The sequence below is a fragment of the Methylobacterium mesophilicum genome, assembly GCF_022179445.1.
Lineage (GTDB): Bacteria > Pseudomonadota > Alphaproteobacteria > Rhizobiales > Beijerinckiaceae > Methylobacterium > Methylobacterium mesophilicum.
In genome coordinates this window covers 1-49,949 of the sequence record NZ_BPQU01000035.1, presented here as the reverse complement: position 1 = coordinate 49,949, position 49,949 = coordinate 1, and the positions used below count along the sequence as shown (strand labels likewise).

General features: G+C 67.8%; 46 protein-coding genes and 1 tRNA gene. 24 read left to right on the top strand and 23 right to left on the bottom strand.

Going from position 1 to position 49,949, the window contains the following annotated elements; translation table 11 throughout:
- Positions 1–127: 127 nt before the first annotated feature.
- Positions 128–664 carry a hypothetical protein gene (locus MFF40_RS24190; protein WP_238262556.1) on the bottom strand — a complete coding sequence of 179 codons (537 nt, stop codon included), beginning with the start codon at positions 662–664 and terminating at the stop codon, positions 128–130.
- Positions 665–853: 189 nt separating this feature from the next.
- Here MFF40_RS24190 and MFF40_RS24185 point away from each other — a divergent pair, with 189 nt between their 5' ends.
- The gene (locus tag MFF40_RS24185) at positions 854–1,222 is read left to right on the top strand and encodes a hypothetical protein (RefSeq protein WP_238262555.1); all 369 of its coding nucleotides are present in this window, start codon (positions 854–856) and stop codon (positions 1,220–1,222) included.
- 75 nt (positions 1,223–1,297) lie between these two features.
- Here MFF40_RS24185 and MFF40_RS24180 read toward each other — a convergent pair whose 3' ends face one another.
- Positions 1,298–1,642 carry a hypothetical protein gene (locus MFF40_RS24180; protein ID WP_238262554.1) on the bottom strand — a complete coding sequence of 115 codons (345 nt, stop codon included), beginning with the start codon at positions 1,640–1,642 and terminating at the stop codon, positions 1,298–1,300.
- Positions 1,643–1,836: 194 nt separating this feature from the next.
- Between MFF40_RS24180 and MFF40_RS24175 the strand changes: the two genes are divergently transcribed.
- The 6 genes from MFF40_RS24175 (at position 1,837) to MFF40_RS24150 (ending at position 4,660) form a co-directional block, all read left to right on the top strand.
- A complete protein-coding gene (locus MFF40_RS24175) occupies positions 1,837–2,010 on the top strand; it encodes a hypothetical protein (RefSeq protein ID WP_238262553.1) in 174 nt (57 codons plus the stop codon).
- 225 nt (positions 2,011–2,235) lie between these two features.
- Positions 2,236–2,391, top strand: coding sequence for a BrnA antitoxin family protein (locus MFF40_RS24170; protein WP_238262552.1), 156 nt, complete (start codon positions 2,236–2,238; stop codon positions 2,389–2,391).
- Positions 2,388–2,573, top strand: a complete 186-nt coding sequence (locus MFF40_RS24165; protein ID WP_238262551.1) for a hypothetical protein — start codon at positions 2,388–2,390, stop codon at positions 2,571–2,573. Before MFF40_RS24170 ends, MFF40_RS24165 begins: the two co-directional genes overlap by 4 nt.
- A gap of 4 nt (positions 2,574–2,577) precedes the next feature.
- Positions 2,578–3,015 (top strand): hypothetical protein, encoded by a 438-nt coding sequence (locus tag MFF40_RS24160; protein WP_238262550.1) that lies wholly within the window; start codon positions 2,578–2,580, stop codon positions 3,013–3,015.
- Positions 3,012–3,488 (top strand): hypothetical protein, encoded by a 477-nt coding sequence (locus tag MFF40_RS24155; protein WP_238262549.1) that lies wholly within the window; start codon positions 3,012–3,014, stop codon positions 3,486–3,488. The genes MFF40_RS24160 and MFF40_RS24155 overlap by 4 nt, the downstream gene beginning before the upstream one ends.
- A gap of 2 nt (positions 3,489–3,490) precedes the next feature.
- Positions 3,491–4,660: a hypothetical protein gene (locus MFF40_RS24150; protein WP_238262548.1), complete on the top strand. Its 1,170-nt coding sequence runs from the start codon at positions 3,491–3,493 to the stop codon at positions 4,658–4,660.
- Between the two features lie 434 nt (positions 4,661–5,094).
- On the opposite strand, the gene MFF40_RS24145 is transcribed toward MFF40_RS24150, so the two are convergent.
- Positions 5,095–5,766: a recombinase family protein gene (locus MFF40_RS24145; protein ID WP_238262547.1), complete on the bottom strand. Its 672-nt coding sequence runs from the start codon at positions 5,764–5,766 to the stop codon at positions 5,095–5,097.
- A 445-nt stretch (positions 5,767–6,211) separates the two neighbouring features.
- Here MFF40_RS24145 and MFF40_RS24140 point away from each other — a divergent pair, with 445 nt between their 5' ends.
- From MFF40_RS24140 to MFF40_RS24120, 5 genes are all read left to right on the top strand, one after another.
- Positions 6,212–9,976: a phage tail tape measure protein gene (locus MFF40_RS24140; RefSeq protein ID WP_238262545.1), complete on the top strand. Its 3,765-nt coding sequence runs from the start codon at positions 6,212–6,214 to the stop codon at positions 9,974–9,976.
- A 383-nt stretch (positions 9,977–10,359) separates the two neighbouring features.
- Entirely contained in the window at positions 10,360–11,670 is a 1,311-nt protein-coding gene (locus MFF40_RS24135) for a hypothetical protein (RefSeq protein WP_238262543.1), read from the top strand.
- Positions 11,671–12,076: 406 nt separating this feature from the next.
- Positions 12,077–12,589 (top strand): hypothetical protein, encoded by a 513-nt coding sequence (locus tag MFF40_RS24130; RefSeq protein WP_238262540.1) that lies wholly within the window; start codon positions 12,077–12,079, stop codon positions 12,587–12,589.
- Between the two features lie 8 nt (positions 12,590–12,597).
- Positions 12,598–13,116 carry a hypothetical protein gene (locus tag MFF40_RS24125; protein ID WP_238262538.1) on the top strand — a complete coding sequence of 173 codons (519 nt, stop codon included), beginning with the start codon at positions 12,598–12,600 and terminating at the stop codon, positions 13,114–13,116.
- Positions 13,117–13,531: 415 nt separating this feature from the next.
- The gene (locus MFF40_RS24120) at positions 13,532–13,795 is read left to right on the top strand and encodes a hypothetical protein (protein WP_238262536.1); all 264 of its coding nucleotides are present in this window, start codon (positions 13,532–13,534) and stop codon (positions 13,793–13,795) included.
- Between the two features lie 35 nt (positions 13,796–13,830).
- Here the strand turns inward: MFF40_RS24120 and MFF40_RS24115 are convergent, their stop codons facing one another.
- From MFF40_RS24115 to leuC, 3 genes are all read right to left on the bottom strand, one after another.
- Positions 13,831–15,597 (bottom strand): tyrosine-type recombinase/integrase, encoded by a 1,767-nt coding sequence (locus MFF40_RS24115; RefSeq protein ID WP_238262534.1) that lies wholly within the window; start codon positions 15,595–15,597, stop codon positions 13,831–13,833.
- An 81-nt stretch (positions 15,598–15,678) separates the two neighbouring features.
- A tRNA-Leu gene (locus tag MFF40_RS24110) sits at positions 15,679–15,763 on the bottom strand.
- An 82-nt stretch (positions 15,764–15,845) separates the two neighbouring features.
- On the bottom strand, positions 15,846–17,258 hold the full coding sequence (gene leuC / locus MFF40_RS24105; RefSeq protein WP_147855669.1) for a 3-isopropylmalate dehydratase large subunit: 1,413 nt from the start codon (positions 17,256–17,258) through the stop codon (positions 15,846–15,848).
- A 279-nt stretch (positions 17,259–17,537) separates the two neighbouring features.
- On the opposite strand from leuC, the gene MFF40_RS24100 reads away from it, so the two are divergent.
- Both MFF40_RS24100 and MFF40_RS24095 read left to right on the top strand, forming a co-directional pair.
- The gene (locus tag MFF40_RS24100) at positions 17,538–18,503 is read left to right on the top strand and encodes a 2-hydroxyacid dehydrogenase (protein WP_147855670.1); all 966 of its coding nucleotides are present in this window, start codon (positions 17,538–17,540) and stop codon (positions 18,501–18,503) included.
- On the top strand, positions 18,500–19,396 hold the full coding sequence (locus tag MFF40_RS24095; protein ID WP_238262532.1) for an AprI/Inh family metalloprotease inhibitor: 897 nt from the start codon (positions 18,500–18,502) through the stop codon (positions 19,394–19,396). Before MFF40_RS24100 ends, MFF40_RS24095 begins: the two co-directional genes overlap by 4 nt.
- On the opposite strand, the gene MFF40_RS24090 is transcribed toward MFF40_RS24095, so the two are convergent.
- The 4 genes from MFF40_RS24090 to MFF40_RS24075 all read right to left on the bottom strand — a co-directional run bounded on the left by MFF40_RS24090 (position 19,397) and on the right by MFF40_RS24075 (position 22,782).
- Entirely contained in the window at positions 19,397–20,023 is a 627-nt protein-coding gene (locus MFF40_RS24090; protein ID WP_147896325.1) for a cytochrome b, read from the bottom strand.
- Between the two features lie 147 nt (positions 20,024–20,170).
- Positions 20,171–20,743, bottom strand: a complete 573-nt coding sequence (locus MFF40_RS24085) for an NAD(P)H-dependent oxidoreductase (RefSeq protein WP_238262530.1) — start codon at positions 20,741–20,743, stop codon at positions 20,171–20,173.
- Between the two features lie 213 nt (positions 20,744–20,956).
- Positions 20,957–21,616, bottom strand: coding sequence for a class I SAM-dependent methyltransferase (locus MFF40_RS24080; protein WP_238262528.1), 660 nt, complete (start codon positions 21,614–21,616; stop codon positions 20,957–20,959).
- A 2-nt stretch (positions 21,617–21,618) separates the two neighbouring features.
- Positions 21,619–22,782, bottom strand: a complete 1,164-nt coding sequence (locus tag MFF40_RS24075; RefSeq protein WP_238262526.1) for a glycosyltransferase family 4 protein — start codon at positions 22,780–22,782, stop codon at positions 21,619–21,621.
- Between the two features lie 134 nt (positions 22,783–22,916).
- On the opposite strand from MFF40_RS24075, the gene MFF40_RS24070 reads away from it, so the two are divergent.
- On the top strand, positions 22,917–24,149 hold the full coding sequence (locus MFF40_RS24070) for a DNA topoisomerase IB (protein WP_147896322.1): 1,233 nt from the start codon (positions 22,917–22,919) through the stop codon (positions 24,147–24,149).
- Between the two features lie 207 nt (positions 24,150–24,356).
- Here MFF40_RS24070 and MFF40_RS24065 read toward each other — a convergent pair whose 3' ends face one another.
- Both MFF40_RS24065 and MFF40_RS24060 read right to left on the bottom strand, forming a co-directional pair.
- Complete coding sequence (locus tag MFF40_RS24065) at positions 24,357–25,025, bottom strand: LuxR C-terminal-related transcriptional regulator (RefSeq protein ID WP_147854175.1); 669 nt, start codon at positions 25,023–25,025, stop codon at positions 24,357–24,359.
- 214 nt (positions 25,026–25,239) lie between these two features.
- Positions 25,240–26,136 (bottom strand): GGDEF domain-containing protein, encoded by an 897-nt coding sequence (locus MFF40_RS24060; protein WP_147896321.1) that lies wholly within the window; start codon positions 26,134–26,136, stop codon positions 25,240–25,242.
- 77 nt (positions 26,137–26,213) lie between these two features.
- Here MFF40_RS24060 and MFF40_RS24055 point away from each other — a divergent pair, with 77 nt between their 5' ends.
- Complete coding sequence (locus MFF40_RS24055) at positions 26,214–26,570, top strand: hypothetical protein (protein ID WP_147896320.1); 357 nt, start codon at positions 26,214–26,216, stop codon at positions 26,568–26,570.
- Here MFF40_RS24055 and MFF40_RS24050 read toward each other — a convergent pair.
- Complete coding sequence (locus MFF40_RS24050; protein ID WP_238262524.1) at positions 26,542–26,874, bottom strand: hypothetical protein; 333 nt, start codon at positions 26,872–26,874, stop codon at positions 26,542–26,544. The two genes, MFF40_RS24055 and MFF40_RS24050, sit on opposite strands and share 29 nt — an antisense overlap.
- A gap of 142 nt (positions 26,875–27,016) precedes the next feature.
- Positions 27,017–27,256, bottom strand: a complete 240-nt coding sequence (locus MFF40_RS24045; RefSeq protein ID WP_147854171.1) for a hypothetical protein — start codon at positions 27,254–27,256, stop codon at positions 27,017–27,019.
- A gap of 257 nt (positions 27,257–27,513) precedes the next feature.
- Between MFF40_RS24045 and ruvB the strand changes: the two genes are divergently transcribed.
- From ruvB to ybgC, 3 genes are all read left to right on the top strand, one after another.
- Positions 27,514–28,563 (top strand): Holliday junction branch migration DNA helicase RuvB, encoded by a 1,050-nt coding sequence (ruvB, locus tag MFF40_RS24040; protein WP_147854170.1) that lies wholly within the window; start codon positions 27,514–27,516, stop codon positions 28,561–28,563.
- Positions 28,564–28,928: 365 nt separating this feature from the next.
- Positions 28,929–29,654 carry a DUF4142 domain-containing protein gene (locus MFF40_RS24035; RefSeq protein ID WP_238262522.1) on the top strand — a complete coding sequence of 242 codons (726 nt, stop codon included), beginning with the start codon at positions 28,929–28,931 and terminating at the stop codon, positions 29,652–29,654.
- A gap of 146 nt (positions 29,655–29,800) precedes the next feature.
- Positions 29,801–30,247, top strand: a complete 447-nt coding sequence (ybgC, locus tag MFF40_RS24030; RefSeq protein ID WP_147854683.1) for a tol-pal system-associated acyl-CoA thioesterase — start codon at positions 29,801–29,803, stop codon at positions 30,245–30,247.
- Between the two features lie 9 nt (positions 30,248–30,256).
- Here ybgC and MFF40_RS24025 read toward each other — a convergent pair whose 3' ends face one another.
- On the bottom strand, positions 30,257–31,045 hold the full coding sequence (locus MFF40_RS24025) for an HpcH/HpaI aldolase family protein (RefSeq protein WP_147854682.1): 789 nt from the start codon (positions 31,043–31,045) through the stop codon (positions 30,257–30,259).
- 328 nt (positions 31,046–31,373) lie between these two features.
- Between MFF40_RS24025 and tolQ the strand changes: the two genes are divergently transcribed.
- The 4 genes from tolQ (at position 31,374) to tolB (ending at position 35,298) form a co-directional block, all read left to right on the top strand.
- On the top strand, positions 31,374–32,090 hold the full coding sequence (gene tolQ, locus MFF40_RS24020; RefSeq protein ID WP_147854681.1) for a protein TolQ: 717 nt from the start codon (positions 31,374–31,376) through the stop codon (positions 32,088–32,090).
- A 25-nt stretch (positions 32,091–32,115) separates the two neighbouring features.
- On the top strand, positions 32,116–32,562 hold the full coding sequence (locus MFF40_RS24015) for an ExbD/TolR family protein (protein ID WP_147854680.1): 447 nt from the start codon (positions 32,116–32,118) through the stop codon (positions 32,560–32,562).
- 10 nt (positions 32,563–32,572) lie between these two features.
- A complete protein-coding gene (tolA, locus tag MFF40_RS24010) occupies positions 32,573–33,874 on the top strand; it encodes a cell envelope integrity protein TolA (protein WP_238262520.1) in 1,302 nt (433 codons plus the stop codon).
- A gap of 65 nt (positions 33,875–33,939) precedes the next feature.
- Positions 33,940–35,298 carry a Tol-Pal system beta propeller repeat protein TolB gene (gene tolB / locus MFF40_RS24005; RefSeq protein ID WP_147896314.1) on the top strand — a complete coding sequence of 453 codons (1,359 nt, stop codon included), beginning with the start codon at positions 33,940–33,942 and terminating at the stop codon, positions 35,296–35,298.
- Between the two features lie 24 nt (positions 35,299–35,322).
- On the opposite strand, the gene MFF40_RS24000 is transcribed toward tolB, so the two are convergent.
- The 7 genes from MFF40_RS24000 to secA form a co-directional block, all read right to left on the bottom strand.
- Positions 35,323–36,381, bottom strand: a complete 1,059-nt coding sequence (locus MFF40_RS24000) for a GSU2403 family nucleotidyltransferase fold protein (RefSeq protein WP_238262518.1) — start codon at positions 36,379–36,381, stop codon at positions 35,323–35,325.
- Positions 36,382–36,512: 131 nt separating this feature from the next.
- Positions 36,513–37,745: an MFS transporter gene (locus tag MFF40_RS23995; protein WP_147896312.1), complete on the bottom strand. Its 1,233-nt coding sequence runs from the start codon at positions 37,743–37,745 to the stop codon at positions 36,513–36,515.
- Positions 37,746–37,818: 73 nt separating this feature from the next.
- Positions 37,819–40,368, bottom strand: a complete 2,550-nt coding sequence (locus MFF40_RS23990; protein WP_238262515.1) for a sensor histidine kinase — start codon at positions 40,366–40,368, stop codon at positions 37,819–37,821.
- A gap of 395 nt (positions 40,369–40,763) precedes the next feature.
- Positions 40,764–42,164: an adenosylhomocysteinase gene (gene ahcY / locus MFF40_RS23985; RefSeq protein WP_147855052.1), complete on the bottom strand. Its 1,401-nt coding sequence runs from the start codon at positions 42,162–42,164 to the stop codon at positions 40,764–40,766.
- Positions 42,165–42,303: 139 nt separating this feature from the next.
- Complete coding sequence (locus tag MFF40_RS23980) at positions 42,304–44,250, bottom strand: potassium transporter Kup (protein ID WP_147896310.1); 1,947 nt, start codon at positions 44,248–44,250, stop codon at positions 42,304–42,306.
- 405 nt (positions 44,251–44,655) lie between these two features.
- Positions 44,656–45,327, bottom strand: a complete 672-nt coding sequence (gene bioD / locus MFF40_RS23975; RefSeq protein WP_147896309.1) for a dethiobiotin synthase — start codon at positions 45,325–45,327, stop codon at positions 44,656–44,658.
- 12 nt (positions 45,328–45,339) lie between these two features.
- The gene (gene secA / locus MFF40_RS23970) at positions 45,340–48,237 is read right to left on the bottom strand and encodes a preprotein translocase subunit SecA (protein ID WP_238262513.1); all 2,898 of its coding nucleotides are present in this window, start codon (positions 48,235–48,237) and stop codon (positions 45,340–45,342) included.
- Between the two features lie 249 nt (positions 48,238–48,486).
- On the opposite strand from secA, the gene MFF40_RS23965 reads away from it, so the two are divergent.
- Positions 48,487–49,398: a peptidylprolyl isomerase gene (locus MFF40_RS23965; protein ID WP_147896307.1), complete on the top strand. Its 912-nt coding sequence runs from the start codon at positions 48,487–48,489 to the stop codon at positions 49,396–49,398.
- A gap of 247 nt (positions 49,399–49,645) precedes the next feature.
- On the opposite strand, the gene MFF40_RS23960 is transcribed toward MFF40_RS23965, so the two are convergent.
- On the bottom strand, positions 49,646–49,804 hold the full coding sequence (locus tag MFF40_RS23960; RefSeq protein ID WP_187278023.1) for a hypothetical protein: 159 nt from the start codon (positions 49,802–49,804) through the stop codon (positions 49,646–49,648).
- Positions 49,805–49,949 lie beyond the last annotated feature (145 nt).

Here is a 49,949-nt window from a genome sequence, read left to right as displayed (position 1 = left end):
CTCACCGCTGCTGGATACGATGCCTATGAGCCAACCTGAAAGGACACGGCTCTAGTTGCGGCGCCCCCTCCCCCGTATCAGTCGGTTCCTCTGACATGGTCGGGAGAATAGCACGCCGGCCATCCCGTCATCCGCGATCTGCCCGAACCTTCCTGATGGTCTCGGGCGAGACACCGGCAAGCTTCGCCAGGGCGCGCAGGCTCATTTCCTGATTCGCAGGATCGGCCAGGATCTCGATCACCCTCGCATGCTTCGCCTGCCGCGATCCCGTCGCCTGTCCATTTTCCAATCTGGACGGGTTTCTGGACACCGGACGTTCTGTGATCAGGGCTTCCATCTGGGCTTCGAGCTGCGCAACACGCTCGCGCAGGGCGTCCAGTTCCGTGGGCGACTGGACAGGCTCAACGGTCTCAACGGGCGCCAGTGCCGGCTCTGCGGCGATCCTGGCGGCATCGGGAACGTAAGTCCGAACGGGGATCGGTCGCGCGTCCAGTTCAGCCGCCGCGTCCTCAAACTGGATACCGGATCTAGACGCCATCGCACGGGCTGCACGCATCGCCCGGTCGCGCTGTTCCGCGTCGCCAGGATCTGCGGTCGGCTTCGCGGTGGCGCGTTTCAGCAGCCTGCGGAAGCGTACTTCGTCAAAGGGCCAGATCGTGTCCATTTTCCATAACTGGACACTGAAACTGGACGCTACAAGCGGAGGCCAGCTTTGGCTGTTGACCGTAGGTTCCCGATCCGGATCCGTACGGATAGGGTATAGGCAGAGACAGCGCGGCCGATTGATACCCGAGCACCGATTCCGTTGGCCCAAAAGCGATCCGCTCCCCGTTCCCCGGCCAAAGCGCCGAGTGTGCAGGACGCTGAGAGCGCCTATTTTCGCGACGCCGTCGCCTATTCTGAACGTGCTCTGCTGATCATCATCGGCGCCACCGTGACGGTGCTCGCCGGATTCCTGTCGCAGGTATGGGGAAGCGCTGGCCTGCCGTTCCGAATCGAGTTGGCTAAATCCCTGACCTCGTTCGGCTGGCTCCTGACGTGTTGCTTCGCCCTCCCGCCGCTACGCCTGATCTCGCTCCGGCCGGTCCTCGCCACGAGTTGGGTATCGATCCCGTTCTTCCTCGTATGGGCGGTCAGCGTCCTGGCCGCCGCCATCTACTACATGACCCTACTGAAGCATCTGGGCGAGACCATCCTGCAATTTGCGGCCGTAGCGGCCTAGGACGGCCGGCAGTCCGATCCCGGCAGCAAGCAGCGCCGAGACCACCGCAGCCGCCTACGGGCCTCCCTGGCGCTTCTACATGTCGTCCACGCGCTTGCCTTGCACCTGTCCGTGCCGCTGAAGCATGAGGAACAGCCCCTCCCGGTAGAGGGCCTGCATGGTGGTCCGCTTCTCGAAGGCCAACTTCCTGATCAGCTCGAACGTCTCGGGCCGCGCATAGAGCGAGCGCTGGTCATAATCGACCGGGGCCGGCTTGGACTGCTCCCGCCGAAGGATAGCCGCCTCACGCCGGGGAGGGATGGCCGCGTTCCCCAGAGAAGCCGCCGCCGCGTCCAGATCGTCCCTGGTCGGGATCTCGCCAGCCTTCCGGGCCGCGTACCTCTCAAGAACACGCGCCGCCTCCCCCGGCTCGATCACCACAGCCCCCACCCCTCGCCTACCGCGCATCTTCATAACCACCCCTCCTGTATGAGCAGACAGGTAGGTCTAGTCGAATATCTCCACAAGTGCCGCGATGAATAAAAATTCCCCATCCAACGTTTCGATTTATCGAAATCCAATACATCCGCCTTGTCATCTTGACTCGACTGGCGACTCACCTCAACCTAATGGTCATGAACCTGCACGACAACCTTCCCGACCAGGCCGACGACCTGTCAGACCTGTTGGCCGAAGCCCTGGACGGTTCCGATCCGATCCGCGTGCGCTACCTCATTGAACTGATCGGACAGACCCTGGACACGCGCTACGAACTTCCCGGCGTGCCCGACGTGTTGCCGAAGTCCTGATTTTCGGCTCGATTTATTTTGAGCCGATGAGACCCTGTTTTGCAGCCTTATGGGGTCTCGAATTGCTGTAGATGTAGCGACCTGATCCGTACATCCAGGCACAGGGGTTGACATTCAAGCCGATTTGATGTATAAGCAGGCTACGCTGACATCTTCACGTCCTGCCGCACCTGCCATCGCAAGATGACGGGCTTTTCGGCGTATTAAACCCAGGTATTACCCGCCATGCACCCGATCAACATCCGGCTCCCCGCCGCGATGATCGAGGCGTTGCGCGCCCAGGCCGAGGCTCACAACCTTCCGCTGGCCGCGCACGTCCGCTCGCAGCTCGCCGCCACCATCGCCAAGCCGCACAATATCCTCAAGGGCTCCATCCGGTGAGCCGCATTCGCGTCAATCCGCAGGCCCGGCCCGTTGAAGTTCGGCTTCTGATCCCTGCCGAACAGTACGAGGATTTGAAGGCGATCAGCAAAGTCAAAGGACTGGCGGCTTCTCAGCTCGCCCGATCGATCATCCTCGAATACCTCAACCGACTTTACGTCCAATCCGCTACCAAGGACTAACACAGTGACCAATCCCGACATCGCCGCGCTTAAGCGGGAACTGGCCGAAGCCAAGGCCGAGCTAGCCGCAACCCGCCGCGCCCAGGCGATCACCAGCGCCATCGCCGGACGTAAGTTCAAGAGCCCGGATGCCGTATCGGCCCTCGTCGAGAAGCAGGTCGCCTTCAATGAGAATGGCGCTCTGGTCGCAGTAGATGACAAGGGGGTCTATCGTATTGGTAGGGCGGATGGCGCGTACATGTCCGTCAACGAACTGGTGGATGAAATCGAACGCTCCGGCTCCGAGACCGCCAAGACAGAGAACCGCACCAGACCGAAGCACAACCCGTTCACCGGTCCGCACAAGAACGTGACGGCGGCGATGCAGTTGTATCGCGACAACCCTGAGCTAGCCCGGGAATATGCCCGTGAAGCTGGCATCAACCTGGACAATATCCGATGACACAATTTGCCCCCGGCATGCAGCGTGGCTGGCGAGAGCGTCGCGCCAAAGCCGACCGAACAGACTATCATGCAGACGAACGTGCCGCCGTCCGCGCAATCCGGGACGCCGCCGCCGCTGAAAAGGCCGCCGCCGACCGTGCCGCTATTGCTGCGCAGGAAGCCGCCCTGGTCGCCGCTCGATGCGAGTGCCCCGTATGCCGGGATGGTCTCGTGACCCTCGATCTCGCCGAACGCGTGATCCGTGCCCTCGCCAAGCTGCCGGCCGGCTCGCCCGTCGATCAGGACGTGCTCATGTCGCTCCAGGGAGCCATCGTCGCCCAGGCCGCCCAGGCCGCCGATCCCGTTGCCGACACGCGCGCTGTGATCACCCCGAAGTCTGAGCCCGTCATCCTGCAGAAGCCCCGCAGGAAGCCGACCGCCGCTGAGATTTATGCGGCCGGGGAGGATGGCGTTGCGGAACTGGACGACTAGTCATGCCCTCTGGCGCTTACACTCCAGTTTTCGAAGTCCGCAAAGGCGGCGAGAACATCACCGCCAACTTCCAGAACAGGGCCGTCAGCATTGATGTCGAGTTGTGCTCTGGTGACGGCGCCCAGGATACTTGCACGATCGTCGTCGATGACCGGGATTGGTTGATCTCCAGGCCAAACGTCGGCGATGCGATCCAAGTATTGCTCGGCTACCAGGAAGTCGGCACGGCATTCATGGGAACCTTTGAGGTTGACGAGGTTGTATTCTCGTATCCACCGAAGCAAATCTCGATCCATGGCAATAGTCTCGGCTTCGTCGGTCCGATCAAGTCTCAGACCACCCGTAATTTCGAGGGCAAGACGCTCGGAGAGATTATCAAAGACTACGCCGGCAAACTTGGCCTGAGCGCCACTGTGGACTCCGACCTGTCGGGGCTCAAGATCCCGTACATGAATGCCACCAACAGCCCGATGCACGTGTTTCAGGAGTTCGAGAAACTGTACGGCGGGGTACTGAAAATCTCCGGCGGCCAGCTCACGTTCGCTAAGCGTGACTCAGGGACGACAGCTTCGGGCGAGGAGATGCCCTTGGTGGTCCTAAGGGCTGAGCACATCGCCAATTGCCGGGTAAAGCACGTCAATCGAGGCGAATACTCCAAAACCGTCGCCCGCTATAAGGACCCGACCACCCACACTGAGAAGAGCGTCGAAGCGCAATCGAGTGTGTCGGACAAGATCGTCCGTGGCGAGGATGGTCAGGAGCAATCGACTCCGTTTACGATCACCAACCTGTTCCCCACCAAGGAGGCCGCCGAGAAGGCCGCCCAGGCTCAACAGGCGGCGATGGATCGCACGTTAGGCGAAGGGCTGTTCACGCTGGCCCAAGGGGACCCGTGGGTGCGAGACGGCAACCGCCTGCTCGTTACCGGTACGCGCGACGGCATTGACGGATCATACGTCACCGATATCGTCCGCCACTCGTTCTCCCACGACACCGGTCTGACTTCGAGCTTGAGCACGAAGGCGCCGGGCCAGGGCGAGTCGAACTTCGCCACCCTGTACGAGGGCAACCCATCCGCCGCGCTCGCTCCGGCACCGGGTCAGGTGGTCGGTGACGTACTCCCGCAGTCGGTAGACCACGGCAACGCCAACCCTGCGGCTCCCGCGCCATGACCATCCTCAACGCGTTCGCTTACGTGCCAGAGCTGGTGATGGTCGGGCTGATCTTCGGATTGCACTACGCACCGTGAGCCTACCGGGGGCCGCCGATCCAACCCAAATGCCACTGGAAGGGGTAGAGCGAAACACCACCCTTCCAACCATCGCAGGTACGAACGGTCAGCCTCACGGGCTAACGTCCAACACGTCGATTGCCGGAATACACGGCAGACGAGCATGCGACGAGGATGTAGAGGGGGTGGCGATAAATCAGCCGAAGCGCACTCTCCCGACGTAAAAGGATCTTTATTTATTTTCCACACTACGGTTTGGACAAAATAATAGCCCCCATCCATCATTGGAAGGGAGCTTGCACCGACCTCGGAACACCTAAGAGGGGCCTAGGTCGGTGCCCCTCTCACCTTAGATGGACCTGCCCTAGACCTTGTTCAAGCCTGCCGGGCGATCACCCGCTGGACTTGGACAGCCGACCACTCACCACCGCGCGCTGTCGGGATACCGCGCTCGTTCAGGCCAGCGGCGATTTCACGAAGCGAGACCGCCCCGGCCGCACGGATCTCGGCTACGATCCCCGACAGGTCGGATGCGCGAGCGTTGGCCTTCGCCAGCCGGGCCGCATTACCCTTGGCCTGAGTCTCGGCGCTGATGGTAGCGCCACGATCGCCACCAAGCTTGACGCCCCGCGCCTTGGCAGCCGCCAGAGCCGCCTTGGTGCGGGTGCTAATCATCCTGGCCTCTTCCTCGGCGACGACAGCCATGATGCCGACCGTCATACGGTTCGCACTCGGCATGTCGCAGGCCACGAACTCCACGCCAGCCTTGGACAGCCCGAGGAGGAAGTGAGCGTCACGCGCCAGCCTGTCCAGCTTGGCGACAACGAGGGTGGCACCGTGGACACGGCACAGCTTCAGTGCCTCGGCCAGCTTGGGTCGGTCGGAATTCTTCCCGCTTTCGACCTCGACAACCTCGCTGATCACCGACCACCGACCACCGTTGAGGTAATCGGCGACGGCCTTGCGCTGGCCCTCCAGCCCGAGACCGCTTGCGCCTTGCTGCTTGGTGGAGACCCGCAGGTACGAGATGAACTTCCCCTCGGCCATGTCGTCCACCCGCTGTTGCGTAACGCTCTACGTCCGTTGAATCATATGTAACAGGCCAGCGAGACGGCTGCAACAAGTATCTCGACCCTCCGAACGTATTGCGATGCACAATCGATAGCTGCACCATTTCCATTGCGAGTCGACACGGCTACGGGCTGCACAGGCCACGGTATAGGTCAAGCATAAATCGACGACCCCCTCTTTTTTTGTGGTGACTAGGGGGTTGGGTGTGTTGACCCCCATATGTTGCATATTAAAATCCGCTCCGATTTAAATCCCAACACTGTCATCGCAAATACTTTTAGGTCGGTTTACAAATCGGTCTAGCGGGTATCAAGTTTTTCGTTCGGACTTACCGGACCATCCCTTCCAATCATCGCAGAAGTACAGACCGCATCCTCAGTCGGCGCGCATGCTTTGCTGCGTACAACTCAGAAGAAACCCCATGGCAGACGATCAGCTCAAACTTAACCTAGACTTTGACGTAAAGACCACCGGCACGCCCGAGCTTGAGGGGATCGAGAAGACAGTCGGTCGGCTCAACGCCCAGCTCGACGCGCTTGTGGCGAAGTCTCGGGCCGTGGCTTCGGCCATGTCATCGCTTGGTCGGGGAAAGGGTCAATCAGGACCGGGTGCCTCGACGGACAACCGCTCGCTACGGGATGCACTCGGACTCGAGCAAGGCCGGCTGTCCGTACTCAAGATGCAGATGCGGTATCGGAAGCAGGCTGAGACCGAAGCCACAAGGGCTGTCGAGCGAGGCCGCCGGGCTGCCGAACGTCGCTTCCGAGACGCCCTGTCGTTCACCACCGCCATCAACCGCCAGAGACAGGCCGAAGAGCGCGCCACACAACGGGAGATCGAGCGCACGGGCCGCGCCAGGATCGCCGAGGAACGCCGCCTGGACCGTGATCGAAGCCGCTCTCGCCGGGATGCCTCCTCGCATCTCAGTGACGCTGGCCGCCATGGTCGGGATGGCTACCGGGCTCTGACCCGTACTCCGGCCGTCGCTGCGGCTGCTGCTGGTGCTGGCGCTGCCGGGCTCACCCGCCGGGCCGTTCGATCAGAGGTGGACACCGACTCGGCCGAGATCGACGCCCGCATCTACGGCGCCTTGAGCAAGGATGCCGCCAGAGCGCTCAGGGACGATTGGGCGGCCCCGCTGTCCGAACAGCTCGGCGTGACCACGGCTAAGCTACTGCGCTCCTACACCGACGCGCTCAAGCTCGGCATTCCCAAGGAAGGCGCGGCTGGGTTCGCCGAGCTGAACACCAAGATATCCGAGGCTTGGTCTGTCCCGTTCGAGACAGTCACGGACACGCTCGGCACGATCAACACCCTGCTCACGTCCAAGGGCGAGAAGTTCGATATCGGCCGTCTTAAGTCGGTGGCGAACACCCTGCAGGTCCTGGCCGCCGGTCAGAGCACGACACCGGAGAAGTTGATCAGCTTCCTCCAGCGGGGCGCTGGTGCCGCCCAAGTGCTGAATATGTCTCAGGAAGCCGGACTCGCGTTCGGTTCGGCTTCAACCTCGCTCGGCAACCAAGCCGGGCAGAGCGGGCGCCTGTTCGACTACATGGCATCCCGGCTGATCGAGCTGCCGAACTTGGTCCGCAAGAAGGGGGACGAAGGCCGCAACGCGCGCTCGCTGATATCGGCGCTCGGCTACGGCTCGGCCGGCGATATGGAGCGGCAGAGGCGCGCCGATCCGGATGCGTTCCTCCCGGAGTTCATGTCGCGGTTCAATAAGATTAGGGACCCCAAGAAGAAAGAAAAGGCGACCCGCTTCTTCGCAGGACGTGAATGGATGGGCGGGTTTGGCCGCATGGTCCAGGGCGCCGACACGTACAAGGAAGCGGTTAAGCTTCAGAAGGAAGCCAAGAGCCGTGACGCCATCGAGGAAGTGTGGAAGCTCCACCTGCAGAAGCTCAAGACCGTACTCGGCCGTATCCGCTCCGGTGCCCTGAACATTCTTAACGAAATGGGGAAAGTCTTTGCGCCCATCCTGTCGGACTTCTCCGATTATTTCCTCGCATGGTCGCGCAAGCTGGCCGGCGGCGGACTCAAGGATCGGATCAAGGGACTCGTGGACGGGTTCGTGGAAGGGCTGGGCTTCAAAGACATTCCCGGCATGCTGAACGGGATGTTTGGCAAGCCCGGCGAAGGGTCGGTCGGTAGCGTCGAGACGTTCAAGGCCGTGGCGCGCGGGTTCGCTGAAGGGATCAAGCAGGTGTTCGGGGCCTTCCGGGGTCTCGTCGGTGCCTTCGCCGGGGGAGATCCCGAAACCATCGGGCGCTGGACGGGACGCATCGTCGCCCTGTCCGTGGCGCTGACTGCACTGTCACCAGTCCTGGCCGTCCTCGGTGGGTTGGTCGGGATACTGCGGGCCGCTGCTGCGATCCAGGGTCTCGCTGCTGTCGGCACTGCGGCTGCCGCAGGCGTCGGGGGTGGTGCTGCCGCTGCCGCTGGTGGTGCCGCCGCTATGGTCTGGAAAACGGCCGGCAAGATGTTCGGCGTGGGCTTCCTCGCCGAGATCGCCCAGTACTTCAACGTCCTCAAGCCGGATGCCAATAAGGGCCTGCTCGGCAACTTGCTCGAAGAACTCGTCCCAGCACCGGTCAGGCGGTGGCTCGACGGCGAAAAGAAAGACGGTCAGCCGACCACGGGTTGGGTCGATCCCCCGACCAAGGCGAAGCCCGCAGAGCAGAGTGCGGCCGAGAAGGTGGCGGCCGAGCAGAAGCGCCAGACGGAAATCCTCAAGGAGCAACTTCGCCTTCAGCAGGAAGCGCTCCAACTCGACAAGGCCAAGCAGCTCGGCGACGCGGCGAAAAAGTCGGCGGGTGGCGCGATCACCGACTCCATCCACGACTCGGCGCGGTCAGCGTCATCGTCGGTAATGTCTGGAACGGTCGGAAGCAACGGTGGCGGTCCGCTCGGCGATACCGGGATGCGGCGGAATGGGATCATCGGCGGCAGTGGCAGCGAGACAGGTACAGCTTCCTCCGGCCAGAGAGTCGGCGGCTCCCGCGCATGGCGGAACTCAAACCCTGGTAATCTCAAGGATGGCCCATTCGCTCGCCGTATGGGTGCGACCGGCAGAGACGCGGGCGGCTTTGCGGTGTTCCCCAACGACGCCACGGGGCGGAAGGCTCAGGAATCGCTACTGTTCAACTCCGACCGCTACAAAAACCTGTCGATCCGAGACGCTATCGCCCGTTACGCACCGGGCAGCGACGGCAACGATCCATCTAGCTATGCGGCGCAGATGGCGCGCGCGGCCGGTGTCGGTGTCGATACCAAGCTCTCGGATCTCACCCCGGACCAGCGGTCCAAGTTCCTCGACGCTCAGAGGGATAAGGAAGGTTGGCGAGCCGGTACGGTTGCCGGCGGCCAGGATGGAGGTTCTATCGCGGGGACTCCGGGAACGACGGACGGTCGGTCCGTGCCGCGCATGTCCGGCAACCTTTCGATGGACGGTCGGACCTACCAGTTCGGGAGCGGCGGCCATCGTGGCGCTAGCAGCATTCCTGCCGGGACGTATCCGCTGACTCCGGGAACGATCGGTCCATGGGGTCGCCAGCACGGGGCGCTCGGGATCAATGGCAACAGAATCTGGGACGCTCAGCTCGGGCGTTTCCGAGATGGGATCGAACTTCACTCGGCCTCATCCGCAAAGATGCTCAGCGCCGGCTGCTTGGCGATTAACCGCGAGCAGTGGGGCGAATTCCGGTCGCGCGCCCTGGACTTCTACCGGCGCAACGGGAATCGAGCATTCTTAAAGGTCGACTCCAAGGGCAATGCGTCGATCACGGCAGAGCGCCCGGATGACCCCGTAGCTAGGGTCGCCGCCGAGGATAAGAAAACCAAGGCCCTCGCCCAGGACGCCACGAAGTCGAAGGCCCCGACCATCGGCGATCAGTCTGCGGGCGCCGGGGACTCAACCCCCGGTAAGCCGGGTGGTCTCGGCCAACTCGACGTGACCCCGACCCGTCCTACAAGCGGTGGTCTCGGCGCCAACGTTCCGATCCGTCAAGGTGCTGGCGCGTCAGGCGGTGGCGGCGGTGGTCAGGGTGGCGGTGGTCATACCGTGACGGTCACGAACCACATCAACGGCGCCCAGGACCCGAAGGCGGTCGCCAACGAGGTTCAGCGTCATGTTCAGGACGCGATGAACCGCCGTGGTCACGACTTCAATCCGGCCTGGACCTGATCAGGACGCATACCTAGAATGCATCCAGGACATAGATCTGTGTTCTGGATGCAACAGCCTGCGGTAAGATCATAGCTGATTGGGTATAACCGCACAGACCTGCGTCTAGCGCATGGCTCAGGAGCATCATAGGAAAAGGCTATCGACCACGCCCATTACGATAGGCGCAGCCTATTGGACAGTTGGGAACAAAAATGGTACACGCCTTGTCGTTCGATTGATCGAATCGAACTGGCATAGCTCGCCTGAATTTGGTTAGGGTACGCCGTCAGATCAATTTGGTCAACCGGAAAAATCCGGGGCCTGAGTATGAAGGGGGCGGCGCCTCCGACCGGAACTGCTTCCAGGCGGGCAACGGTCAGAGACGCCGAAGTTGTATGCAAGTGTATACCACGGGTCACAATGGCCCGCAAGCGCTTTGGGAAGACCCAGAGGCGAAGCGCGATATCCCGATGATGTTCCGGTGGTCGGTGCCGGGATGCTTCCGCGATTACCGAGACCTACCCTGGACCGGCAATGGCGACCGTGACCACGCCATCGCGTCTATCCTGGCGGAAGCCATGTCGGTGGCCGGCACCGAACAGCGTATCAGCGTTTCCCTGCGCAGGGAGTGGTACGTGAGGCGCAGCGGGATCGTCGGCCGGGGCTACACGTATCAACACGTCCGTGGCGCCCTGGAGAGCTTGCACGCTGCCGGATGGGTTCATGTCCTGAAGGGCGTGGCGATGGAAGGCGGTTCGGGCATCCAGACGACGTTCTGGCCGACTCAGAAGCTTGTCGATCTCATGGGGATCGAAGTCGCCCTGGTGTACGGCTTGCGCGACCCAATCGTGATGCGCGGCACGGATGGGCAGATGATGCCGGTCCCGGATACGCGCGAGCTGGAGCGCAGGCGCCGTCATATCGAACGGCTGAACGAGGCCATGCGCGGTATCGTGGTCTCGCTCGACGCGCCGGACGTGGCCTGGACCCAGAACGCGCCGATGATGATCGACGGCCGGGACTACGATCCGCGCCGCACTCAGGCGCACGCGGTGTACAACGCCTCCACGAAGGCCGGCGGGCGCCTGTACGGGCTGCCGTATCAGACGCTCAGCAACCGCACGATGAAGCGCCGGAGTCAGATCAGGATCGACGGTGCCCTCGTGGACGAGCCCGATTTCTCCGGCTGCCACCCTCGGATGCTCTACCACCTGAGCGGCTTGGACTTCGACGGGGATCTGTACGCGGTCTCGCATCCGACGTTTGGCCGGGATGAGGCGAAGCTTGCAACCCAGATCCTGATCAACGCCAGCGGCGAGCAGTCGGCCCTGCTCGCGTTCTGCTACCGGCTCGCCACCCAGGCGGCCAAGGCGCAGCTCGACGCTGGAGGGCCGCGCATGACCCAGGCCGAGGTGGATGCCATCGCCAAGGGCCACAGGAACGGCGCCAAGACCCTGTTTGAGGCCCTGAAGGCGAAGCACGCCCCCATCAGCGACACCCTGTTCACGGGGGCTGGTATCCGTCTCCAGTACGAGGAGTCGATGGTCATGACGGCTGCCGCAGCGGCGTGCCTGAGCCGGGGCGTGGTCAGCCTGCCGATGCACGATTCGGCGATCACCAAGGCCGGGTCGGACGCCTCCCTGATGCGCGAGGCGATGCATGACGCCTACCTCCAGCGGATCGGCAAAGCCCCCTTGATCGGAGGCCACTGAGGGTCGGATGAGGGGTCGAAAACGGCCGGAAAACGGGTCCGGTCCGCGGCGCCTCATGTCGTTGTTTTCATTGATGATTTTTCCGGTTTGGTTCCACAGGTACTAGGGAGCTTCCCCCCCGTCTCTCCTCCCTTCCTTTCCCTTCCTTCCCTTCCGGACCTCAGACTTAGCCTTTGCTATACCTCACGGCTTAGTTTCTGGGTGTCCTGGCCTCATGGCCGTCGCCTCGATCAGCTTGTGGCTCTCACCTCGGCTCAGTCTCATCTCTGGTCGGGATCGGCTCTGACCTCGATCACGGGCCTGTCGTGTCCGGCATGCCTCTGAGACCGGCGGAATAGATCGATTTCCGAGATATATCAGTGACATAGTGGTATAATGGCCCCTGCAGATCTAGGGGATATGCCTTGTGACCGACGCCGACGACGTTTCGTCCACCTCCCCGACCAGTCGGGATCTCGACCGTGCCCGCCGTGCCGCTCGTGCCAGGGCTCGCCGCGCTGCCAAGGGTGCCACCCCCAGGTCGCAGTCCAAGGCTGCTCTGGTCCGGCTGCTCGACCTCAACCCCAACACCGTGAAGTCCTGGCACCGCCGAAATCGGCTCCGGGCCGAACGGGACCGTGGGCTGCACCCTTTTCCGTACCCGGCGGGTGCTGATGCTGATGCACCCTTTTCCGTACCCGGTCCGCCGCTCACCGAGGCGCACCCTGTTTCGTACCCCTCTGGCGATGATGCAGGTGCACCCGATTACGTGCCCTCGCCCCAGGTAGCCGAACTGCTGCACCGGGTTTCGTGCCTGCCCGGCGGTGCCGCCCCTGCCTTCCAGGCTGTCTTGGAAGGGTTGATGCTCAACGCCTCTGCCGCTCGTGCCGATTGGGCCGAGTGCGATCCTGACTTGCGGGCGCTGCTCGCTGCCGAGTGACCCTGACCATGAGGAACACCATGACCGCTACCGCTACCGCTCCCGCACGCCGTGGCCGCCCGCCGAAGCGAGACACCGCTTTCAGGTATGGGAATCCCGAGAACCGGCCGAAGCGGCCGACCCCGCTTCCCGGCTACCGGCCCAAGCGGAAGCTGCCGACAGGCGCGCACGCGCACATCGAGTCGCGCAACCTGCCGATCACGATGCCGTCGATCCCGGACCGTGGCATTGATGACGAATCCCTCGGGCTGACCCGGAACGACGCCGCGCAGCTCAAGGCCGAGGGCTGGCTTACCGTCGTCCTGGCTCAGCAGCTCCGCGACGAGGCTAAGGCCCGAGACGCCGCACGGCTGGCCTCTGCTCGATCACTGGCGCCGGGGCCGACCATCGCCGTGGAGGTGCCGGACGACGCCGTAGCTCTGCTCGCTCCGACCGACGTGCTGGACGATGTGGATCAGGGCATCTTGCGGGAGCTTCGCCGACTCACTGCGAGACCGCCGACCCGGTGGAGAGCCGCTGCGGCCTAAAGGTCAAAAATTCTGACCTTTCGTGGGGATGCCCCTGATAATCCCGAGACACCGGCACACCTCGACCGTCACGCTGATAACGCGGCTTTGCGGCCAAGGTTCCCGGCCACTATCCGATAATCTGACAGTGACAAATCGGTCACTACTGGAAAATCCAGTACTGCCCCGCCAAGCCTCAAATTCGGCCCAGGACGGCAACGGTCCATTTCTGGCACCCGATACCGACCGAGACCACGAACACCGCCGGCGGACCGCTAAACGCGATGGAGGGGCACAGGGAGATAATATCACTGTGAGACCCGCACCGACGATCCAAATGTGCCCCTGGGGCACATTCGACCCGCACCGGCCGCCCCCTCATCCACCATGGCAGGGCAACACCGCCCAAGCCCCAACCACGAATCAGAACACCATCATGCCCCGCGCCCTTACCGACCGTCCGTCCCGCAATGTGGGCGTCATCCTCGACGACCTGACGCTCGACGCTATCGACTTGCTTAGACTGGCGGACGACGAAGCCCCGTCCCGGTCCAAGATGATCCGGGAACTTACGCAATTCGCGTTGGCCCTCATCCTCGATCCCGCTGCCGCTGACGAGTTCGTGGCATCGCACCTTGCGAAGGATGCCGATCACGCGACGACGCCCCTACGGGATGCCGTGCCCGCTGGCCGGGCTTGAGCCATACTGACCACGATCAAGTTCAATCCCGCTGGTCACTCCGCCATAGCCGGCGCAACCATCTCATCGGTGATCGCAGCCGCATCGTCCGTGTCGTTCTCCCGCTTGAGAGTCGGGATCGGGATCTTCGCCACGGCCTCGGCCAGGGATTTGATATCGTCATGATGGCGGTAGCGCCCTGCGACGCCTGTTGCCGCGTGGCCCTGCAGATAATCCGCGACCGAATCGGCGATCCCGGCTCTGACCGAGACGGACTTCCACCAATGCCTCGTCGAGTGTGCCGGGCCTTTGCGTGGATCATCGAAGCCGTCCAGGGTCCGTATCCAGTCCGAAAGCCGATTGCTGACCGACTTCGACGCGTGCCGCCCCTCACCGTCCGTGCGGGCCTGCCGTCTCGGCCGGGCGCCGTAGAACAGCGGCCCTTCCTTCGACCGTGCGAACGCGATGAACCCGGACCCGACCAGCGCCGGATGCATCGGTACAGTCCGCTCCGATACATCGTTCTTCAACGAGCCGCCGTCCGCTGCCGGCTCTAGCCGCAGGACGTGGACTCCATCCTCGATCCGCACCCGGTCAGCCGATAGCTGCGCCAGTTCGCCGACCCGCGCCCCGGTGGTGACAAGTAGCAGCGGCAACCATCGTCGGTACGTCGCGGTCTCGCCCTCGGCATGCTTGAGCAATCTGGCGATGTCGTCGTTGCTGTAGGGAAGCCGCCCCTCCCCGGCCCGCTTTTTAGCCGAGACCTTCACGCCCTCGGCTGGGTTCCGAGACAGGATCTTGTTCACCACGCCGAATCGGAACAGCGCCCGCAGGCATGCCAGATCCGAGTCGTTAATGGTTTTGGGCGACCGGCCCGCCGCCACCCGCGCATCTTTCCACGCCACGACCTCAACGTCCGTGACCCGCGACGCGTCGCCGTGTTTCACGTGTCGCTCAAAGTCCGAGAATATCGCCTTCCACGTGGTGACGGTCGATCCTGCCGGCTTTGTCTCTTGCTTCCATCGGGCGAACAGGTCGGTGAATCTCACGCCAACCGCCGCCTTGCCCTTGGCTTGGAAGGGGGGAAACCGTTCGGCCGCAGGATCGGCCCGGTAGTCCCCGCCAGCCATTCGCTTCAGAGCGTGTCCCGCGTCCAGGGCTGCCACCGCGATCCGGCGCAGAAGAACGAGACGGGTCTCGTCATCCACTTCGATCCCACGCCGCTGCAACGTCCAGAACGCCAGCCGGCCAACCCTCTGCTCTAGCGCACGGGTCTCGCTGCTCGATGCGATGCGATTGATGGTCTCGGTGAGCGCCGCGCCCTCGGTCTCGCCGAACAGCAACTCCCGCATGAGTTCATCGTCAGACCGCCCGCGCTCCGGGATTGTGGGAGCCCCAGGAATGCGCCCTTCCACGGCGGCGCGAGTCAAACTCTTAAAGCTTTCCCATTCCCATGGCGTGCCGGGGTTCTCGCCGTGCTCAGCGAGAAGGAGGCGGTATACGTCGCCTGCCAACGCTTCGATCTGCCGTTGAGTGATCGGCGCCGGGCCGACCCTAACGGCGGCGTACAGCTTCGATAGATGCGAACGAATCAGCAGATGCCGCGTGTCGGCAGTCTCGGCGTTGCGGGTATGGAGCGAGCCCCGGATGAACTGCCCGAGCTTGGCCTCGAAAAGCGCGGCTGGCTCGGTCCCGTGGGCCGGAAGCTCGACCGTGACGACACGGCCTTGCACGCGCTCGCGCACCGATTCCGGTACGCGCATATAGAACTGAATGTATCGGGAATCTGACCGTCTAGCGTGGCGCTTCATCGAGAGGTGCATCGGCCGGTGTATCCCGCGATTGTATCACGGTCGGCCCCGGAAACCCTAACGATATCAGTGCTTCAACGACTTAGCGGGCGGTGGTGCCCAGGAAAGGACTCGAACCTTCACCTCTTGCAAGACTGGTACCTGAAACCAGCGCGTCTACCAATTCCGCCACCTGGGCTCGCCGTCGGCCATTGGCCGGCGACGGCTTCGTTTAGGCGGACACGTGGGGTCCGTCAATCGCGATTTGTGCCTTTTGCGCCTCAGCCGCGCGGCCAGTCGCGGATGTCCACGAACCGGCCGGCGACCGCGGCCGCCGCCGCCATGGCCGGCGAGACGAGGTGCGTGCGTCCGCGATGACCCTGACGGCCCTCGAAGTTGCGGTTCGAAGTCGAGGCGCAGCGCTCCAGCGGGTTGAGCCGGTCGGCGTTCATCCCGAGGCACATGGAGCAGCCCGGCTCGCGCCAATCGAAGCCCGCGGCCTTCAGCACCCGGTCGATGCCCTCGGCCTCGGCCTGCGCCTTCACCAGGCCCGAGCCCGGCACCACCATGGCGGAGACGCTCTCGTGCACCTTGCGGCCCTCGACCATCTGGGCGACGACCCGCAGGTCCTCGATCCGGCCGTTGGTGCAGGAGCCGATGAACACCCGGTCCAGGGTGATGTCGGTGATCGGCGTGCCCGGGGTCAGGCCCATGTAGGCCAGCGCCTTCTCCTTGGACTGCCGCTTGTTCTCGTCCGCGATCGCCGCCGGATCAGGCACGCGGCCGCGCACCGAGATCACGTCCTCCGGGCTGGTGCCCCAGCTGACGATCGGCGGCAGGCTCGCGGCGTCCAGGCGCACCTCGCGGTCGAAGAACGCGCCCTCATCGGTGAGCAGGCTCTCCCAGTAGGCCCGGGCCTTGTCGAACGCCGCGCTCTTGGGGGCCTTCGGACGGTCCTTGACGTAGGCGTAGGTCGTGGCGTCCGGCGCCACCAGGCCGGCGCGGGCGCCGCCCTCGATCGACATGTTGCAGATGGTCATCCGCCCCTCCATCGAGAGGGCGCGGATCGCCTCGCCGGCATACTCGATCACGTGGCCGGTGCCGCCCGCCGTGCCGATCTCGCCGATGATCGCCAGGATGATGTCCTTGGCGCCCACGCCGGGCGGCAGCGCGCCGTCCACCGTGACGCGCATGTTCTTGGCCTTGTTCTGCACCAGCGTCTGCGTGGCGAGCACGTGCTCGACCTCCGAGGTGCCGATGCCATGGGCCAGCGCCCCGAAGGCGCCGTGCGTCGAGGTGTGCGAATCCCCGCACACGATGGTCTGGCCGGGCAGCGTGAAGCCCTGCTCGGGACCGATGATGTGGACGATGCCCTGGCGCACGTCGAGGGCGTCGTAGAACTCGATGCCGAAGTCGCGCACGTTCTCGGCCAGCGCCTCGAGCTGGGTGCGGCTCTCGGGGTCGTCGATGCCCTTCGACCGGTCGGTGGTCTGGACGTTGTGGTCCACCACCGCCAGCGTCTTCTCGGGATGGCGCACCTTGCGGCCGGCCACGCGTAGGCCCTCGAACGCCTGCGGGCTCGTGACTTCGTGAACGAGGTGCCGGTCGATGTAGAGGAGGCTGGTGCCGTCCGGCTGGACATCGACGACGTGGTCGTCCCAGATCTTGTCGTAGAGGGTGCGCGGGCTGGTCATCGGTTTTCGTCTTCGGATGGGATCGGTGCAGAACTCTCGCGATAAGGCGCCTTCCTTAGTAGGCATCGCGGGCGAATTTCGAAAGAGGCGAGTCCTCGTCTCGTCGTATCCTGGTCCCGTCGTGTCCAGGTCCCGTCGTGTCTTCGCCCTGCCGCTCGGCGCCGGTCGCCGGATGTCACGGCCCGGGGCCCGGCACGGCTGGCGCCGGACCGGGGGCAGGCCCTATGCCGGATCCAAACCGCCGGTCGCAGCAGCGGCCGGCCGAACAGGGAGTGTGAGATGTCCGAAGCGCCGCCCGAGATCCTGCTGCTCAAGACGATGCATCCGCTGGTCGAGGCCGCCTTCGAGGCGCGCTTCACCGTGCACCGGCTCGCGGGCGTCGCGGATCCGCAGGCCAAGCTGGCCGAGATCGGCCCCCGGATCCGGGGGCTCTGCGTCGGCGGTCAGGTCGATGCGGCCCTGATGGACAAGCTGCCGAAGCTCGAACTGATCGCCAATTTCGGCGTCGGCTACGACGGCGTCGACGCGGCCGAGGCGCATCGGCGCGGCATCGTCGTCACCAACACGCCCGACGTGCTCACCGACGAGGTCGCCGACCTCGCCGTCGGCCTCGTGCTGGCGACCGTCCGGCGGCTCCCGCAGGCCGACCGCTACCTGCGCGCGGGCCATTGGCCGAAGGCGCCGTTCCCGCTCACCGCGTCCCTGCGCGGGAGACGGGTCGGCATCCTGGGGCTCGGCCGGATCGGGCAGGCGATCGCCCATCGGCTCGAGAGCTTCGGCGTCACGATCGACTATCACGGCCGCAGCCGGAAGGCGGGCATCGCCTACACCTATCACGATAGCCTGATCGCCATGGCGCGGGCGGTCCACATCCTGATCGTGGTCGCCCCCGGGGGTGACGACACCCGCAAGCTGGTGGATGCCCCCGTCCTGGAGGCGCTGGGACCCGAGGGCATCCTGATCAACGTCGCCCGCGGCAGCCTCGTCGACGAGGCCGCGCTGATCGCCGCGCTTCAGGCGGGCACGATCCTGGAGGCCGGCCTCGACGTGTTCGAGAATGAGCCGCACGTGCCGGCGGAGCTGGCCGCCCTCGACAATACCGTGCTGCTGCCGCATGTCGGCTCCGCCTCCGAGCATACCCGCACGGCGATGGCCCAACTCGTGGTCGACAACGTGTTGTCGTGGTTCGAGGGTCGGGGCCCGCTGACCCCCGTGACCGAGACACCCTGGAGCCCGCCCGCGTGAGACCCGTACAGGCCGCGCTGCTCGCCGCCCTGGCCCTGGTGCCGCGGCCGGCGGCGGCGCAGGAGGACTTCGCCGCCCCCGCGACGGCGCCCGAGCCGAGCCTCCTGGACCCGGGGACGCTCGCCGCGCCCCCGGCGGCGATGCCCGCGCCCCCCCCTGCCCCGCCGAGCCTCCCCGAGCGGCTCAACGAGGTGCCGGGGACCTGGGACCTGTCGCGCGATGGCACAAACCGCCGCTGCGTCATGACCCTGCGGAGCGAGAACGGCGAGTCCGGCCAGAGGATCAGCTTCCCGGCCGGGTGCCGGCGCGCCCTGCCGGTCGTGAACGGCGTCGCCGGCTGGTTGTTCAGCGACCGGGGCGTGCGCCTGGTCGACCGGAACGTCCGCCCGATCCTCGAATTCGTCCGGCGTCCGGACCAGCGCAGCCTCGTCGCCAAGCCGGACGGCGGCGAGACCTACAGCCTGGTGCCCCTCGACATCGCGGCGATGCGCCCGCCCGCTCCCCCCGCCATCGCGGGGATCGAGGCGGCGCCCGCGACGAACGCTCCGCTGCAGACGGCGCCGTCGGTGCCCGCCGAACTGCAGCGCACCACGGCCGCGACCGCCACGGCGGCGCCGGGGCCCGCGCCGGGCACCTACGCCCTCGACCGATTCCAGGAGCGCGACACCTGCCGGATCACCCTCGACGGGGCCGGCGGCGGCGTCCACGTGGTCCCGGGCTGCCACGATGGCGGGCTCGAAGTGTTCGATCCTGTCCGCTGGCGCTACGCCAACGGCCGCATGACGCTCACCGCCAAGCGCGGCCACACCATCGACCTGGTGCCGAGCGGCGACGGTCGGTGGCGGCGCGAGCCCGAGGTCGGCACGACCTTCGTGCTGCGCCGGGTCGATTGATTATCGCGATCCGCGCCCGTCCTGGACCGGGAGCATCCGCTCCAGCAGGCCGTCCCGGCGGATCACGAGGTGCCAGGCCGTTCCGGCGATGTGCAGCAGCACCAGGGCGTAGACGAACCATTGCCCGACGAGGTGGATCGACTCGGCGATCTTCTGCGCGCCGTCGTCCTTGGTCAGGCCCGGGATGGTGAACAGCCAGAAATATGGCGTGGACCGTCCCGAGAGCGCGCTCAGCAGGTAGCCGCTGATCGGCATGATCAGGAAGATGGCGTAGAGCAGCCAATGGTTGACCCGGCCGATCAGCGTCAGCAGCCGCGGCACCAGGGGATCCGGCGGTGCCGGCCGGATCATGCGCCAGACGATCCGCAGGACCACGATCGCCAGGATCGTCAGCCCGACCGACTTGTGCAGCACGAACAGGCTGCCCTTGGCGGGGTCCGGCGGCAGGCTCACCGCCACCCAGGCGAGGGGCAGGACCGCCAGCGCCAGAGCCGCCGTGACCCAGTGCAGCGCCTGCGACACCGGATGGTGGCGCGGCAGGCCGGACGCCGTGACGTAGGTGGCGGGAAGCGGCGTGCCCGCCTTCCGGTCCGCCTTCCTGCCGGCCGAGATGGTTGAACCTGCCATGATCCCTCGCGGATGGGCCTCGTCCACCGCGGGCTTGAACGGGAAGGCGCCGTCAGCCGACGCCGGGCCCGATCACGGTTTGGAACGATGCCAGGCTGACGGTGTAGAACCGCTCCGGATCCTCTGCAAACGTGGGACGTTCCCGCGTCAGGCCGCCGCGCCGGCGTCGATCGCCCGCGCCACGTCCAGCAGCGCGGCCAATTCCACCGCGGCCGTGGCGAGGCGGGCGGCCACGGTCGCGTCGGTGATCTGTCCGTCCGCCATGTCCTCGGGGCCGGCATAGACCGAGGTCGGCGCGACGTGGGCCGCGAAGAAGCCGAACAGCGGGCGCAGGCCGTGCTCGACCACAAGGGCGTGACGCAGGCCGCCGCCCGTGGCGGTGAGCACCACCGGCATGCCCGCCATCCGCGCCGGATCGACGAAGTCGAACACGTGCTTGAACAGCCCGGCATAGCCGCCCTGGTAGACCGGCGTCCCGACGATCAGCGCGTCCGCCCCCTCGATCGCCGCGATCAGGTGGGCCGCCGGCAGCGGCAGGTCCGCGCGCAGGGACGCCCCGATGCCCGGGCCGGCATCGACCAGATCGAAGACCGTCAGCTCGATCCGGCGCAGCCGCCCGAGCTCGGCGCCGACCGCCGTCACGAGATCGCGGGTCCGCGACGGTCGTTTGGCACTTCCGGAGAAGGCGACGACACGGGGAAGGCTCGGCTTGACGCTCACGACTCGACGCTCACCTGGACATGTTCTTTCAGACGCCGCGCGCCCGGAGGCGGGACACGCGCAAATCCCGAGCCCGCCGAGCGCCCGGCGACGCATCTTTCGAAGGCGCGCCCGCATCTCGCGGTCCGGCCGCACGGTAACGCATTCCGGCCGCGGATGAAGCCTCGATGCCGCGGCCGGATCGATTGGACGCGCGACGCGCCGGCCAACGTCTCACCCCCGCAACCGCCAGACGTGGCTCTGCTTGATCTCGGCGTCTTCGAGGGCGCGGGAGACCGGCACCGCGTAGGTCGCCAGGCATTCCAGGCGCTCGCGCGGCAGGTAGGTGCGCCCCGGGTCGCCGATCAGCACCGTCACTCCGCCCGCCTGCAGGTCGATGAGCCAGGCGGTCACCGCCTGGGCGAGGTCGCGCTCGTAGAACACGTCGGCGGCGAGCACGAGGTCGGCCTCCGGTCGGGTCCCGAGGAGGTCGGCCGAGACCGGGTCGATCCGGCCGGCCACGCCGTTGGCGGCCGCGTTGATGCCGATCGCCGCCACGGCGAACGGGTCGAGGTCGCTGGCGACGACGTGCCGCGCGCCCGCGCGGGCGGCGGCGATCGCCACCAGGCCGGAGCCGGAGGCGAAGTCCACGGCCCGGCGTCCGCGGGCCACCTCGGGATGGTCGAGGATGTAGCGGGCGAGCGCCTGCCCGCCCGCCCAGGCGAAGGCCCAGAACGGCGGCGGCAGCCCGATCGCCTGCAACTCGTCCTCGGTCTTCTGCCAGAGCTCGGTCGCCTCGTCGGCGACGTGGAGGCGGATCTCGGGCGCGTAGGGCACCGCCAGCAGCCGCGTGTTGGCCTGGATGAAGCCCTGCGGATCGTCTGGGGCGCGCATGATCAGGCGTCCAGCAGGTTGCGCCAGACGGCGCAGACCCGATCGGTGACGGCGGCCTCGGTGAAGCCGCCCGCCTCGATCCGCGCCCGCGCCGCCGCGCCGAACGTCGCGACCTCGGCCGGATCGTTGCACAGCCGGACCAGCGCGTCGGCGAGCGCCGGGGCGTCGCCGGGGGGCACCAGCAGGCCCTCGATGCCGTCGCGCACGAGGCTGCGGCAGCCCGGGACATCCGTGGTGACGAGCGCCCGGCCGCAGGCGCCGGCTTCGAGCAGGGTCCGCGGAAGCCCCTCCCCGCCCCGGGACGGCAGGCACGCGACATGGTGGCCGGCCCAGATTGAGGCGACGTCCTCGGTCGGGCCGTGCCAGGCGACGCCGTCGCGGCTCCAGTCCCGCAACGTCGCCGCGTCGATCGAGCGGCGGTTCGACGGATCGGGCGCCCCGTACAGGGCGAGCTCCACGGCCGCGCCCCGGGACCGGGCCAGGCGGGTCGCCTCCACGGCCACGTCGACGCCCTTGGACCACAGCATGCGCGACACCACGGCGACCTTCAGGGGCGGTGCCGGCGGCATCGGCTGCGGCGCGAACGCGGCGAGGGCGACGCCGGCGCCGCCGACCACCGTCACGGACCGCTCGGACGGGTCGAGGCCGAGCGCCAGCGCGTCGTCCGGGTTCTCGAACAGGAAGCGGGTCCGCGCCGAGGCCAGCGGGCCCCGGATCAGCGCCTTCAGCCCGAGCCGGGCGACGCGCCCGATCCGGTCCGCCCGGGCGCCGACGAGGCCGAGGCCCGTCAGCGCGTAGACCCGCGCCGGGATCCCGGCCATGGCGGCCGCGGTGCCGCCCACCAGGATGCTGCGCAGGGCGATGCAGTGGACGATGTCGGCGTCGAGCGCCTTCAGGATCCCGGCGAGCTGCCCGGCCGCGTAGCCGGCCGCCATCGGGTTGAGGCTCGCCCGCTCGGCCTCCAGCGGCACGACACGGGCGCCCGTCGCCTCGATGGCGGCGCGGTGCGCCCGCACCCGGGTGACGACGGCGACCGACAGGCCCATGCCGATCGCGGCGCGCGCCATCGGCAGGAAGTGGGAGGCGAAGAACCAATCCTCGGTGACCACGAAGACCAGGCTTCGCTTGGGATTGGGGAGGGGGTCGCGGGCGGGTTCGAAGTCCATCCGCTCCGTCTAGCACGGCCCGCGGCGTCGGCCTGCGGCGGATGCGCAGGCCCGGAACGGCACGCCTGCGCCGCCGGTTGACCGTGGCCTTCTCGCCGGGCGTCATCCCGGCGGCGTATCCGGGAGGGGCGGCCATGGCGGACACCGAGACGGACCAGACCGGCGCAACCCTGCGCGCGGCGGCCCAGGAAGCCGGCCTCGTCTACGTCGACGACGGCCTGCCGGGCCTGACCCGCAAGCGCAGCGGCACCGGTTTCCGCTACCTCGACGCGAAGGGCGCGCCGGTGCGCGATAAGCGGATCCTCGCCCGCATCCGCGCCCTGGCGATCCCCCCGGCCTACACCGATGTCTGGATCTGTCCGCGCGGCAACGGTCACATCCAGGCCACCGGCCGGGACGCGAAGGGGCGCAAGCAGTACCGCTACCACGCCGATTTCCGGCAGGCCCGCGAGGAGAACAAGTTCTCGCGCATCATGGCCTTCGCGGACGCCCTGCCGGGCATCCGCCGGCGGGTCGATGCCGACATGAAGCGTCCGGGCCTGTGCCGCGAGAAGGTGCTCGGCACGGTGGTCCACCTGCTCGAGACCACGCTGATCCGGGTCGGCAACGACGATTACGCCCGAACCAACAAGAGCTACGGCCTGACGACCCTGCGCGATCCGCATGTCCGGATCGCGGGGGCCGAGCTGTCGTTCCGGTTCAAGGGCAAGAGCGGCAAGATCTGGGACGTCTCGCTGAAGGACCGGCGCGTCGCCCGGATCGTGAAAGCCTGCCAGGACCTGCCCGGGCAGGAGCTGTTCCAGTATATCGACGGCGAGGGTGTGCAGCGCGACGTGACCTCGTCGGACGTGAACGCGTACCTGCGCGAGATCACGGGCGAGGATTTCACCGCCAAGGATTTCCGGACCTGGGCCGGGACGGTCCTGGCGGCCCTGGCCCTGCGCGAGTTCGAGAGCTTCGACAGCGAGGCGGGAGCCAAGCGCAACGTCCGCGCGGCCATCGAGAGCGTCGCCGGGCGCCTGGGCAACACGCCGACGATCTGCCGGAAGTGCTACATCCACCCCCAGGTCCTCGATTGCTACCTCGAAGGCGACCTGCTGATCCAGGTGCAGGATGCGGTCGAGACCGAGTTGAGCGGGGACCTCGGCAAGCTCCGTTCCGAGGAGGCGGCGGTGCTCGGCCTTCTGCAGGCCCGGCTCGCCGCGTCGCGGGGCGACGCCGAGGCGGGCAAGAAGGTCAAGCCCGGCGCGGCTCCGGCCCGTAAGCGGAGCAAGACGAGAGGGACGGCAGCCCGGGCCAAGGCAGCAGCCCCCGTCAAGAAAACCACCGGGCGGTCCCGCACCGCCACGCACGCCGGTGCCACGTAATCTGGAACGTCAGGGGAAGGTGATCCGGGACCCAGCACGGACAGCGCCGCGTAGCGGCACGATCGAGAACAACGCGGACGCAGCGCGTCGTTTCATGCTGGGTCCCGGGTCGCGTTCCGCTGACGCGGCATGCGCTCGGGGAAGGGTACGCGGGTCCGACGCGTCGTAGGGGGGGCAGCCCCCGCGTGGGGCTGCCCGGGATCCCGGTCAATGCCGGGACTGGTTGCCGCCGGACCCGCCGCGGCGGTTCGGGTCGCTGTCGACCACCGGGGCCAGGCCGAGCTGGCGCGCCAGCGAGACGAGATCCTTGAGCCGTCCGGTCTGCGTCTTCCGGCGCAGGTTGAGCCGGTGCGTCTCCACGGTCCGCACGCTGAGCGCGAGGCGGCGGGCGACCTCCTTGTTGCTGAAGCCCGAGCTGAGGAAGCGCAGCACCTCCGCCTCGCGCGGCGTGAGCCCGAGGCTGTCGCCCTGCTCTGCCGGCATCACGGCCTGCTGCTCCGGGGGAACGAGACACTCCGATCCCTCGGCCAGGGCGAGCAGGGCGGCGCCCAGCTCCCGCGGCGACTTCGACCGGGCCACGAAGGCGTCGGCACCCGCCGCCAGCAGCGCCCGGAGATCGTCGGCAGTGAGCGCCCCGAAGGCCACGAGGGTGCGCAGGTTCGGCTGCCGCTCCTTCAGGCCGACCAGACGCGCGATCCCATCCGCCAGCCGGATCTCGTCGAGGAAGATCAGCGCGACCGCGGATCCGGCATCGGCCCGGTCCAAGTCTTCTTCGCCGATCGTGTGAAACTCCGGCATATGCTCCAGAGTGGCGCGAACAGTCGCGCTCAGGTCCTGCGGTTCATCCAGGATCAGGACGCCAACGGCCGTACTCATGACCTCGCACCTTTCGTCTCCCGGCGATACAAAGGGGCCGGGATCGGATGCGTAGTTCCAAGATCCATTCCACGAGTTTGGGGCGAATATTAAGCTTTATATTCGCGGATTCGGGCGATTCCTGTCTTCGTGCTCCGAATTGGTGTGCCAATATGGGTTGCCGTCTTTAACCATGCCGCGGCGATGCGTGCCAGACTGGGGCGGCTTGGCCGTGTCAGCTTGCGACGGCCAAGGTGGCCTCGCCCTGGTACGGCACGACGCGGTTACGCCCGCCGCTCTTGGCCGCGTAGAGCGCGAGGTCGGCCCGCTTGAGCAGGGTGGTGACGTCGTCGCCCTCGACCCAGGTGCTGACGCCGAAGCTGCTGGTGAAGTTGATCGCATGCCGGCTGCCACGGATACGCAGTGCCTGCACGGCCTCGCGCAGACGCTCGGCCCGGGCGGTCGCCTCGTCCAGGCTGCACCCCGGCAGGACGATGCCGAACTCCTCGCCGCCCAGGCGGCCGCCGATGCCGGCGCCGGCGATCAACTCGGCCATGGCCTTGATGGCGACGTCGCCGACGTCGTGGCCGTGCTCGTCGTTGATCCGCTTGAAATGGTCGATGTCGGCCAGGATCGCCGAGATCCGGGCCGGGCGCCCGCCCTGCTCGGCGGCGATGCGCGCCCGGTCGAAGAAGGCCCGCCGGTTGTAGACCCCGGTGAGCGGATCGGTCTCGGCGAGGCGGATCAGCTCTTCCTGCATGGTGATCATGCGCTCGGCCGCGCGCAGCCGGGCGTTCAGCTCCTCGGCGCTCGGCGGCTTCTCGATGAAGTCGTCGGCGCCGCTGTCGAGGGCCTCGGCCAGGCTGCGGACGTTGCGGGCGGACGACATGGTGATGACGTGCAGCGGCCTGCGCTCCTCGGCGAGCAGCCGTGCGGACCAGCAGAGTTCGAGGCCGCAGAGCGGCCGGACCTCGACGCTGGTGATCAGGACCCGGACCGACGGGGTGGCGGCGAGGTGTCGCAGCGCCAGTTCCGAATCCGTGAACGCGTGCACCTCATGTCCGCGCGGCTCGATCAGGGAGGCGATGATCTGGAGGACGACACGGCTCGAATCGACGACGACGATCTGCATGGCATCACCCGGACCCGATCTCCGGTGTCTACAGGGTAAGACTTAACTTGGACCGAACAGAGAGGGCGAATTCCAGCATGAGTGCCGTCTTCACCACGCCCGACTTGCGCTACATCGCGGTCCGGGGTCGCTTGTGGCGGCGCGCCAACCCGCACCTGCCGGAGGCGCATCGCGCGGCGCTGGTGGCCGGGCTGATGGATGCGCGCCGGGCGGTGAAGGCGGCCAAGCGGGCCGAGCGCGAGGGCGAACCCGACGCCGCCGCCGCGCTGGCCGCGGCCCGGGCCGCGGTCGACGAAGCGAAGACCGGACTGGGCGAGCGAGGCCCGGTCTGGTGGCGCGACGACGCCCCCGACCTGAACCGCCACCTCGTCCGGAACACGCCCTACGCCGACTGGTTCGCCGCGCTCAGCGCCGGGGAACCTGAACCGAGATGATCTGCGCGCCGGCCGCGCGGCGCGTTGCGGGTACGGTGGCGTTGATGACCGTGAGGGTCGGCGGAAGGGCCGGCGCGGCCGCGATGCCGGTGACGGTCGGGACCCCGTAGGTCCCGTAGCTCCACGGCGCAGGCACGATCTGACTCGGCCGCGGCACCCGGGTCAGGGGCGCGCCGATATAGGTTCCGCGCACGAACGGACCGGCGAAGCCGTCCTGGCCGGACCCGTAGGGGTAGACGCCCTGCGCGGAGGCCGGTGCCGCCATGAGAACGGTGAGGAGCGTGACGGCTGTCCGGGTGATCATGCGGGCGGCTCCAGGACTCTGCGCTGCACTGACTCGACGCTTCGACGACTCGGCGCTTCAGGAACGATCCTGGAAAACCGACACCATCACCCGCCGTTCCGGGCCGCCACCCCGGCAGAGTGCGTAAACGAAGCGCGCGATCTCAGCGGCAGGTGGTGATCCGGCGGACCACCCAGCCCTCGCCCTCGATCCAGAGGCGCCGCCGGGCCCGGCTGCAGGTCGCGTCGTCCTCGCGCTCGACGGCGGCGACGGGGTGGACCTGCTGCGGGCTGGCCTCGGCGACCTTGGTCTCGGTGCCGGCCGGGGCGGCCTCGGCCTGCGTCACGGCGGAGAAGAGCAGGAGGGCGCTGGCCGCGCCGAAAGCGGTCGATCGGATATTCATGGTGGAGCAGTGCCCTGCGGCCGAGTTTGCGGATTCGTCAGTGGAATGCGCGGCACGCCAATTCGGTTTCATCGATGCCGCGCCTTCCAGGTCGGCGTCGGGCGGGAGGGTGTGCTGCGGCACGGCGCCGGTGGGGCGCCGAGACGTCTCGGGCGCTTAGACTTCGCGGCCGGCGCGTATTAGGAGGAACGGCCCGGACGCGACGGCTCCCGTGGACCCCTGAACCAGCGGGCGAGCCGGTCCACGAGCGAAGGTCCATGAGCAAGCCCAAGCCCCCGACCAACGTGCTCCTGACGCCCGAGAAGCGCGCCGAGGACGTGGACCAGACGATCCGGCCGCTGAGCCTGTCCGAATTCATCGGGCAGAAGGCTGCGCGCGCAAACATGCAGATCTTCATCGAGGCGGCCAAGATGACCGGCCAGGCCCTCGATCACGTGCTGTTCGTCGGGCCGCCCGGGCTGGGCAAGACCACGCTGGCCCAGATCGTGGCCCGCGAACTCGGCGTGAACTTCCGTTCGACCTCGGGCCCGGTCATCGCCAAGGCCGGCGACCTCGCGGCACAGCTGACCAACCTCGAAGAGCGCGACGTGCTCTTCATCGACGAGATCCACCGGCTCAACCCGGCCGTGGAGGAGATCCTCTACCCGGCCATGGAGGATTACCAGCTCGACCTGATCATCGGCGAGGGGCCGGCGGCGCGCTCGGTGAAGATCGAGCTGCCGAAGTTCACGCTCGTCGGCGCGACCACCCGGGCGGGCCTGCTGACGACGCCCCTGCGCGACCGGTTCGGCATCCCGATCCGGCTCGAGTTCTACGAGATCGACGAGCTCGAGAAGATCGTCGCCCGCGGCGCCCGGGTGCTCGGGCTCGGCATGTCGCCGGAGGGCGCCAACGAGATCGCCCGGCGGGCCCGGGGTACGCCCCGCATCGCCGGCCGTCTGCTGCGGCGGGTCCGCGACTTCGCGATCGTGGCCGAGGCCGAGACGGTGACGCGTGCCATCGCCGACCGGGCGCTGAAGCTGCTCGACGTCGATTCGGTCGGCCTCGACGTGATGGACCGCAAGTACCTGACGCTGATCGCTACCTCGTTCGGCGGCGGCCCGGTGGGGATCGAGACGATCGGGGCGGCCCTGTCCGAGCCGCGGGACGCGATCGAGGACATCATCGAGCCCTACCTGATCCAGCGCGGCTTCGTGCAGCGCACCCCCCGGGGTCGGGTGCTGACCAAGCACGCGTTCCGGCACATGGGCTTCGCCGAGCCGCGACGCCAGCAGGACGGCCTGTTCGACGACGGCGACGCCGCCTGAGCCGAATCCCCGTGCCGTCCATGCGGTCGGGACGGGGCTGGTTCACGCCGCGTTCATAGGTTGCCCCCCGCGCCGGCTCGGTCGATGTCCCCGGACCTGTGCGCCGCACCATGGCCAAGCGCCTCAACCGGCGGCTGTTTCTCCCCGGGCGGGCGGACAATATTGCCAAGCTTTTGCGTAATCCCGCCCCCTTCGGCTCACGCAAACGCGATCCCGCCGGCGGAACAGCCTCACAACGCGGCAGTTGTGAAGCCGACCGCGCCAGTCTGCGTGGCGCTGGCAGGATCGCGGGACTGTGGCTCTTGTCACGGTATCCCGACGGATCCTTGAGCCATCAATAAGAACACCAGGGACTTCCTTCTTCCATGAAGACACTCACGCTCGCCGTCCTCGGCCTTTCCGCCGCCGCGCTCTCGACCCCGGCGCTGGCGCAGGACGCGCTCCCGATCCGCATCCTGCCCTTCGCCAACCAGCAGGGCGTCGGCGCCGCCGCGACCGAGACCCCCGCCTTCCGCGCCGAGGCGCTGCGCTCGGACGCCGCCAGCATCGAGGCGAGCCGCATCGCCCTCGAGCGTTCGCGCAACCCGCGCGTCCGGAACTACGCCAACCGCGTGCTGGTCGAGCGCAAGGCCACCACCGAGGCCCTCCTGCCGCCGAACACCTCGCTGTCGCGCAACGGCACGGTCGTTTCCGACAACCAGGGCATCAAGACCGACCTGACCAACCCGGTCGGCTTCGTTCTGGCCCCGGTGACCATCGCGGCGAACCTCGGCACCAGCATCGTCGGCGGCGCGCTCGGCGCGGTCGGCATCGTCGACAACAGCCCGACCGAGCCGGGCCGTCGCGTCGCCCTCGGCGAGCGCGGTCAGGCCCGCCTGTCCCAGCTGCAGTCGGCTCGGAATGCTCGGTCCTTCGACCGCGCCTACATCGACCAGCAGGCCCGGTCCGACGCCCAGACCCTGGCGCTCTACGACGCCTACGCCAAGTCGGGCGACAGCGCCCAGGGCCGCCGCTTCGCCAGCGAGGCGCTGCCCTACATCGCCGACGAGCACGCCCACTCGGCGAGCCTGGCCGCCCGCATCGGCGGCTGATCGTTCGATCCAGACCTGACCACGCGAGGGCCGCCCCAGGGCGGCCCTCGTCGTGTCGGCGGGGTATCCGGTTCATCCCCCAACACCCGGCGCGAGGCGTGACGGCTGCTTCCCCCGCAGCCGCAACATGCCGTAGACGATTTTCGATGAGCGCACAGACCTCCCCCACCGGCGCGCCGACGGACGACGCCCCCCATCGCCTGGGCGTGCGCGTCTACTACGAGGACACCGACTTCTCGGGTTTCGTCTATCACGCCAGCTACCTGCGCTTCCTGGAGCGCGGCCGGACCGAGCTGCTCCGGGGTCTGGCGGGCGACCAATCCGATCTGCACCGGGAAGCCCGCGGCCTCGTCTTCGTGGTCCGGCGGATGGCGCTCGACTTCATCCGCCCCGCCCGCATGGACGACCAGCTCACCATCGTGACCCGGACCCGGCAATTGCGCGGCGCCTCGATGCAGCTCGCCCAGGAGGTGCGGCGCGGCGACGATCTGCTGGTCGCCGCCGACGTCACGGTCGCCTGCGTGCGCGACGGCCGCGCCATCCGGCTGCCGGAGGCCCTGCGCCGGCTCCTCGCTCCGTCCGGAGAAGCCTGACGCGTCCGGTCAGGCGACCCGCGTCGGGTCGGCGTCGCGCAGCAGCTTGGCGAAGGCGTTGACGATGGTCATCGCGTCGTACTCGACCGAGACCAGCTGGAAGCCCATCGCGACCATCTCCCGGGCCCGCAGGGGCGACGGCGAGAAGGCGCAGGGCAATTTGCCGGCAGCCCGGGTCTTGCGCACGATCTCGCCGAGGGCGGCCGTGACCGCTGCGCCGGCCGGGTCGATGGCCTTTCCCTTGGACAGGGCGATCGACAAGTCGGCGGGGCCGACCAGGATGCCGTCGATGCCCGGCAGGGCCAGGATCGGCTCCAGCGCGTCGATCGCCTCCGCGGTCTCGCACATGGCGATGGTCAGCGCCCGGGCGTTGGCGCCGGCGAGAAACTCGGTCGCGTCGCTCTGGCCCGACATCCACATGGCGCGGTCCGGCCCCCAGCTCCGCTGGCCGACCGGCGGATATTTGGTGGCGGCCGCCAGCGCCTGCGCGTCCGCCACGCTGTTGATCATCGGCGCGACGATACCGGCGGCGCCGGCATCCAGCATCCGCGACGCCATGGCGAAGTCGCCGACCGGGATCCGCACCAGGCTCGGCTTGCCGGCCAGCGCCACCTCGGTGATCGCCGCACAACAGGAGTGGTAATCGTGCGCGCCGTGCTGCTGGTCGAGGAGCACGGCGTCGAAGCCGGAGCGCGCCAGGGCTCCGGCGATGGTCGGGTCGGCGATGCAGGACCAGCCGAGGAATCGGGCCGGCTCGGCGGGCAGCAGGCCGTGGAGGCTCGGAACGGGCAGGGTCATGACACGTCCTGGACTGAGGCTCGCGGCGACGGGTTCGCCGTAGGGATGAGAATAACGGGCCCGGTTTCGCGAGGTCCAGTCTCGGCCGGGCGCCACGCGACCCATACCGCGGCCGATGTCCTGGAATGCCCTAGGATCGCCCCGATCGAAACCGATCCTTAACCCTGTCGCGCCCTTAACGAAGTCGGTGCGATGCCGCCCGATTACGGGGTGAAGACGGCCCTTACTTTCGACAGATTCGCGGACGATAGCATTGATATCGCTCACGGATCCGGCGGACGCGGGCCTCGCCCGGCGCATCGCGATCCGGAGCAGGAGACCTCGACGGATGAACCCAGCCGACGCGATGCAGGCCGCGCCTGTCGCCGACATGACGCTGCTCGGGCTGTTCCTGCAGGCCCACTTCGTCGTGAAGATCGTGATGGTGGGGCTGCTCGGCGCTTCGATCTGGTGCTGGACGATCATCGTCGACAAGACGCTGCTGTTCCGGCGCACCAAGGCCGAGATGGACGCGTTCGAGGACGCGTTCTGGTCCGGCCGCTCCCTGGAGGAGCTGTTCCGCTCGTTCAACGACCGCCCGGCCACCGGGCTGGCGGCGGTGTTCGTGGCCGCCATGCGCGAGTGGAAGCGCTCGTTCGAGGGCTCGGGCCGTCAGGTGCAGTCCCTGTCCCAGCGCATCGAGAAGCAGCTCGACGTCACCATCCAGCGCGAGGTCGAGCGGCTCGAGTCGCGCCTGTTGTTCCTCGCCTCGATCGGCTCGGCCGGCCCGTATATCGGCCTGTTCGGTACCGTCTGGGGCATCATGACCGCGTTCACCTCGATCGCGGCCTCCAAGAACACCTCGCTGGCCGTCGTCGCCCCCGGCATCGCCGAGGCGCTGTTCGCCACCGCGATCGGCCTGTTCGCCGCGATCCCGGCGGTGCTCGCCTACAACAAGCTCCAGGCCGAGGTCTCGAAGTCGCAATCGCGGCTGGAGGGTTTCGCCGACGAGTTCTCCGCGATCCTTTCGCGCCAGATCGACGAGCGCCTCTCGCTCGCCGCCTGACCGGGCCGATCCAGGAGATTGATCCATGAGCATGGCGGCGGGCGCATCCCACGGCGGCAAGCGGCGGCGGCGCAGGGGCCGGCGCGGCGGGCCGATCAACGAGATCAACATGACGCCGTTCATCGACGTCGTCCTGGTGCTGCTGATCATCTTCATGGTCGCGGCGCCGATGATGACGGTGGGCGTGCCCCTCGATCTGCCTCAATCGAAGGCCTCGCCGCTCAATTCCGACGTGAAGCCGGTGACGATCTCGATCCGGCAGACCGGCCAGGTCTTCCTCGGTGAGGACGAGCTGACCGACGACACGATCATCCCGAAGCTTCTCGAGACCGCCAAGACCGGCACCGAGGAGCGTGTGTTCGTTCGCGGCGACAAGCGGGTCGATTACGGCCGCGTCGCCCAGGTGATGGCGATCGTGACCGGCGGCGGCTTCAAGAAGGTCGCCCTCGTAACCGAGCCAGAGCATCAGTAGGGTCCGGACCGTGGAGTTCCACTTCGACCGCAAGGAACCGGGTGTCTGGATCTCCGCCGGCACCCACGTGGCGCTGCTGGCCTTCGCGCTGTTCAGCGTGGCGGCCCCGGCCCTGCCCGAGACGCAGGAGGGCGTGCCCGTCGAGGTGATCACCGAGAACCAGTTCTCCGAGATCACCAAGGGCGAGCGCCAGGCCGACAAGCCGATGCCGAACGCCCAGCCGCGGGCCGACCGCCAGGCCGAGAAGGTCGAGGACCGCGAGCCCGAGAACGCCAAGACCGACGCGCCGACCGCGCCCAAGCGCACGGCCGAGATGAAGCTCGCCAACGCGGAGGAGATGCCCCTTCGCGCCGAGCCGGATCCGCAGGAGGTGGCCAAGGCCGCCAAGGCCGCTGAGGAGAAGCGCGAGGCCGAGAAGTCTGCCGCCAAGGCGGCTGAGAAGGCGGCTGAGAAGGCTGCGGCCGACAAGGCTGCCGCCGCCGAGAAGGCCGCGGCGGCCAAGGCCGAGGCGAAGGCGGCCGCAAAGGCCGAGGCCGAGAAGCGCGAGCAGCTCGACAAGCTGATCGAGCGGCAGGAGGCCGAAGCCGCGGCTGCCGCCGCGAAGGCCGCCGCCGCGAAGGCGGAGGCCAAGGCCAAGGCGGATGCCGCCAAGGCCGAGGCCGCCCGGGAAGCCGCCCGGAAGGCTGCCGAGGCCAAGGCCGAGGCGGAAGCCGAGCGCCAGAAGGAGATGGCCGAGGCCAAGGCCGCGCACGAGAAGGCGGAAGCCGCCGCCAAGGCGGAGGCCGCCGCCAAGGCGAAATCCAAGGCGATGGCGGACGCGAAGGCCAAGGCCGACGGCGAGGCCAAGGCGCGCAAGCAGGCCGAGCTCGCCGACAAGTTCAACGCCGGCGACATCCGCTCGGTGCTGGCCTCGAAGGCGCCGTCGCAATCGACCGGCGCGACCGGCCATACGGTGCAGAAGGTCGCGGCCCTGGGCGCCGCGACCGGCACCGCGCAGCGCCTGTCGCCATCCCTGCGCGACGCGCTGGTCGGCCTGCTGCAGCAGCAGATCGAGCGCTGCTACTCCGCGCCTCCGGGCGCCGCCCAGGGGGTGGTGCTACCGGTGCTCGACATCCGGCTGAACCCGAACGGCTCGCTCAGCACCGAGCCGCGGATCATGCGGGGCGGTTCCAGCGGGGTGGACCAGTCGATCGCGCAGGCCGCGCTCCGGGCGGTGCGCCGCTGTGCGCCGTATAACATTCCGGCCACCTACGCGCCGTACTACAACGACTGGAAGGCCATCAACGCGGAGTTCGAATTCACGGCGACCTGATATCGCCACCCGCGCCGCCGGCCGTCACCCGCCTCCCCGTCTGATCGCCACTTCGGATCCGACCCATGCACAGCACTTCCTCCGCCGGGCGCCTTCCGGCGCCCTCAGCCGCGCGCCTGATCGCGCCCATCGTCGCGTTTCTCGCGCTGCTGACGGTCGCCGTCGGCTTCGCGGCCCCGGCCCAGGCGCAGCTGCAGCTGCGTATCGGCGGCGGCAACTTCCAGCCCTTGCCGATCGCCATCGCGGATTTCGGCGGCGACCCGAGCCTCGGCGGCCTCGTCTCCGGCGTGGTGACCAACAACCTGCGCCGCTCGGGCTACTTCACGCCCCTCGACCACGCCCGATTCCCCGAGCAGCCGAATTTCGACGCCGCACCGAACTTCGAGAAATGGCGCGCCACCGGCGTGCAGGGTCTCGTGACGGGCCGCGTCTCGCGGGACGCCTCGGGCAAGCTCAAGGTCGAGTTCCGTCTCTGGGACGTAACCTCGGGCCAGCAGATGACCGGCCAGCAATACGGCACCGACACCGCCAACGCCCGGCGCACCGGCCACCTGATCTCGGACGCGGTCTACACCAAGATCACCGGCCTCGGCCCCTGGTTCGACAGCCGCATCGCCTTCGTGGACGAGAGCGGCCCCAAGGAGAACCGGCGCAAGCGCCTGATGGTGATGGACCAGGACGGCGCCAACGTCCGGGCGATCACCAGCGGCGAGACCTCGATCGTCGCGCCGCGCTACTCGCCGGCCACGCAGGACATCGCGTTCATGTCCCAGGCCACCGGGCACCAGCCGCGCGTCCAGGTGATCAACCTGGAGACCGGCGCCCGCCAGGCGCTCGGGAACGTCGATTCGATGAGCGCCAGCCCGCGCTTCTCGCCGGACGGCCGTCGCCTGGTGATGAGCGTGCAGCAGGGCGGGAACGCCGACATCGTGACGATGGACATCGCCACGAAGGCCCAGCGCTCGGTCACCAACGGCATGGCGATCGACACCTCGCCGACCTACGCCCCGGACGGTTCGCAGATCGCGTTCGAATCGGATCGCGGCGGCTCGCAGCAGGTCTACGTGATGGGCGCGGACGGCTCGAACCCACACCGCATCACCTTCGGGGCGGGCTCGGCCTCGCAGCCGGCGTGGTCGCCCCGCGGCGACCTGATCGCCTATACCCGCCAGCGCAACGGCGGCTTCGCCATCTGCGTGTCGAAGCCCGACGGCACCGGCGAGCGCGTCCTGACCGAGGGCTACCACAACGAGGGGCCGACCTTCGCGCCGAACGGCCAGTACGTGCTGTTCTTCCGCGACCCGGGCGGCCAGGGCGGCGGCAAGCTGTTCATGGTCGACATCACCGGCAAGGTCGAGCAGCCGATCCCGACGCCGTCCTACGCCTCCGACCCGACCTGGTCGCCACTGCTGGCCGGGCGCTGAGGCGTTTGGGACTATGGAGCCCGGCTACCAGTCGGGCTCCGACCGTTTAGCGTCGGCATCTTCGGGCGCCGGTGGCTTGCCGATCGTATCGGCCAGATCGCGCAGGGCGCGCGGGAGGGCTCTGAGCGCAGGGTCGTCGAACGGCAATCGGGGCAGCCGCGTCCGAATCAAAGACACGACGAGATCGGCCTGCGCGGCATCGCGCGTTCGTTTCAGCGGATCGCGGTCGCCCCTGGTTGAGAGCCATGCCTTGTGGAGCGCGAAGGCGCGCGGGTCGATTACCCACATCTGCACCGGATAGCCCCTTGCATCGATCGCCGTGACGGCGGTCTTCGGGCTGTTGACCAACCACGCGAGCCCCTCGATCTCGACCGCCTGCAATTCATCCGAGGCCGATCCGATGCGATTGCGAACCGGAGGCCGTATCGGATCCTTCCCGGCCGGCATGATCAGATCGACCAAGTAACCGTCTCGGTTGACGGCGCGGAAGCCAGGATTTCCGATGACCGTAAACGAGCGATCGACCTTTCGCAGTTCGGCCAGCAATCCGCCTGCCACCGCCTCCGGCGCAACGAGGCGCAGGCTTTTTCGGGCGTCGTACAGCAGATCGATGTCGCCCGTCGCGAGTTGCGGGCCTGCAATCTGAACGCCTGCGAGGCGTTCATAGGCGTATAGGGCGTTGGTACCGACGACCCCGACGACGGGACCGTAGAGCCGCGTCTCAGTCAGGCGGCGCAGGACACGGGCCGCGATGATGGGCATTCTCCCGAGTCGGAGCGCGCGGTTGACCGGGGCCATCGCGTCCATGCGGGCGGAGAGGTTTGCGATTCGATCCTGCAGATCCGCGCGGCCTTCATGGTAGCCGCGGTGGATTTCCTCCGTGCCGGACGAGCGGGCACCGAGAGATTTCCAGACGCCCTGTCGCTTCCGATACAGGTACGTATGCGAGCCCACCGTCTTCCAAGCCATTGAACCCACATAGCGGTGATCGAGCTCGGTGCGGGCCGCAACGTAGGCCCCGAAGACCTGCTCCGTGTCGATCGTCTGTCGGGCTTGATCGCCATTCAAGTCGGTGAACAGCATGGCTCGATTCCAAGCACTTTTCGACGGGCTTGGTTTGATAGCACATGTCACGTCCGGCGCAAGATGTTGAAAGGGAATGCATTATCCCTTTCTAATCGTGATACTGGCCTCGAAGGGATAATGGCCGGCCGCTATCCCTTCACCTGCAACCGGTCCCGCGCCCGCAAGGCCGGGAAGAACCGGCCCCAGAGCAGCGCGACCGCGATCGTCGCGGCGCCGCCCGCCACCACTGCCGGGACCGCCCCGATCGCAGCGGCGAGCACGCCCGATTCGAACTCGCCGAGTTCGTTCGAGGCGCCGATGAACACCGTGTTCACCGCCGAGACCCGGCCGCGCATGGCGTCCGGGGTCTCGCCCTGTACGAAGGTCTGGCGGACGTAGACCGAGATCATGTCGGCGGCGCCGGTCACGAACAGGCAGGCCATCGACAGTGCCAGCGAGGTCGAGAGGCCGAACACGACGGTGGCCGCACCGAACAGCGCGCAGGCCCGGAGCATCCGGATCCCGGCATGACGGCGCAAGGGCCGGTAGGCGAGCAGGATTGCCATGGTGACGGCCCCGAAGGCCGGCATGCTGCGGAGCGCGCCGAGCCCCAGCGGGCCGACATGCAGCACCTCGCCGGCATAGATCGGCAGGAGCGCGGTGGCGCCGCCCAGCAGGACGGTGAACAGGTCGAGGCTGATCGCCCCCAGCACCACCGGCTGCGAGCGGATGTAGCCGATGCCGGCCGAGAGGGCCGCCCAGGTGATCGGCGGCCGCTCGGTCACGGCAGCGGGCCGGAACCGGATCAGCCCGGTCAGGACGCTCGCCAGCGCGAAGCTCGCCGCCGCGCCGCCGAACACGACCGACGGCCCGAGTGCGTAGAGCAGGCCGCCGAGCGCCGGGCCCATGACCGACGCGCTCTGCCAGAGCGAGGCGTTCCATGCGATGGCCGAGCCGAATTGCGGCCCCGGTACCAAGGTCGGCAGCAGCGCCTGCAGGGCGGGGTTGGCGAAGGCCCGCGCGGTGCCGACAACGATCACCAGGGCGTAGATCGGCCAGATCGCCTGGAGGCCGGCCAGCGCGTAGGCGAGCAGGCCGAAGCTCGCCAGGCTCTGGAGTCCGAACGCCGCAGCGCCCACGAGGCGGCGGTCATAGGCGTCCGCCACGTGGCCGGTGATCAGGGCGCAGATCACCGCGGGGAGGAAACCCGCCAGCCCAACGAGGCCCAGCGCCAGCGCGGAATGGGTCAGGTCGTAGACGAACCAGCCGATCGCCACCGCCTGCATCTGATACGCGAGGCCCGTGAGAAAGCGAGCCGAGCCGAACAGCCGGAAGTCCCCGATACCGAAGACGGCCCAGCCGGAACGATCTGTGTCGGACATGCGCCCTGCTGAGCCCGGCCGGGGGATTAATCAAGCCCGGCGCGAAAACGGATCGCCCCGCTCGCCGTCGGCCTCAGTGGACCGCCAGGCCCGGCTTGCGCACGGCGATCACGGTCGGGGCCGTGGCGGGTCGTCGTTCGGGATGCTCGCGATGCGACCCGTCAAACGGGAAGAGCGGGAAGATGCAGGTCACCTGGGTCCCGGCCCCGGGCGCGGTCTCCAGGAGGACCCGCCCGCCATGGAGCTCGACGAAGGACCGCACGATCGACAGGCCGAGCCCGACGCCGCGATGGCGGGTGCCCAGCGTGTGGCTCTCGAAGCGGTTGAAGACCGAATCGGCGATCTCCGGCGGCATGCCGCGGCCGTGGTCGCGCACGCTCAGGATCAGCTCCTGCGCGTCCCGGCGGGCGCGGACCTCGACCCGCTGCCCGGCATCCGAGAAGCCGACGGCGTTGGAGAGCAGGTTGAACAGGATCTGGCGGATGCGCTTCCCGTCCGCGTGGACGCTGCCGATATCCTCGGGCACGTCGAGGGCCAGGGTGATGTGGGATTCGGCCAACCGGTCCTCGATGCCGCGCAGGGCGGCCTCGATCGTGGTCTGCACGTCGACCTCCTCCCGCTGAAGCTCCAGCGAGCCGGCATCGATCGAGGCGAGGTCGAGGATGTCGTTGATGATGACCAGCAGCGCCGCAGACGAGCGCATGATGTGGTCAGAATATTCGCGCTGGCGGTCGTTGAGCGCACCGACCGTCTCGTCCCCGAGCAGCTGCGTGAAGCCGATGATGTTCGTGAGCGGCGAGCGCAGTTCGTAGGAGACGTGGTGCACGAAGGTGTCGCGCAGCTGCGCGGCCTTCTCGAGCGCGTCGTTCTTCTCGGTCAGCGCCCGCTCGACGTTCACGCTCGCGGTGACGTCGATCAGGGTCAGCAGGGTCGCGCCCTCGGGCAGCGGCTGCGCTGCGCAGTCGAGAACCGTGCCGTCCACCACCTCCAGGCGGCAGGACTGGGCGGTGCGCGATTCGAGGCCGACCACCGCGTCGCGGATGTCGAGCCACGGCTCCTCGGCCGGTGCGAGCGACCGGCAGGCGGCGATGACGGCATCGACATGCGGCCGCTCCTCGACGGTCGCCGGATCGAGGCGCCAGACCGTGCAGAACGCCCGGTTGGCGAGCGTCATCCGCCCGTCGGCCCCGAACACCGCCACCGGCTCGGCCAGGGTGTCGAGGGTCTCGGCCTGGAGGCGGCGCAGGGCGATGTAGCGCGTCTCGGCGTTCAGGCTGTCGGAGACATCGTCGAACAGGTAGGTCAGGCCGCCCTGCGGGTTGGGGTCGGCCACGACGCGGAGCGTTCGTCCGTCGGGCAGGTACCACCAGCTCTGGTTGGCCTCGGCGGCCCGGTAGGCGGCGAGCACGCCCTGCTTCCAGCCGCGGAAATCCGCCTGCTCCTCCAGCTTCCGCTCGGCCCGGAGATGGTCGAGGATCTCGCCGTCGGAGGGGCGGCTGTCGAGGAAGGCCTGATCGAGGTCCCAGAGCTGGCGGTAGGCGGCGTTGTGGAAGATCAGCCGCTGCGAGACGTCGAACATCGCCACCGCGGTCGGCAACTGGTCCAGGGTGCGGACGTTCGCGTTCATCTGGCGCTGCAGGTCGGCGCGGACGCTCTCAAGCTCTGAGACGTCGATGGCGATCCCGACCCGGCCGCTGTCCAGGGTGGTCTCGAACACGTCGAGCATGCGCCGGCTGCCGGCCACCACGGCCGAGAGCCGCGGCACCGTCCGGGTCAGGCCGGCGGCGCGCGCCGCCTCGTCGCGGATGATCGCCTCGCGGGCCGGACGGTCGAACAGCTCGACGCCGCCGTCGAGAGCGGCCTCGCGAGTCTCGGCCTCGACGGCCGCCGCGTAGGCCGCGTTGACCCAGCTCAGCCCACCCTCGCGGTTGCGCCGCCAGACCGGCTGCGGGATCGCGTCGAGGAGCCCGGCCAGCGCCGACAGGCCGCGGCGGGTCTCGTCCAGGGTCGCGCGCAGGTCGGCGATCTCGCAGCGCTCCTGGCTGGTCTCGCGCAGGCGCAGCAGCGCGCGGCCGGCCACCGCCTGCCCGTGGGCGTCGATGCTGCGCCCGGTCTGGGTGCGCAGGCTCAAGGAGAAGCTCGTGCCCCGCGCCCGCAGGGTCTCGACCGCGGCCTCGACCGCGGCGGCGTCTGACGCGACCAGCCAGGTGCCGAAGGCCAGGACGCGGCGGGCATAGCCCGAGGTCGGCCGCTCGCCGTAGATCGCCAGGCTGATGTCGCCCTCGACCACCGGCTCGCTGCGCCGGTCCCAGGTGACGATGACCTGGCGCTCGGCGTTGAGCAGCATCTCGGCGCGGTCGTGCGCGCCGCGGAGCACGTCGAGGGCGCCGGCCAGCTCCCGCTCCCGGCGGGTCCAGCGCCCGCGCTCGTAGAGGTGAAGCAGCGACAGGATCACCGCGAAGGCGACGAGGCCGCCGAAGATCGCCAGGGCGGCGACGCTGTGCATCTCACGCGGCGCGTGCGTGGTCGCGGTCTCGGGCAGTTCGGCGAGCGCAGCGCTCGCCGCCGTCAATGTGAGCGCACCCACGCAGATTCGAACGTGCGCGGCACGACCGACACCCATGATAGCCCTGCCCCCACCCCTGGCGATCCGACATGCGCGTGCAACCGCGCGGCGCGAAACGCACCGTCCCCGCGACGATTCTCTCGAACCCTCGCGGACCCACCGATCTAAGATTCGACTGCACCTTACCGTGCGGCGGAATCCAGCCGGAAGGGGAACGAAGCGTGGCTATACGCCGAGGGCTCACAATCATCCGTTAACGACACTCAGAAGACACAGTGCGTTGGCGCTCAAACGGGTTGACAAACGAAAGGGCCCGACGCAGCGCGCCGGGCCCTATTTCGGTCGATGATCGAGGGGGCGAACGCCGTCCCGGCCCTTCTCGGGCCGGTCAGGAATTCAACCTCCGGTTTGGCTCGCGCGCCGAACCGGAGGCGTCGCCGGCCGGAGCCGGCTCAGTAGCGGTAATGCTCGGACTTGAACGGGCCGGACTCGGAGACGCCGATATAGGCGGCCTGGTCGGGGCGCAGCTTGGAGAGCTTCACGCCGATCTTCTCCAGGTGCAGGGCCGCGACCTTCTCGTCGAGGGTCTTGGGCAGGGTGTAGACCTGCTTCTGGTACTTCGACGTGTTGGTCCAGAGTTCGATCTGCGCCAGCGTCTGGTTGGTGAACGAGGCCGACATCACGAAGGACGGGTGACCCGTGGCGTTGCCGAGGTTCACCAGGCGGCCCTCCGACAGGAGGATGATGCGGTGGCCGTCCGCGAAGGTGATCTCGTCCACCTGCGGCTTGATGTTGGACCACTTGAGGTTCTTCAGGCCGGCGACCTGAATCTCGTTGTCGAAGTGGCCGATGTTGCAGACGATCGCCCGGTCCTTCATCGACCGCATGTGATCGAGGGTGATGATGTCCTTGTTGCCCGTGGCGGTGACGAAGATGTCGGCGCGCGGGGCGGCGTCCTCCATCGTCACGACCTCGTAGCCCTCCATGGCGGCCTGGAGCGCGCAGATCGGGTCGATCTCCGACACGAGCACGCGGCAGCCGGCGTTGCGCAGCGAGGCGGCGGAACCCTTGCCGACATCGCCGAAGCCGGCGACCATGGCGACCTTGCCGGCCATCATCACGTCGGTGCCGCGGCGGATGCCGTCGACCAGCGACTCCTTGCAGCCGTAGAGGTTGTCGAACTTCGACTTGGTCACCGAGTCGTTCACGTTGATCGCCGGGAAGAGGAGCTTGCCCTCCTTGGCCAGCACGTACAGGCGGTGCACGCCGGTGGTGGTCTCCTCGGAGACGCCCTTGATGCTGTCGGCGAGGCCGGCGAACCAGCCCTTCGGCTTCTCGACGAGCTTCTTCTTGAGCAGCGCGAAGAAGACCTCCTCCTCCTCGCTCTCCGGCTTGTCGAGGAAGGCGGTGTCGCCGTTCTCGGCGCGCAGGCCGAGGTGGACGAACATGGTGGCGTCGCCGCCGTCGTCGAGGATCATGTTCGGCATGCCGCCGCCATGCCAGTCGAACAGGCGCGAGGTGTAGTCCCAGTACTCTTCCAGGGTCTCGCCCTTCACGGCGAAGACCGGGATGCCGGCGGCCGCGATGGCGGCGGCGGCGTGGTCCTGGGTCGAGTAGATGTTGCAGGAGACCCAGCGGATGTCGGCGCCGAGCGCCTTCAGGGTCTCGATCAGCACGGCGGTCTGGATCGTCATGTGGAGCGAGCCGGCGATCTTGGCGCCCTTCAGGGGCTGCGCCGCGCCATACTCCTCGCGGACCGCCATCAGGCCCGGCATCTCCGTCTCGGCGATCGAGATCTCCTTGCGGCCGTAATCGGCCAGCCCGATGTCCTTGACGATATAATCCTTGGCCATGAGTCGGCGGTTCCGTGTGTTCGCGTTGCGGTTCGGGGCCAGGCCCTACCACTTCGGACGCTACGAAGCAATCAAGACATAAACATGTCTTTATGCGTTCCAAGCTGTGGGGCGGCCGCGGCCCGTGGTTTTCGCCCGCTCAGATCTCGATCTCGGTGCCGACCTCGACGACCTGGCGGGTCGGCACGCCGAAGAAGGCGCCGGTGCGCTCGGCGTTGCGCTGCATGAAGGCGAACAGGTTCTCGCGCCACGAGGCCATGCCGAGATGGTCGTCCTTCGGGATGATCGTCTCGTGCCCGACGAACACGGTCATGTCGTCGACGACGTTGGCGGGCAGGTGGCGGGACGCGACCGCGCAGGCGAGCCCCTCCGGGATCGAGGCCTCCTCCATGAAGCCGTAGCGCAGGATCACCCGGTAGAAGTCCGGCGCCAGGATCGTCACGTGGGCGCGCTGCTCCACCGGGACCGTGGGGGTCTCTTCGTAGAGCGCGGTGATGATCAGGATCCGCTCCATCAGGGCGTGGTTGCGCTCGACGAAGCGTGACAGGTGCAGCGGGATCCCGTGCTCGGCCGCCGACAGGAATGCCGCGGTGCCGGGCAGGCGCAGCAGCTCGCGGTGCTGGAGCCCGGCCAGGAACGCGTCCTCCGGCTGGCGTAGCGCGACCCGGGCCTGCTCGACCAGCTCGTTGCCCTTCTTCCAGGTGAGCATCATCAGCGCGACGAAGCCGGCCAGCACCAGAGGAAACCAGCCGCCCTCCAGGATCTTCACGCTGTTGGCCGCGAAGAACACGGTGTCGATGGCCAGGAAGACGCCGTTGACCGCGAAGACCAGGATCGGGTTGTAGCCCCAGCGCAGCGCGATCAGCGCCGCCAGCAGCGTGGTGATGGCCATCAGCATCGAGACCGCGATGCCGTAGGCCCCGGCGAGCGCGTCGGAGGAGCCGAACACCACCACGGCCACCAGGGTCGCGGCGGCGAGCAGCCAGTTCACCATCGGGACATAGATCTGGCCGCGCTCCTCCTTCGCGGTCTGGACGATGCGCATGGCCGGCAGGAAGCCGAGCTGCACCGATTGCTGGGTCAGGGAGAACACGCCCGAGATGATCGCCTGCGAGGCAATGATGGTGGCGAGCGTCGCCAGCGCGATCAGCGGGTAGTGGCCCCAATCCGGGCACAGGCGGAAGAACGGGTTCTCGATCGCGTCGGGCGCGGCGAGCAGCAGGGCGCCCTGCCCGAAATAGTTGAGCACCAGCGCCGGTAGCACGAGGACGAACCACGCGACCCGAATCGGCATCGCGCCGAAATGGCCGAGATCGGCGTACATCGCCTCGCCGCCGGTGACCGCCAGGAAGGCCGCGCCCAGCATCGCGAAGCTCACGTGCCAGCCGGCATGGAGCATGAAGTCGACGGCGCGCAGCGGGTTCAGCGCGGCGAGGATCTCGGGTTTGTCGAGGATGCCGACGATCCCCAGGGTCGCCAGCACCACGAACCAGACCAGCATCACCGGTCCGAACACCCGGCCGATCACCGCGACGCCCTTGTGCTGGACAGAGAACAGCACGACCAGGATCGCGATCGTGATCGGCACCACGAAGTGCCCGAGCGACGGCGCGTCGACCTTCAGCCCCTCGATGGCCGAGAGCACCGAGATCGCCGGGGTGATCGCGCCGTCGCCGTAGAGCAGCGCGGCACCGATCAGCCCGACCACAAGGAGCGCCGCCTTCCAGGTGCCGTGCCGGGCCTGCCGGGCGCCGAGCAGCGCCAGCATGGCGACGATGCCGCCCTCACCCTTGTTGTCGGCACGTAGGATCAGCACCGCGTATTTCAGCGACACGATCAGGATCAGCGACCACAGGATCAGCGACACCGCGCCGGTGGCGGCTTCCGGGACCGAGGCGCCCCCGGCGGTGGCCGCCTTCACGGCTTCCTTGAAGGCGTAGAGAGGGCTGGTGCCGATATCCCCGTAGACGACGCCGAGCGCGCCGAAGACGAGGGCGGGCTTGAGGCGGCTTTTCTGGGACGCGGCGTCGTCGCCTGCCCGGGCTTGAGCATCGGGCGCCGCCGCGGGGGCAAGGGACTGACTCAACGCACGTCTCCCGCGGGATTAAATCGTTCGCCCTGACCGGACAGGTAGAGCGCCGTCCGTCGAAGTGGAAGCCGATGCAGCCGGATAGGCTTTCGAGAACGGCTCGCCACGGCCGAACGATCAACCGGAAACCGCATCCGTTCTTCGATGGCTTCCCCGATCTCGGGCATGAGCCACGCCCCTTTCCCGGACGCCTGGAACGTCAGTGGAAGGTGATCCGGGACCCAGCAGAAGAATGCGCCGCGCAGCGGCACGCCCGTGGAACTCCGGGTGCAAGCAGGCGCTTCGCGTCGTCTTGTGCTGGGTCCCGGGTTGCATTCCGCTGACGCTGCATCCGCCCGGGAAAGGGACGGCGCATAACCGGCACTGCTCCGCTCCGCCCGTTTCCCTTCGGACCCGCCCCGGTCACACCAACTCAGCCAGCGCCTCCGGGCAGGCTTGTCCGCGCCGCAGGCCGAAGACCGGAACGCCGGCATGGCGGGCGATCGACGCGGCCACGGTGGCGAGCGGTGCCGGCGCCCCCTCGCTCTCGCTGACGGCGATGGCCAGCAGCGGCACGCCGTGCAGGCGCAGGGTCTCGCAGGCGGTGAGCGCGTGGCTGATCGCCCCGAGATAGCTGCCGGAGACCAGCAGCGCCGGCACGTCGAGCGCCTTGAGCCAGTCGAGCCCGGTGGCACGGTCGGTGACCGGGCTCATCAGCCCGCCGACCCCCTCGATGATCAAGGTTTCCTCGGTGCGGGCGACCTGCCCCCGGCACCATCCGACGAGATCGGACAGGTCCAATGCCCGGTCCTCCAGGGCGGCGGCCTGATCGGGCGCGAGCGGGGCCGAGAACCGCCAGGGGGAGCACGCCTCGACCGTCTCGTCCTCGATGGCGAGGCCCTGCGCGTCGAGGAGGCGGGCGGTGTCGCTCTCCGCGAAGGCCGGATCGCTCAGAGGCGGCACGCCGCTCGCCAGGGGCTTCAGGGTCCGGACCGGCCGACCCTGCGCCCGCAGGCGCCGGGTCAGCGCCGCGGTGACGTAGGTCTTGCCGATCTCGGTGCCGGCGCCGGCGACGAAGACCGTGCGGGCGGCCATGTGTCAGCCGCCTCAGGCCTGGAACGTGCCGTGGCAGTGCTTGTACTTCTTGCCCGAGCCGCACGGGCACGGCTCGTTGCGCCCGACCCGGCCCCAGGTGGCGGAATCGTTCGGGTCGCGCTCCAGCACCGCGCCGTCCACCGACAGGCCCTGCGCGGCGTAGCCGTAGGCGGGACCGCCGCCGCCATCGCTGCCAGAGCCGCGCTCGCCGTAATCCATCTCGTTCTCGCCGGTGACCGGGTCGAGATGCTGGGCGAACATTTGCGGCAGCTCCGGCGTGCCGCCCGGGAAGCCCTGCTGCTGATCGGGCTGCTGGTGCACGATCTCGACGCGGGAGAGCTGCGCCGTCACCTGCTCGCGCAGGGACGTCACCAGGCTGTTGAACAGGTCGAAGGCCTCGGACTTGTATTCGTTGAGCGGATCGCGCTGGGCGAAGCCGCGCCAGCCGATCACCTGCCGGAGGTGGTCGAGGGTCACGAGGTGCTCGCGCCAGAGGTGGTCCAGGGTCTGGAGCAGGACCTGCTTCTCGATATAGGCGGTGATCTCGGTGCCGTTCTTCTCGGCCCGCTCGGCATAGGCGGTCTCGGCGGCCTTGAGCAGACGCTCGCGCATCTCCTCGTCGGCGATGCCCTCTTCCTTGGCCCACTCCTCCACCGGCGCGTCGAGGTTGAGCACCTCAAGAACCTGTTCGCGCAAGGCCGCGACGTCCCACTGCTCGGCGTAGGCGTTCTGCGGAATGTAGCGGGCGACGAAGTCGTCGATCACGCCCTCGCGCATCTCGTCGACGGTCTCGCGCACGCTCTCCTGGGCCATGAAGTCCCGGCGCTGCTCGAACACGACCTTGCGCTGGTCGTTCATGACGTTGTCGTACTTGAGCACGTTCTTGCGCATGTCGAAGTTGCGCGCTTCGACCTTCTGCTGCGCCTTCTCGATCGCCTTGTTGATCCAGGGGTGGATGATCGCCTCGCCCTGCTCCAGGCCGAGCTTCTGCAGCATCCCGTCCATGCGGTCGGAGCCGAAGATCCGCATCAGGTCGTCCTGAAGCGACAGGTAGAACTTCGAGCGGCCCGGATCGCCCTGGCGGCCGGAGCGGCCCCGGAGCTGGTTGTCGATGCGCCGGGATTCGTGGCGCTCGGTGCCGATGATGTAGAGGCCGCCCGGCAGGGCCTTCTTGCGGCCGGCTTCCGGGTCCGCCGGCTCGCCCGAGGCCAGCACCTTGGCGCGGTTGTCGGCGATCTCCGCCTTGATCGCCTCGATGGCGGCGTCGCGCTCCGGCCCGTCCGGGAGCTGGCTCAGCTCCTTCTCGATCCGCATCTCGAGGTTGCCGCCGAGTTTGATGTCGGTGCCGCGGCCGGCCATGTTGGTGGCGATGGTGATCGCGCCCGGCACGCCGGCCTCGGCGACGATGTAGGCCTCCTGCTCGTGGAAGCGGGCGTTCAGCACGGCGAAGCGCTTGGTCACCCGGCCCTCGCGGGCGGCCTTGTAGACGTCGGTGAGCGCGTTCGGATCGGAATAGTCGAGCAGGGTGTAGCCGGCCTTCTTCAGCATCTCGGCCAGGTGCTCGGACTTCTCGATCGAGCCGGTGCCGACCAGGATCGGCTGGTGGCGGCTATGCGCCTTGTCGATCTCCGCGATGATCCCTTCGTACTTCTCGGCGACCGTGCGGTAGACCTCGTCGTCCTCGTCGACGCGCTCGACCTCCTTGTTGGTCGGGATGTCGACCACGTCGAGCTTGTAGATCTCGGCGAACTCGTCGGCTTCCGTCGAGGCCGTGCCGGTCATGCCGGCGAGCTTGCCGTAGAGGCGGAAGTAGTTCTGGAACGTGATCGAGGCCAGCGTCTGGTTCTCGGGCTGGATCGTCACGCGCTCCTTGGCCTCGAGGGCCTGGTGCAGTCCCTCCGAGTAGCGCCGGCCCTGCATCATGCGGCCGGTGAACTCGTCGATGATCACCACCTCGTCGTTCTTGACGATGTAGTCCTTGTCCCGGGTGAACAGGGTGTTGGCGCGCAGGGCCTGGTTCACGTGGTGGACGAGGCTGACGTTGTGGGCGTCGTAGAGGTCGCCGTCCTTGAGCAGGCCGACCTCGCGCAGGGTCACCTCGACGAACTCGTTGCCGGCTTCCGTGAGCGAAACCGTGCGCTGCTTCTCGTCGAGGTCGTAATGCTCGCGCACCAGCCGGGGCATGATCGCGTCGACCGAGACGTACAGCTCTGAGCGGTCGTCCACCGGCCCGGAGATGATCAGCGGCGTGCGGGCCTCGTCGATCAGGATCGAGTCCACCTCGTCCACGATCGCGAAGTTGTGTCCCCGCTGGGCGAGCTGCGACAGCTCGTACTTCATGTTGTCGCGCAGGTAGTCGAACCCGTACTCGTTGTTGGTGCCGTACGTGATGTCGCAGGCGTAGGCCGCCTTGCGCTGCTCGTCGTCGAGCCCGTGCACGATGGTCCCGACGGTGAGCCCAAGGAACCGGTAGAGCTGGCCCATCCATTCCGCGTCGCGGGCGGCGAGGTAGTCGTTCACGGTGACGACGTGGACGCCCTTGCCCTCCAGGGCGTTCAGGTAGACCGGCAGCGTCGCCACCAGGGTCTTACCCTCGCCGGTCTTCATCTCGGCGATGGCGCCCTCGTGCAGGACCATGCCGCCGATCAGCTGCACGTCGAAATGGCGCTGGCCGAAGACCCGCTTGGCCGCCTCGCGCACCGTGGCGAAGGCCGGGACCAGGATGTCGTCGAGGCTCTTGCCGGCGGCCAGTTCCGCCTTCAGCATGTCGGTCCGCGCCCGGAGCGCGTCGTCCGACAGGGCCTGGATCTCCGGTTCCAGCGCGTTGATCAGCGCCACCCGCGGGCGGTAGCCCTTGACGCGGCGGTCGTTGGAGGAGCCGAAAATCTTCTTGGCGATCGAGCCGAGCATCGTTGACCTGCAGACGCGCGAGCCCGCCGACGGGTAAGCGTGGCGGGCCGGCCTTGGCGGAGTTGGCCGGGCTTATAGAGGTAAACATCCGCCGACGCACCTGAAAGAGGGCGGCGCCAACAGGCCGGGCGCCGGAAGGCCGAAACGGCAGCGCTTGCCTTCTCGCGCGACGCGCGCCACCTGTGCCGCGGCCCGCCGCCCGGCCTCGACAGGGGCGGCGACGAGACGTCAGCCGAGGACCACGCCAGCATGCCGAACACCGCCCTCCTCCGGCGCGCGAGCGCGCTCGCCCTGATGCTCGCGATGCCCGGACTCGCGTTGGCGCAGGCTCCCCAGGCGGCCCCGGCCCAGACCGCGACGCCGGCGGCGAACACCGCGCCCCCGAGCCCCGACACCGTTGTTGCGAGCGTCAACGGCAAGCCGATCACCCAGGGCGACCTCGCCATCGCGTCCGACGACCCGGCGCTGTCGCTCCCGGGCGTGGACGAAGCGCAGAAGAAGTCCCTCTTGGTGGATTACATGGTCGACCTGCGGGTCGGCGCGCAGGCCGCCGAGGCCGCCAAGATCGGCGACACGCCGGAGTTCAAGCGCAAGCTCGCCTACTTCCGCGACAAGCTCTTGCTCGACGACTACCTGGAGCAGGAGGCCAAGCGGGCGGTGACCCCCGAGGCCGAGCACGCGATCTACGATCAGACCGTCAAGCTGATGAAGCCCGAGGAGGAGGTGCACGCGCGCCACATCTTGGTGGACAACGAGGGCGACGCGAAGAAGATCGCGGCCCGGATCAAGGGCGGCGAGGATTTCGCCAAGGTCGCGGCCGAGGCCTCGAAGGATCCCGGCTCGAAGGCCGAGGGCGGCGATCTCGGCTGGTTCACCAAGGAGCGGATGGTCCCGGACTTCGCCAACGCCGCCTTCGCGATGAAGCCCGGCCAGGTCTCCGACCCGGTGAAGAGCCAGTTCGGCTGGCACGTCATCAAGGTCGAGGAGAAGCGGACTAAGCCGCAGCCGACCTTCGACGAGCTGAAGGAACAGATCGACCAGCACATCGTCCGCAAGGCCCAGCAGGACATGATCCTGAAGCTGCGCGCCGAGGCCAAGATCGACCGGACCGACGCGGCGCCGGCCGCCGCACAGCTGGCGCCGGAGACGAAGAAGCCGTGAGCCGGTACGGACAAAAGGTGTTCCCCCCTCCTCCGGTTAGGAGAGGGGACCGGATACATCACCGTGTCATTCCGGGGCGCCGCGGGCGAGCCCGGAATCCAGAGCCGCCGACAGCGCAAGGTCTGCTCAACCTGCGTTTATGGATCCCGGGCTCCGCTTCGCAGCCCCGGGATGACAAGGAGGGTGGTCGAACGACCAGAGAACTCTCGCATTCTCAGACGTTCGGTGATTCCGGACGCCTGGATCCTCAATACGGCCGGTCGGGATGCAGGTAAGCGGACTGGGCGGGCGCCACCGGTGCGGTCACCCCGAGCGCGGCGAGTTCGGCCGTGCGGCGGCCTTCGGCGATCCGGTCGAGTACCGCGATCAGCAGCCACGGACACGCGATCCCGATGAAGAAGGCCATGTGATCCTCCGACGCCGGATCTGAGAATTGTCCAGCTTCGGTGGATGATAGGCCGGTCCGGGCCGTCCGCAAGCGGTGTCGGGCTGCTTTCCAGGGCGATCGCTTGAAAGGAATGGATTTCGGTGTTGCCTTTTGCGTGATTCAC

Bases quoted from the DNA above. Each gene is read 5' to 3' on its own strand.
- MFF40_RS24120 (WP_238262536.1), top strand. From the start codon at position 13,532: ATGCCCCGCGCCCTTACCGACCGTCCGTCCCGCAATGTGGGCGTCATC.
- tolB (WP_147896314.1), top strand. From the start codon at position 33,940: ATGCACAGCACTTCCTCCGCCGGGCGCCTTCCGGCGCCCTCAGCCGCG.
- ruvB (WP_147854170.1), top strand. From the start codon at position 27,514: ATGAGCAAGCCCAAGCCCCCGACCAACGTGCTCCTGACGCCCGAGAAG.
- MFF40_RS24170 (WP_238262552.1), top strand. From the start codon at position 2,236: ATGCACCCGATCAACATCCGGCTCCCCGCCGCGATGATCGAGGCGTTG.
- MFF40_RS24090 (WP_147896325.1), bottom strand. From the start codon at position 20,023: ATGGCAGGTTCAACCATCTCGGCCGGCAGGAAGGCGGACCGGAAGGCG.
- MFF40_RS24100 (WP_147855670.1), top strand. From the start codon at position 17,538: ATGTCCGAAGCGCCGCCCGAGATCCTGCTGCTCAAGACGATGCATCCG.
- MFF40_RS24080 (WP_238262528.1), bottom strand. From the start codon at position 21,616: ATGCGCGCCCCAGACGATCCGCAGGGCTTCATCCAGGCCAACACGCGG.
- MFF40_RS24125 (WP_238262538.1), top strand. From the start codon at position 12,598: ATGAGGAACACCATGACCGCTACCGCTACCGCTCCCGCACGCCGTGGC.
- MFF40_RS24075 (WP_238262526.1), bottom strand. From the start codon at position 22,782: ATGGACTTCGAACCCGCCCGCGACCCCCTCCCCAATCCCAAGCGAAGC.
- MFF40_RS23995 (WP_147896312.1), bottom strand. From the start codon at position 37,745: ATGTCCGACACAGATCGTTCCGGCTGGGCCGTCTTCGGTATCGGGGAC.
- MFF40_RS24070 (WP_147896322.1), top strand. From the start codon at position 22,917: ATGGCGGACACCGAGACGGACCAGACCGGCGCAACCCTGCGCGCGGCG.
- MFF40_RS24140 (WP_238262545.1), top strand. From the start codon at position 6,212: ATGGCAGACGATCAGCTCAAACTTAACCTAGACTTTGACGTAAAGACC.
- secA (WP_238262513.1), bottom strand. From the start codon at position 48,237: ATGCTCGGCTCGATCGCCAAGAAGATTTTCGGCTCCTCCAACGACCGC.
- MFF40_RS24175 (WP_238262553.1), top strand. From the start codon at position 1,837: ATGAACCTGCACGACAACCTTCCCGACCAGGCCGACGACCTGTCAGAC.
- MFF40_RS23965 (WP_147896307.1), top strand. From the start codon at position 48,487: ATGCCGAACACCGCCCTCCTCCGGCGCGCGAGCGCGCTCGCCCTGATG.
- MFF40_RS24115 (WP_238262534.1), bottom strand. From the start codon at position 15,597: ATGCACCTCTCGATGAAGCGCCACGCTAGACGGTCAGATTCCCGATAC.
- bioD (WP_147896309.1), bottom strand. From the start codon at position 45,327: ATGGCCGCCCGCACGGTCTTCGTCGCCGGCGCCGGCACCGAGATCGGC.
- ahcY (WP_147855052.1), bottom strand. From the start codon at position 42,164: ATGGCCAAGGATTATATCGTCAAGGACATCGGGCTGGCCGATTACGGC.
- MFF40_RS24035 (WP_238262522.1), top strand. From the start codon at position 28,929: ATGAAGACACTCACGCTCGCCGTCCTCGGCCTTTCCGCCGCCGCGCTC.
- MFF40_RS23990 (WP_238262515.1), bottom strand. From the start codon at position 40,368: ATGGGTGTCGGTCGTGCCGCGCACGTTCGAATCTGCGTGGGTGCGCTC.
- MFF40_RS24145 (WP_238262547.1), bottom strand. From the start codon at position 5,766: ATGGCCGAGGGGAAGTTCATCTCGTACCTGCGGGTCTCCACCAAGCAG.
- leuC (WP_147855669.1), bottom strand. From the start codon at position 17,258: ATGACCAGCCCGCGCACCCTCTACGACAAGATCTGGGACGACCACGTC.
- MFF40_RS24065 (WP_147854175.1), bottom strand. From the start codon at position 25,025: ATGAGTACGGCCGTTGGCGTCCTGATCCTGGATGAACCGCAGGACCTG.
- MFF40_RS24015 (WP_147854680.1), top strand. From the start codon at position 32,116: ATGAGCATGGCGGCGGGCGCATCCCACGGCGGCAAGCGGCGGCGGCGC.
- MFF40_RS24050 (WP_238262524.1), bottom strand. From the start codon at position 26,874: ATGATCACCCGGACAGCCGTCACGCTCCTCACCGTTCTCATGGCGGCA.
- MFF40_RS24190 (WP_238262556.1), bottom strand. From the start codon at position 664: ATGGACACGATCTGGCCCTTTGACGAAGTACGCTTCCGCAGGCTGCTG.
- MFF40_RS24025 (WP_147854682.1), bottom strand. From the start codon at position 31,045: ATGACCCTGCCCGTTCCGAGCCTCCACGGCCTGCTGCCCGCCGAGCCG.
- MFF40_RS24155 (WP_238262549.1), top strand. From the start codon at position 3,012: ATGACACAATTTGCCCCCGGCATGCAGCGTGGCTGGCGAGAGCGTCGC.
- ybgC (WP_147854683.1), top strand. From the start codon at position 29,801: ATGAGCGCACAGACCTCCCCCACCGGCGCGCCGACGGACGACGCCCCC.
- MFF40_RS24000 (WP_238262518.1), bottom strand. From the start codon at position 36,381: ATGCTGTTCACCGACTTGAATGGCGATCAAGCCCGACAGACGATCGAC.
- MFF40_RS24060 (WP_147896321.1), bottom strand. From the start codon at position 26,136: ATGCAGATCGTCGTCGTCGATTCGAGCCGTGTCGTCCTCCAGATCATC.
- MFF40_RS24055 (WP_147896320.1), top strand. From the start codon at position 26,214: ATGAGTGCCGTCTTCACCACGCCCGACTTGCGCTACATCGCGGTCCGG.
- tolQ (WP_147854681.1), top strand. From the start codon at position 31,374: ATGAACCCAGCCGACGCGATGCAGGCCGCGCCTGTCGCCGACATGACG.
- MFF40_RS23960 (WP_187278023.1), bottom strand. From the start codon at position 49,804: ATGGCCTTCTTCATCGGGATCGCGTGTCCGTGGCTGCTGATCGCGGTA.
- MFF40_RS24150 (WP_238262548.1), top strand. From the start codon at position 3,491: ATGCCCTCTGGCGCTTACACTCCAGTTTTCGAAGTCCGCAAAGGCGGC.
- MFF40_RS24045 (WP_147854171.1), bottom strand. From the start codon at position 27,256: ATGAATATCCGATCGACCGCTTTCGGCGCGGCCAGCGCCCTCCTGCTC.